The following is a 57,671-nucleotide window of genomic DNA, read 5'->3' as shown; positions in this document are numbered from 1 at the left end:
ACCACAGAATTTAACGTGCGAACAAGTGAATACGCTCGTGGATTACACGACTCGACTTGCAAAAGGCCTGAACATCATTGGTTTACTGAATATCCAATATGTTATCTCTAAAGGCGAAGTTTATGTGATTGAAGTGAATCCACGTTCAAGCCGAACGGTTCCTTTCCTAAGTAAGATTACGAATATTCCAATGGCGAAGATTGCGACAAAAGCAATTTTGGGACAATCGCTCCCTTCTCAAGGAATTGCAAATGGACTTGCGCCTTCACCTAGAGGTGTTTTCGTGAAAGTGCCAGTATTCAGCTTTGCGAAACTGCGCCGAGTGGATATTACATTGGGACCTGAAATGAAATCGACCGGGGAAGTCATGGGGAAAGATATCACGCTTGAAAAAGCACTTTATAAAGGCTTAGTGGCTGCAGGAATGGAAATCAAAGATCACGGTTCAGTATTGATGACAATCGCCGACAAGGATAAAGAAGAAGCAGTATCGATTGCGAATCGCTTCACGTCGATCGGTTACAGAATTCTTGCTACTGAAGGAACGGCAAATGCCTTAAAAGAAGCGGGAATACCGGTTACAACAGTTAATAAAATTGGCAGTGAAGGTCCAACTTTACTGGACTACATCCAAAAAGGAGATGCCCAGTTCGTCATTAACACGTTAACAAAAGGTAAATTGCCAGAGAGTGATGGGTTCCGAATCCGACGTGAGTCTGTAGAAAATGGAATTCCTTGCTTAACGTCGCTGGACACAGCAGAAGCGATGTTACGAGTCATTGAATCGATGACATTCCAAGCCGAGGAGATGCCGACACAGGGGGTTTTTGGATGATTAAACAAGAGCGCATGCGCATCGTCAAACATAAAGAGATCGCTCAAAATATTTTCGAAATGACGGTGAGTGGCCAACTTGTACAGGACATGACAAGTCCGGGTCAATTTGTTCACATCCGTGTTTCGGATAGCTATGAGCCTTTGCTCCGCAGACCAATCAGCATTGCGTCAATTGACCGAGATGTGTCGGAGTTCACAATGATTTATCGTGCTGAAGGCCGAGGAACTTCATTGCTCGCGCTTAAAATGGTTGGAGAAGAAATAGATGTTTTGGGACCTCTTGGCAACGGCTTTCCCGTTGAGGAAGCAACACCCGGTGAAACAGTTGTGTTGATTGGAGGGGGAATCGGTGTTCCTCCTTTATATGAACTATCTAAAAGACTTGTTGATAAAGGTGTCAAACCGATTCATGTACTTGGCTTCCAGTCAAAAGAAGCTGTCTTTTACGAAGATTTCTTCCGAGAACTTGGTGAAACGCATATTGTTACAGTAGATGGATCACACGGTCAACAAGGATTTGTCACGACGGTGCTATCTGAATTACAACCCGAATTTTCATCATACTTCACGTGTGGTCCAACTGGAATGCTTGCGGCAATTCAGAATATGTATCCGGATCGAAAAGGGTTTCTATCGTTTGAAGAACGCATGGGTTGCGGACTTGGAGCTTGTTTCGCTTGTGTCTGCAAAACCACTGATCAAACAGAAGTGGACTATGTAAAAGTGTGCTCGGATGGTCCAGTATTTCCTGCAGGGGTGGTGTCCGTATGAATCGATTAGCGATAGAATTACCAGGATTATCATTGAAAAATCCAATTATGCCAGCTTCCGGGTGTTTCGGATTTGGCAAAGAATATGCTCGGTTGTATGACTTATCAAAACTTGGATCGATTATGATCAAAGCAACGACACTTGAGACGCGTTTAGGAAATCCTACACCACGTGTTGCAGAAACTTCATCTGGAATGCTGAATGCAATTGGACTTCAAAATCCAGGTCTGGAAAAAGTGATTGCTGAAGAGCTGAAGTGGCTGGAGCAATATGATGTGCCGATCATTGCAAATGTTGCCGGCACGTTGACGGAAGATTATGTGGAAGTTGCGAAACATATATCAAAAGCAAAAAATGTCCATGCTTTGGAATTGAATATTTCTTGTCCGAACGTAAAATGCGGAGGCATTACATTTGGAACCGATCCGTCGGTTGCTGCAGAACTGACTGCCGCCGTAAAAGAAGTTTCGGAAGTTCCTGTTTATGTAAAATTATCCCCGAACGTAACCGATATAGGTGAAATTGCTCGAGCAGTTGAAGCTGGAGGGGCTGATGGCATAACGATGATTAATACGCTCATTGGAATGCGACTGGATACAAGAACAGGGAGACCTGTCATTGCCAACGGGACTGGAGGCTTATCGGGTCCTGCAGTCAAACCGGTAGCTTTGCGTATGGTGTATGAAGTTGCCAAACAAGTGTCTATTCCGATCATCGGAATGGGGGGCGTTGCGACGGTTGACGATGTCATTGATTTCATGTCGGCAGGCGCAAGTGCCGTAGCTGTAGGAACAGCAAACTTCGTTGATCCATTTGTTTGTCCGACGATCATTGATCAATTACCTGAGAAACTCGATTGGTTAGGTCTGAATCATATCTCAGAATTAGTGGGGAGGAGTCACCGATGAACAATCAAAACCCTATAATAGCGCTTGATTTTTCAACAAAAAATGAGGTCATCCACTTTTTGAAGCCGTTCGATGATAAACTGTTTGTCAAAGTTGGCATGGAACTTTATTTACAAGAAGGACCATCGATCGTAACGGACTTAAAAGGAATGGGACACGACGTTTTCCTGGATTTGAAACTGCACGATATTCCGAATACAGTCAAATCCGCCATGCGCGGTCTTGCTAAGCTTGGTGCAGATATGGTGAACGTCCATGCAGCAGGTGGGTTGCAAATGATGGAGAGTGCATTAGAAGGACTAGAAGCGGGAACTGCAACAGGAAAACAACGACCATTACTTATCGGGGTTACACAATTGACCTCAACAAGCGAACAGCAAATGATAAATGAACAGAAAATCAATTTAACTTTACAGGAATCTGTTCGGCATTATGCAAGCCTTTCAAAACAGGCAGGTCTCGATGGAGTCGTTTGTTCGGTATTGGAAGCGGCAGACATTAAACGAGTTTGCGGGGATGACTTCTTGCGAGTAACACCGGGAATACGATTGACGGATGGTTCAGAACATGACCAAATTCGTATCGCGACACCTGATGTGGCATGTAAAGAAGGTTCTTCCTTGATTGTAGTAGGCCGAGCCATCACTCAATCGGAAAATCCAGTAGAGACATATCATTTGGTGAAACAACAATGGGAGGTTTTACAATGAAAAGTCAGCAACATGAAATAGCAGGAGCATTATTGTCGATAGGTGCTGTGGAATTACGACCTCAAGATCCATTTACATGGACTTCTGGAATATCTTCACCAATTTATTGTGACAACCGTTTGACCATGTCGAGTCCAACTGTACGTAAACAAATTGCCGAAGCTTTAGCGGCAAATATCCGTGAGTTTTTCCCACAAACAGAAGTAGTAGCTGGGACGGCGACAGCGGGCATTCCACACGCTGCGTGGGTAAGTGATGCCCTTAATTTGCCTATGGTCTATGTTCGTTCAAAAGCAAAAGAGCATGGACGTGGCAATCAAATTGAAGGAAAAATTGTACCTGGCCAAAAAGTGATTGTCGTTGAAGATTTGATTTCGACAGGTGGTAGCAGCATCGAGGCCGTTCGTGCGCTGGAACAGCAAGGTTGCGAAGTTCTGGGTGTGGTGTGTATTTTTACTTATCATTTAAAACGAGCGGACGAATTATTTGAAGAAGCAGGAATTCCATATGTCAGCTTAACAAACTTTGATGCATTAATCGAAGAGGCAACACTTGCGAAGCAAATCGCTGACGATGACAAACCTAAGCTGATGGAGTGGCACGAAAAACTGAAATATGGGAAGCTATAAAGACGGACTGAATTTCAGTTACATATAAATAAATCCATCAAAAAATAGGATGCCAGTGCACTTGTTGCACACAGGCATCCTATTTTTAATCTTACATATCTTTTCTGACTTCTGAAATAATTGAATTCCCATCAGTAATGATTATATACATCATTAATAACGCTAATATGACGAATAAGATCCCCAAAGTAAAATAAACAATTTTTATTAAAACATTGGCCACTTTCAGAGGGAAAATCATTTTGAGAAGAATGACAAAAAACCCGAAAATGAAAATTGTATTGAGAAAACGAAGTTTACTATTCTTCTCTAAAGTTTGTTCTAGTTCCTCAACAAATTTACCATTTATCATATGAATCCCTGTTCTTGCAAAGTTAATAGCAAGCAAGGGGGCCATTATATAAAAAAATATTGTTAGAAACATGAGTACTTCCCACTTTCACTGGTTCCAATTTACCGTTCTTATCATACACTATAGAATGGTGTTTTTTGCTTTTAAAAGTTATCAGAAAAAGCCATCCAACAATTTGTTGGATGGCTTTCGTGTATCTTATTTTCGAAGGTTCCTCACTAAATCTTCACTTGGTGTCACAAAAACCGTCTTTTGTTCAAAATAAATAACGAATCCGGGTTTTGAGCCATTCGGTTTTTTTACATGGCGTACTTCTGTATAATCCACCGGCACGGAAGAAGAGTCACGTGCTTTACTGAAATAAGCTGCCAGTCTCGCTGCTTCCAAAATCGACGTTTCATCCGGTTCATTGTCATGAATGACGACATGGGATCCAGGAATATCTTTTGTATGGAACCAAGTTTGTGATTTATTAGCGATTTTAAATGTTAAATAATCATTTTGCTTGTTATTTTTTCCTACCGAAATTGGCAATCCTGTAGAGGATACGAAATTTTCAGGTGTTGGTTTCACGACTTTCTTTTTCTTTTTCGAAATGCGGGCTTTCATCCAGCCTTGTTCGGCAAGTTCTTCGCGAATCTCTTCAATATCCTGTGGAGATGCTTGCATGACTTGTTGTTGCAGCATTTCCAAATAATCGATATCGTCTTTGGTTTTATCCATTTGTTGTTGCGTTTTCAATAAAGCGGTTTTGGCTTTGTTGTATTTTGTGAAAAAACTTTGTGCATTTTCAACCGGCGTTTTTCTAAGGCTCAATGGGATGGTGATGACGGCATTCTCTTCATCGTAATAATTTATCACTTGAGCTTCGGTCATTCCTTTTTCGAGCGTATAGAGGTTGGCCATCAAAAGTTCGCCATGGAGTTGGAACGTTTCCAGTTTTTCTGCGTTTGATTTTTCTTTCGCGAGTTTCTTCATTTTTAATTTCAACTTGTCGAGTTCATTTTGCAACCAGCGTTCCAAATCGCCTGCTTGCTGTTTTACTCGATCACGTTCTGCGCGTGCAAAGTACACTTTATCTAGCAATAAACCAAGCGAATCATAGTGTACTTGGTTGCCTTCGATGTGTGAAAGATCAACACTTGAGAAAATGGCTTTATTGCCACTTTCCACATACGTACCTTTAGGTTGAGCATTATCAAATTCATCGAGGAATTTGCGATACACTTCATATTTGGATTCGTTGCTGTCAGCTAGACGATAAGCAAGTTCTTTTGCCTGCAGTGGAGAAAAGCCAGCAAGCTGAGACAGAACGGCTTTGGAAACATCGTCTGTATCCAGCAATTCGTTCAACAATGATTCGTCCACTTCATATGGGTTCACTTTATCTTGTTTCGGTGGTGCGATATGTGGTTGACCTGGCAAAATCGTTCTATAGCTGTTCACAGAAGGCGATAGATGTTTTAAACTGTCCAAAATTAGATTTCGTTCAGGATCCACCAAAATGACATTGCTGTGTCGGCCCATGATTTCGATATGGAGTTCCCGTACCATGTCGTCCCCAATTTCATTTTTACTTTCTACACGCAAAATAATCACGCGATCCATTTCAAGTTGGGAAATGGATGAAATGAATCCACCTTCCAGATGTTTTCGTAATAACATGCAAAACATTGGTGGTTCTGAAGGGTTATCAATCGCTTCATTCGTAACATGAATGCGTGAGTAGGAAGGGTGGATGGAAATAAGTAAGCGGCTGTTTTTTCCGGCCGCACGGATATGCAACACAATTTCTTGTGAGTTAGGTTGGTGTATTTTCGAAATTCTTCCGGATACCAATTGTTGAAGTTCGTGCGTCATTGCTTTTGTAAATAAGCCATCAAATGCCATAAGTATTCCTCTTTCAAAACGTTTTGCTCTATCTTATCATTTTACAAGGGAAATGTGATATAATTGCCTAAGTGTGTAACAAAGAAAGTTGAAGCTCTTTAGGAGGAACGACTGTGCCAACTCTTAAGTTTATTAATATCGGAAACGGTAGTGTGGTCGCAGTTGAACGAATCATCTCCATCTTGCAGCCTGAATCTGCGCCGATTAAGCGTCTCGTTCAAGAGGCAAGGGACAAAGGGTTTTTGATTGACGCAACTTATGGTAAAAAAACCCGCGCGATATTTGTTATGGATAGTGAACATGTGGTTTTATCTGCAGTCCATGCTGAAACCATGGTGACACGTGTGATAGATCAAGCCGAATAGATAAAAAGAGGGATTGAATGCGAAAAGAACGTGGATTATTAATCGTCCTTTCAGGGCCATCAGGTGTCGGGAAAGGTACTGTGCGAAAAGAATTGTTTTCACAGCCTGACACAAATTATGAATATTCGATTTCAATGACGACAAGAAAGCCGCGTGAAGGCGAAGTCGATGGTGTCGATTATTTTTTTAAATCCCACGAGGATTTTGAACAACTAATCGGAGAAGGCCGTTTATTAGAATACGCTTCTTATGTTGGGAACTATTATGGAACTCCGTTAGATTATGTAAACGAGACATTGGATGCCGGTCGGGATGTATTTCTGGAAATTGAAGTGCAAGGTGCATCGCAAGTTCGCGATAAAGTACCAGACGGCTTATTTATTTTCCTGGCTCCACCAAGTTTAACGGAACTGCAACAACGTCTGGTAGGTCGTGGAACAGAAACAGAAGATGTGATTGCTTCACGAATTTTAGCAGCACGACAAGAACTTGAAATGATGAACTTGTACGATTATGTCGTCGAAAATGACGAAGTGCAATTGGCTTGCGATCGTGTAAATGCCATTGTCACTGCCGAACATTGCCGTCGGGAACGCGTTGAAAAAAGATACCTAGCTATGCTGGAAGGGGAATATTAATGTTATATCCATCAGTTGATTCATTAAAAAGCAAAATCGATTCAAAATACTCACTAGTGAGTTTGGCTTCAAAACGTGCTCGCCAATTACAAGAAGAAGGCGGAGAGCGTCTTGAGTCGTATGTGTCCTTGAAGTATGTAGGCAGAGCATTGGAAGAAGTGGCATCAGGCGCTTTAACAAAAGAAGTTCAAGACGAAGCAACTATTTACGAAGACGAAATTTAAAAAATAGTATTTACCCAAAAAACTCCCTAAGACAGTCAGATGCTTTGGGAGTTTGTTGTTTGAGAAAGGAAGATTGTTCATGCTAGCAAACAAAAAAATCTTATTGTGCGTAGCTGGTGGTATTGCAGTTTATAAAGCTGTTGCCCTTGTTAGTAAATTGTCGCAAGCAGGAGCGGATGTCAAAGTCATCATGACCGAATCTGCCACAAAGTTTGTGCAGCCACTGAGCTTTCAAGTAATGTCTCGTAATGATGTTTATACAGATACATTTGATGAAAAAGATTCAAATGTCATCGCACATATCAACCTGGCAGATTGGGCAGATTTAGTTATCGTGGCACCTGCAACAGCGAACGTCATCGGCAAACTTGCCAATGGACTTGGTGACGATATGCTGACGACGACCCTGTTAGCTACCACCGCCAAGGTTTGGATTGCACCAGCTATGAATGTACATATGTACGATCACCCCGCAGTGAAACGAAATATTTCCACTCTAGCAGCAGATGGTTATGAATTCATTGAACCGTCAGAAGGTTTTTTGGCTTGTGGGTATGTAGGAAAAGGAAGATTGGAAGAACCAGAAAAAATCGTGGCATTGGTCGACGCATTTTTTCAGCCGAAAGAATTGCCGTTGATAGGCAAAAAAGTTGTGATTACTGCAGGTCCAACACGTGAGCGAATAGATCCAGTACGATTTTTGACTAACTTTTCCTCAGGGAAAATGGGCTATGCGCTGGCTGAAGCAGCGACAAAACTTGGAGCGGAAACGGTTCTTGTCTCTGGTCCCGTTTCATTGCCAATTCCTTCAGGGGTAACTGTTGAGAATGTGGAAAGTGCAGAAGAAATGCTGCAAGCCGTGTTACAGCATTTTGATGATGCTGATATTGTCGTGAAAACGGCAGCTGTCGCAGATTATCGTCCAAAGTTTGTATTTGGGCAAAAAATGAAGAAACAAGCTGGTGACTCTACCCTAGAACTTGAACGCACTACCGATATCCTCATGACACTTGGGCAAAAGAAAACGCATCAACTGTTGATCGGTTTCGCTGCTGAAACAAACGATGTCGAGATGTATGCACAAGGAAAACTTTCAAAGAAAAATGCGGATTATATTGTAGCTAATGATGTTACAAAAGAGGATAGCGGTTTTGGGACAGACACCAATACTGTTGTGCTGATTGGCAAAGAAAATTATGTCCAGCATTTTGACAATATGACGAAAAAACAATTGGCTAATAAATTGTTCGAGACCGTTTTGGCCCGTGAGAAAGATTTACATTATGTACGCTGAAGTCATTGTTGACGTAGCGGCTTATCCCATTGATCGACCATTTGATTACGTGGTCCCTGAAAAGTTTCAAGACCTGATTGAAAGTGGCAGTCGGGTTAAAGTTCCTTTTGGCAATCGGCAAGTTCTTGGATTTGTTACGGCACTAAAAAGTGACACGGATGTCCCTGCGGAAAAACAAAAACCGATTGGTGAACTGCTCGATATTGAACCGATATTGACCCAGGAAATGCTCGAAATGACAAAGTGGTTGAAACGACATACTTTATGTTACGAAATTGATGCCCTTCAAGTCATGTTGCCTTCGGCGTTACGTGCGAAGTATGAAAAGATAGTGCGAATTGTTGATCATCATGCGGAGCTTCCGCAAAGTGTACAAGCCTTGTTTCAGCAAAAAGACCAAGTAGAGTTAAAAGTAGATGAACCGAAAGAATTGCTTGCACTCATCAAAAAATTGGTGAAGGAAGACATTTTGGCACTGGAAACATCGGTCAAACAAAAAACTGCCGTAAAAAAAGTAAGAATGATTCACATCGAATCTGATATGGAACGTTTGAACCTGATTTATGACAGCATTTCCAACCAAGCCAAGAAGCAAAAAGATGTTGTCAAATGGATGATGGATCATGCAGGAGAACGAATTGTCTCAGCAGATTTATTGAAACGTCTCAGTACGACAAACGCGGTCTTACAAGCGGTTTTAGAAAAAGGCGCAGCATCAATGCAAATGGAAGAAATCTACCGGGATCCGTATGCGGACAGAACGATAAATGTAACAACAAAACTTGCTTTAACAAATGAACAACACCTCGCACTGAGTGAAATCATCCATTCATATGACGAACAGGATGCTAGAACTTTTCTTCTTCATGGCATTACGGGCAGTGGCAAGACAGAAGTCTATTTACAGGCGATTGAGCGTTCATTGATGGACGATAAAGAAGCCATCGTTCTGGTACCTGAGATTTCACTTACGCCACAAATGACCAATCGCTTTAAAGAACGTTTTGGTTCACTTGTGGCTGTATTGCATAGTGGATTATCGACTGGGGAAAAATACGATGAATGGCGAAAAATCAAACGCGGCGAAGTAAAAGTGGTCGTGGGTGCCCGTTCAGCCATATTTGCTCCATTTCAAAATGTTGGCATCATCATTTTGGACGAGGAACATGAAGGAACTTATAAGCAGGACGATTCACCTCGTTATCATGCACGAGATGTTGCAATCTGGCGAAGTGAATATCACAAATGTCCAGTTATTTTAGGAAGTGCCACGCCGTCACTTGAGTCATTTGCACGTGCCAAAAAAGGGAATTATGCTTTGTTGACGTTGGCCAACAGACCAAAAGAACAGGCATTACCTGAAGTGTCTGTCGTCGATATGCGAGAGCAATTGAAAAACGGCAACCGCTCCATGTTTTCTCTGGAACTGGCAGAAGCGATCAATGTGAGACTGGACAAGCAGGAACAGATGGTGTTGTTCCTGAATCGTCGTGGTCACTCGTCATTTGTTCTCTGTCGGGATTGTGGTACCGTGGTAGAATGTCCAAACTGTGATATTTCCATGACCTATCATCGCCATCAGGAAAAGATTAAATGTCACTATTGTGGTGAAGAGTCCCAAGTGCCTACTACTTGTCCAGAATGCAGCAGTGAGCATATCCGATTCTTTGGAACAGGTACTCAAAAAGTAGAAGAAGAAATTGCCCGATTGTTTCCAACTGCAAGGGTACTGCGTATGGACGTGGATACCACTCGAAAAAAAGGATCACATGAACACATTCTGAATCTGTTCGGAGAAGGAAAAGCCGATATTCTGCTTGGCACGCAAATGATTGCCAAAGGTCTTGATTTCCCAAATATCACATTAGTAGGGGTCTTGTCAGCTGATACAACGCTTCATTTAGCGGATTTCAGAGCTGCCGAAAAAACGTTCCAATTATTAACCCAAGTCAGTGGAAGAGCTGGAAGGCATGATAAAGCAGGGGAAGTCATCGTGCAAACCTACACCCCCGAACACTATGCTATTCAATTCGCACAACAGCACGACTTTGTCCCATTTTACAATCAGGAAATGATGAACCGGAAACAATTTTTATATCCTCCATTCACATATGTCGTGCTGATTCAAATCACGCATGAAGATGTTTTGATGACTGCGGAATATGCACATAAAACAGCAAACTGGCTCCGTGATAATTTATCTCCGCAATCTGAAATTATTGGCCCGACGGCATCGTCTATTAGTCGTTTGCAAAATAGATATCGCTATCAATGTTTGATAAAATACAAAAAAGAACCGACGCTCCCGGAAGTATTGCAGCAATTAACGCGTATTTACCGGACGGACTGGATAAAAAAAGGGATTTTAATGTCCATTGACTTAAACCCTTCATCCATCATGTGAGCGGAAATGAAATGAGGAATAATCTTTGACGATTCGAAAAATCGTATTACATCCAAATGAAATATTAACAACTCCAACAAAAGAAGTGACAGAGTTCGATCAGAAACTTGCAACGTTACTTGATGATATGTATGAGACCATGCTTGAGTCAGATGGCATAGGAATAGCAGCCCCACAAGTGGGAGAGTTGCTTCGCGTTGCAATTGTAGACTTAGGAGAAGGGGAAGACATCATTGAGATGATCAATCCTTTGGTAGTTGATACGGAAGGGGAAGCCATAGAAGTGGAAGGTTGCCTCAGTTTCCCAGAACTTTATGGCGAAGTTGAACGTCCATATTTCGTACAGATAAAAGCACAGGAAAGAGACGGCACGTGGTATGAACTCGAGGCTGAAGATTATGAAGCAAGAGCCATTCTACATGAAATCGATCATTTGGATGGCGTATTGTTTGATTCGAAAATAATTCGCGTCGTCGATCCATCTGAGCTTGAAACTGAGGAGGAGGAATTGATTTGACCTCTTTAGTATTTATGGGGACTCCAGAGTTCTCAGTACCGATTCTAACCATGCTACATGAAGAAGGCTATTCCATTTTAGCTGTTGTAACTCAGCCAGACCGTCCTGTAGGGCGTAAAAAAGTATTGACACCAACTCCTGTTAAAAAAGAAGCGTTACGTCTTGGATTACCTGTCATTCAGCCTGAAAAACTAAAAGGTTCACCACAACTAGATGAAATTCTTTCTTTACAACCGGATATTGTGGTAACGGCTGCGTTTGGTCAGTTACTTCCTAAAGAAATTCTGGAAGCACCTAAATATGGCTGTCTGAATGTACATGCTTCTTTGCTTCCTGCATATCGTGGGGGTGCTCCGATACATCAAGCTGTGATTGATGGTCAGACAGAAACAGGTGTGACCATCATGTATATGGCGCAAAAATTGGACGCTGGTGATATTATTTCACAAAAATCGATACCGATTGAACAATCCGATACAACAGGAGTTCTTTTTGAAAAATTGAGTGTCGTTGGACGTGACTTGTTAAAAGAAACATTACCGACCATTATTAATGGCTCAAATGCAAGATTGGTTCAGGATGAAAGCCTTGTGACATTTGCCCGCAATATTTCAAGAGAACAAGAACGAATTGATTGGAAACAGTCGGCACAGGACATTTATAATTTGGTACGTGGTCTTAATCCTTGGCCAGTTGCCTATACCACGTTGAAACAGGAAAACGTGAAAATATGGTGGGGTCAACCGAGTCAACAAACTTACTCGCAACCTGTAGGTACAGTCGTTGAATTGAAAGTTGATCGAGTGATTGTGCAAACAGGCGATAAACTAGCTTTTGAAATTACCGAATTACAACCAGCAGGAAAGAAAAAAATGTCTGCAGAAGAATTTCTACGAGGCACTGGTTCTAAATTACAGATTGGGGATCAGTTTGAATGAGCTCAAAAAGTTATAGAATGTGGAACGGAAATGTACGCGATGCCGCATTATCAATCTTGATGGCAATTGAAAAAAATCAAGCGTACAGTAATTTGTTACTTCATCAGACCATAGAAAAATATGATATTGAACCAAAAGACCGTGGGTTATTAACGGAAATTACTTATGGTACGCTGCAACACAAGATGACGCTTGATTACTATCTACAACCGTTCATCAAAGGAAAGCTGGATGATTGGGTTCGCCAGTTATTAAGACTTTCACTTTATCAAATTCATTATTTGGACCGAATTCCGAATCATGCTGCTGTCAATGAAGCTGTTGAAATTGCCAAGAAACGCAGTCACAAAGGGACAGCTGGATTGGTTAATGGCATTTTAAGAGGCATTCTACGACAAGGAGTTCGCTCGACTGAGGATATTGCGGATCCAATTGAACGACTATCAATTGAAGCAAGTCATCCATTATGGCTCATTGAACGATGGGTGAAACAATTTGGTTTCGAACAAGCTGAGACAATGGCTTTTGAAAACAATATTCCTCCTGCACATACCGTTCGCGTCAACACCACACGCATTTCAGTGGATGAGGCAATTGATATGTTGCTTGACGAAGGAATTGTAGCACACCAAAGCGAAGTGATACCTGAATGCTTGCACATTGAAAAAGGGCAAGTTGCCAAAACGAAAGCTTATCAATATGGTGCTGTTTCAATTCAAGATGAAAGTTCCATGATCCCTACTTATGCACTTCAGATTGAACCAGGGCAAAGAGTTTTGGATATGTGTGCGGCTCCTGGTGGAAAATCGATGCATATCGCTGAAAAGTTGAACGGTCAAGGATCTCTGGTATCTGTGGATTTGCATCCACATAAAGTAAAACTTATAGCCGATCAAGCTACAAGACTAGGTTTTGAAAACGTTGAAACCCGTACATGGGACAGCCGTGAACTGACAAATGAATATGAAGAACAATCGTTTGACCGAATACTTGTCGATGCTCCGTGCAGTGGCTTGGGTGTCATCCGTCGAAAACCCGATATTAAGTATACAAAGAAGCAGGAAGATTTTGCTTCATTGCATAATATCCAGATTCGATTACTTGATGAAGCGTACAAGTTAATCAAACCAAACGGACTGATCGTCTACAGTACATGTACCATTGATGAGGTTGAAAATAATGGAACTGTTCAAGAATTTCTTGCAAACCATACAGACATGATGCTGGATGAACTGAATGTATTACCAGAAGCCTATCATCACCTGACAAGCAATGGTATGATTCATATTTTCCCTCAGGATTTCAATAGCGATGGTTTCTTTGTTGCCGCTTTTCGGAAAAAAGAGTTATCTTCAAAAGAAGTGAAATAAAGAAGTAAAGTGATGCATACCAACATATTTTTATAGTATGAATCGTATGCACCAACGGACTTTCAGTTACAAACCGTCGTGAACACGGCTCTGATATTGATGCAGCTTGCAGACTACTTCTTGCGAGAAGCATCAACAAGAAACGGAGTGACCATTGATGAAATACACGGTATTAAGTGATATTGGTAAAAAAAGATCGGTGAATGAAGATCGCGCGGCAGTTTTCGTGCGATCGGATTTTGTCCGTTTAGGCGTCATTGCTGATGGCATGGGCGGACACAATGCTGGTGATATCGCAAGTGAGATGGCTATCACAAAAATCGGAGAAAGTTTTGAAAGCGCTGCCTTGAATCAATTTTCTACTGAGGAATCCATCAAAGAGTGGTTTTTACAGGCCGTAAAGAAAATCAATAGTAGCATTTTTGATTATTCCCTAAGACACGAGGATTGCCAAGGGATGGGTACTACTTTCCTGGCAGTTATATTAACAGATGCCGAAAAAATTCTTTGTCATATCGGAGATAGTCGGGCCTATGAATGGCATGAGGGGAAAATGAAGCAATTAACAAGAGACCATTCTTTTGTTAATGTCTTAGTGGAAAGTGGAGAAATCAGCGAAGAAGAAGCAGAAAGTCATCCGAAGAAAAATTTGATTACGAAATCATTAGGAACGCAAAAAAGCATCGAGCCGGACTTTATTTCAATTCAGATTCCTACATATTCTTACTTATTATTATGTTCTGATGGATTAAGTAACAAATTATCAATGGATGACATGACGAATATTTTAAAGACCAATCTTTCAGTTGGTGAAAAAGGATCCCGTTTAGTGAATCTTGCCAATGAAAAAGGTGGAGAAGATAACATCTCTCTCGTTTTAATCACAAATACGAAAGAGGAGGTGTAGTCGTGCTCTTAGGCAAAAGAATCAGCGGTCGATATAAAGTTCTCGAAATGATCGGTGGAGGGGGCATGTCCAATGTTTACCTCGCACACGACATGATTCTCGATCGGGATGTCGCAATAAAAGTCTTACGATACGACTTCTCTAATGAAGATGATTTACATCGTAGATTCCAGCGTGAAGCACTTTCAGCTACCAGTTTGACTCATCCGAACATCGTCAATATTTTCGATGTAGGTGAAGATGGGGACATTCACTATTTGGTCATGGAATTTGTTGAAGGGAAGACCTTGAAACAATATATTACTGATGCAGCACCTCTGTCACCGAATGAAGCTGTAACTATCATGAAGCAATTAACGTCTGCGATTGCACATGCTCATCAAAATCAAATCATTCATCGTGATATCAAGCCCCAAAATATTTTGATGGATGGTACCCATCATGTTAAAATCACGGACTTTGGAATTGCGATGGCTTTGAGTGCAACTTCATTTACCCAGACCAATTCCGTGTTAGGCACTGTCCATTATTTATCACCTGAACAAGCTCGTGGTGGTACAGCAACAAAAAAATCGGATATTTATGCGCTTGGAATTGTGTTGTATGAATTACTTATCGGCAAGCTTCCTTTTTCAGGAGAGTCAGCGGTATCCATTGCGTTGAAACATTTACAAACCGATACACCATCGGTTCGGGCAGCAGTACCAAGCATTCCACAAAGCCTTGAAAATGTTGTCATGAAAGCGACGGCGAAAGATCCACGTAACCGTTATCAGAATGTAGAAGAAATGCAGCGAGATTTGCAAAATGTTTTATCGGAAGAGCGCGCAAATGAGAAAGCTTTTGAGATTCCTTTAGATGATGATGGGGCTACAAAAGCAATGCCGGTCATCAAAGATGCTAGTTACGATTCATTAGCAAAGACAAAACATCTTAAAAAAGAACCGGTGGTAGTACCTCCCGTTGTGGAAGAAAAAAAGAAGAAGAAAAAATGGCCATGGATAGTGGGCATTCTTGCATTTTTATTGCTTGCAGGTTTAGTGATTGTTGTGGCATTTCCAGGGATATTTGGTCCCAAAAAAATCGAAGTTCCGGACGTAGCGAATTTGCCATTAAGTGAAGCAATCGATAAGGTGGAAGAAGTTGGATTCATTGCAGGAAATGAAAAACAGGAATCGTCGGAAGAAGTTGAGGAAGGCCAAGTTATTCGGACAATCCCACAAGCAGGAAAAATCCGGGAAGAAGCAACTGAAATTGAATTCATTATTTCAAGTGGGAAAGAGTCAGTGACGCTTGCAGACTATGCCGGACGTGAATACAACGTAGTGAAAGAATTACTGGCTTCGCAAAAATTCAAGTCCATCAAAGCAGACGAAGTATTCTCGGATGAGCCTGAGGGGCGCATTATCTCTCAAAGTCCATCTGAGTTCTCCGAAGTCATTCCGGATGAGACCGATCTTGTTTTCACTGTGAGTAAAGGACCGGAGTTGCAAAGTGTGATTGATTTGAGAAGACAATACAACGAGAAAACGTTGAATGACTATGCTCGATCATCCGGGTTTGATATTCGCATCATTAAAGAAGAGTATTCTGAAGATGTACCGGAAGGATTTGTCATTTCACAAAATCCAGTTGCGGGCACAAAACTTGAACTAGGCAGTTCGATTGAAATCGTTTTATCAAAAGGTCCTGCCGCCAAACAAATTAAAACGTTTGTGACAACAGTAGAAATCCCATATGAACCAGATGATCCGGGCACTGAGCAGATCGTACGAATTTATCTGCAAGATCAAACACACTCACTGACAGAACCAGTAGAGGAATATGTACTCACTGAAAACAAAAAGCAACAAATTCAATTGAAAATTGAAGAAGGACAAAAAGGAGCATATCGAATAATGGTCGACTCGAAAGTCATCGTAGATGAAATAATCGAGTATGACAGCTTCGAATAGGGAGGTATACAATGCCAACAGGACAAATACGAAAAGCACTTAGTGGATTTTACTATGTTCAGGACGGAGAACAATTTATACAATGCCGTGGACGCGGTGTATTCAGAAATCGTGGTGTCAACCCGCTAGTTGGGGACTTTGTCGATTATGAAGTGGAAAGCGGTTCAGACGGCACGATAACAGTGGTGCATGAACGTAAAAATGCACTCGTACGCCCACCTATTGCCAATATTGACCAAGCCTTACTGGTGTTTTCCCTGACTGAACCCGATTTCAATCCATTATTGCTGGATCGCTTTCTTGTTGTCGTGGAGTCATTTAATGTAGAGCCAATTATTTGTCTGACAAAAACAGATTTACTTTCTGAAGAAGAGATGAGTAAAATCCAGCCTTATTTGGATGATTATCGTGCGATTGGATATGAAATGCTTGAAACCTATAAGGATGATGATGATCTGGTGTCCAATATCGCTCCGATCCTGAAAGGAAAAATCAGCGTTTTGGCAGGACAATCCGGTGTAGGAAAATCTACACTGTTAAATACAGTGCTGCCATCGTTGAATTTAAAGACAGGTATTATTTCGGAAGCCCTTGGACGGGGGAAACATACGACTCGCCATGTAGAACTTTTAGAAGTATGTGAGGGGTTACTAGCGGATACTCCGGGATTCAGTTCCTTTGATTTCGATGAGATTGAAAAAGAGCAGTTATCCGATTGTTTTCCTGAATTCCGCGAGGCGTCAGAACGATGTAAATTCAGAGGGTGCCTACACATAAGTGAACCGAAATGTGCAGTTCTTGCTGCACTGGAAACCGGAGAAATCAAAGATTATCGATACAAACATTACATGAAGTTTTTAGATGAAATAAACGATCGAAAGCCGAGGTATTAATATGATAAAAATTGCTCCATCTATCCTTGCTGCTAATTTTTCGAAATTGGCTGAAGAAGTAATAGAAGTCGAAAAAGCTGGTGCGGAATTAATCCATATCGATGTAATGGACGGACATTTCGTGCCTAACATTACGATGGGTCCAATTGTGGTGGAAGCTTTAAGACCTGTAACGGATCTTCCTTTAGACGTTCATTTAATGATTGAAAATCCGGATTTGTATATTGAGTCATTTGCAAAAGCTGGTGCCGATTACATTACGGTTCATGTTGAAGCGTGTACTCACCTTCACCGTACCATTCAATTAATCCGTTCGTTTGGAGTGAAACCAGGTGTGGTATTAAATCCACATACGCCGGTTGAAAGCATCCAACATATTCTTGACGACATCGATATGGTGTTGTTCATGACGGTCAATCCAGGTTTCGGTGGACAGAAGTTCATTCATTCGGTCGTTCCGAAAGTTCAACAACTTTCTGACATAATTAAAGAAAAAGGATTGAATATTGAAATTGAAATTGATGGTGGTATTAATGCTGAGACCATTATTCCTTGTGCAGAGGCAGGCGCGACCATTTTTGTAGCCGGTTCAGCAATTTACAGTAAAACGGATCGTACTGCTGCATTACAGGAAATTAAAGAAGCAGGCGAACGAGCAATCCGCGGATGAAGACGGCCGTAATTTGCGCAGGTGGACCAGCTGATGAATTAGCTGATTTTGCGACCCTAAAAAATAACGATGAAATTATTTTTATCGGTGCAGACAAAGGTGCTATTTATTTAATCGAAAGTGGAATTCTTCCGGACGTGGCTATAGGTGATTTTGATTCATTGTCACCGGAAGAATTTTCGAAATTGAAAAACCAAGTAGCGTCAGTGAAAGTTGCACCTGCAGAAAAGAATGAAACGGATACCGATTTAGCAATCGACGAGTCATTGACTTTCGAACCTGATCATATTGTACTGACAGGTGTGACGGGTGGTCGATTAGATCACTTTATGGCTGTACTTAACAGTGTTTATCGTTTTCAAACGGACAATGCCTCCATTCAATTTACAATACGCAACAAATGGAATGAAATGAAGCTGCTGACTCCTGGTGTAACCAAGTTAACGAAGGATCAACAGTTTCCATTTGTATCTTTTTTTGCCTTTCAAGGAAGCGTGGAACACGTGACATTAGCAGGTATGAAATATAATGTCAGCGATGAGACGATTGAAATGGGCATTTCCCGGTTTACAAGTAATGAAGTATTGGACGAACAAGGGTCTATCTCCTTTACATCTGGCATATGTTTATTAATACGTAGCTCAGATCAATAAGAAGGAGTGAAAGCATGCGTGTTTATACGTTTAGATTACCGAAATTTGTAAGTGGGTTTGTAAGAATGTGTTTAGGTTGGATGAATACCGAGGATAAACCGAAGAAGAGGAACGAAAAAATGCCAGACTGACTTATGTCAGTCTGGCATTACTTATGGGCGCGAAGATTAAACGCGCTCAACTTTTCCAGATTTCAATGCTCTCGCAGAAACCCATACACGTTTTGGTTTGCCGTCTACAAGAATACGAACTTTTTGTAGGTTAGCTCCCCAAGTACGTTTTGTTGAGTTCATTGCGTGAGAACGAGCGTTACCAGCACGAGCTTTGCGCCCTGAAATTACACATACTTTTGGCATACTATTTTCCTCCTCAAAAAAGAAGCTGAAAGATTTTTTTCAGTTCGATATTTCACATACTTTAATAATTTAACATATAGTAAATTTCTTTGCAACAAGTTTTAACCCCTCTTTCAAGAAAAAAGCCTTTACAGACAAATGCAGGAGATGTTAACGTTTTCTTTTATTAAAGGACTTTGTGTAGTACAATAATGGGTAGTCAAAAAGGACTTATAAGGAGGCATACTCTATGTCAATTGAGTTAAAAAACGAATTCGGTCAAATTGATATTTCAAATGACGTCGTTGCCCAAATTGCAGGTGGAGCAGCTATTGAGTGTTATGGAATTGTAGGAATGGCTACTAAACACCAAATTCGAGATGGTTTAACGGATATTTTACGTAAAGAAAATTTTGCTAAGGGTGTACTTGTACGCCAAAATGGCGAGGATCTTCACATAGATATGTACATCATCATCAGCTACGGCACTAAAGTGTCAGAAGTAGCTTATCAAGTTCAATCGAAAGTTAAATACACATTAAATAAGACATTAGGACTAGCAGTGAAATCAGTAAATATTTACGTTCAAGGAGTTCGTGTTACGAACCCATAAGAGGAGGAAGTAGGATATGAAGTCTTTAGACGGAATTCAATTTGCAGAAATGGTGAAAATGGGTGCCCATCATCTATTTCAGAATGCAGATTATGTGGATGCGCTAAACGTCTTTCCTGTTCCCGATGGTGACACGGGAACGAACATGAACTTATCCATGTCTTCTGGAGCAAAAGAAACAGAAGCACATGCAGTTGCTCATATTGGAAAAACAGCACAAGCACTATCAAAAGGATTGTTGATGGGTGCCCGTGGGAACTCGGGCGTTATTTTATCCCAACTTTTCCGTGGATTCGGAAAAGATGTTGAAACTAAATCATCTTTGACGGCAAAAGAGTTTGCCCACGCATTCCAACATGGTGTGGATATGGCTTATAAAGCAGTCATGAAACCAGTGGAAGGAACTATTTTGACCGTAGCAAAAGATTCTGCTAAAAAAGCGGTTGAAGTTGCAGAACATGAAGACGATGTCATTGTTGTGATGGATGAGTTGCTTAAAGAAGCAAAAGCGTCTTTGGCACGTACGCCTGATTTACTTCCGGTATTAAAGGAAGTTGGTGTAGTTGATTCTGGTGGACAAGGTCTTGTGTTCGTTTATGAAGGTTTCATTGCTTCGATGAAAGGCGAGAAATTACCTGAGAAGACCTCTGCTTATTCAATGGATGATCTTGTAAGTGCGGAACATCATAAAAATGTTCAGGGCTTCATGGATACATCGGACATTGAATTTGGATACTGTACGGAGTTCATGGTGAAATTCATTCCAGAAAAAGTAGCAGAACATCCTTTCAATGAAAATGACTTCCGCGAAGGTTTGAGTCAATTCGGTGATTCATTGCTGGTTATTTCGGATGACGAGATTGCAAAGGTACATATCCACTCTGAACAACCTGGTAATTGTTTAAGCTATGGTCAGAAATATGGCGATCTTATCAAAATCAAGATTGAAAACATGCGTCAGCAGCATGCTGAAATTGTTGGAGATGATTACAAAAAAGATCAACCGACTGCCGCTCCTGCAAAAAAACATCCGTATGCAGTGGTTACCGTTGCGATGGGTGAAGGAATTTCCGAACTTCTGAAAAGTGTAGGTGCAAGTGCAGTCATTGAGGGCGGTCAAACAATGAACCCTTCTACGGAAGATATCGTCAAAGCGATTGAAGCGGTTGGCGCTGAAAGAGTTCTTATTTTGCCGAACAACAAAAATATAATCATGGCAGCTGAGCAAGCTGCAGAAGTGATGGGTATTGAAGCGGCAGTAGTACCAACAAAATCTGTTCCTCAAGGAATGGCGGCATTGTTAGCATTCAATCCGGAAGCTTCTGTTGAAGACAACAAAGCAACAATGACTGAAGCTTTTGCACACGTCAAAACTGGCCAAGTAACGTTTGCGGTTCGTGATACTTCCATCGATGGTGTTGAAATCCAGAAGGATGACTTCATGGCGATTTCAGAAGGGAAGATTATTCTTGCCACACCTTCACTCGAAGAAGTTTCTCAAACACTTCTCAAGGATATGGTTGATGAAGATGCAGAAATCATTACCATCATTTACGGCGAAGACGTTACGGAAGTCGATGCCAACGAGTTGGCTGCATTTGTAGAAGAGAAATTCTCTCATGCAGATGTGGAAGTTTATAATGGGAAACAACCGTTATATCCATACATCATCTCAGTAGAATAATACACAAAAGCAGTGAATCAATTCGGTTCACTGCTTTTTTATACAAAGCTCTGTTAAACTAGACTATTGATTTCCGTTACGAGCGGACGCATTCTGCGTGCAGTTCGTGAGCCTCCTCACGCGAAAAAATCTGTGCTCCTGTTTCTACATCGCTCTACTAGCTTCGAAACATGAAAGTGCGTTGCATAGGTACGCTATCTTCGTCGCAAACGAATTGTACAAAAGCAATTTTGCACAATTCGTTCTCTGTGGATTCTCACTTGGACATGCTTAACCCGCAGGAAAGATATTGGACGAATGGCCAATATCTTTCCGACGAGTAACTACAGGATCCAAAACAGCGAAGACTCCTGAGGGATAGCGAAACAGTCGAGACCCCGCAGAAGCGAACATAAGAACGAAGACTAAGTACGCACTTCGTGTGGCAACGCCTTCGTGACCAACATCCTGTTGGCCTGAGGAGTCTTGACGCTCGCCCTAAGAAAGCGTAGCTATTTTGCGGAATCTCAACAGCAATATTTAACATGGCTTGACACATAAATGTAAGCGGATTCTATTACTTTTGTTTAATGTGCACTTATATTGTAAACTGTTAGTAGAAATTCGAAACAAAGGGGTTATTAAAATGAAGTTTAAATCAGTCTTTGATATTATTGGTCCAGTCATGATTGGCCCTTCATCTTCACATACAGCAGGTGCAGCAAGAATTGGTCTGGTGACCCGCGAATTATTTGGCAGACAGCCAAAGTGGGCAAAAATTTATTTATATGGCTCTTTTGCCGAAACATACAAAGGGCACGGGACAGACATTGCCATTGTTGGGGGATTACTTGGTTTTGACACGTTTGATGAACGCATCAAAACTTCGTTTGAGCTGGCAAAAGATATTGGCATGACATTTGAATTCATCCCAGAAAGCGGTCACACTGAGCATCCCAATACAGCACGTATTGTCATTGGCGACGATTCAGGCGAAATGGAACTAATCGGCATTTCCATTGGTGGCGGAAAAATCGAAATCAGTGAATTAAATGGTTTCCCGCTTCGCTTATCAGGAAATCATTCTGCAATTTTAGTTGTACATGATGATAAACCAGGGAGTATTGCAAAAGTAGCAAGCTGTCTGGCGGAACAAAATATCAATATTGGACATATGGAAGTGTCTAGAAAAGAGCAAGGTCAGAGGGCGTTAATGGTTATTGAAGTGGACGAGCCAATCGAAGATCATGTGTTATTGCAAATCTCACAATTGCCTTATATCACACAAGTAACGAAAATTGCAGATTAAAGGAGTTATATAAATGAATGTTCTATTTCGTAATGTAAAAGAATTGGTCGCTTTGGCTAACAGTGAAAATAAATTGATTTCTGAGTTGATGATTGAGCAGGAAATGTTGGTTACACGAAGAAGCCGTGAAGACATCATGAATCAAATGGACCGCAACTTGACGGTCATGGAAGAAGCAGTTGAAAAAGGATTGAAAGGCGTTCAATCCACTTCAGGTTTAACTGGAGGAGACGCAGTGCTACTTCAAAATTACATGAAAAAAGGCAAAACGCTTTCTGGCACATTGTTGATTGATGCAGTTAGTAAAGCTGTAGCAACTAACGAAGTAAATGCGGCTATGGGGACGATTTGTGCAACACCGACTGCAGGTTCAGCAGGCGTAGTGCCTGGTACTTTATTCGCTGTGCAAAATCAATTGAATCCTACACGTGAAGAAATGATACGTTACTTGTTCACTTCAGGAGCTTTTGGATTCGTGGTAGCTAACAATGCATCCATTTCAGGAGCTGCTGGAGGATGTCAGGCGGAAGTAGGATCAGCAGCGGCGATGGCAGCGGCAGCGATTGTTGAAATGTCCGGCGGTACTCCACAGCAATGTTCGGAAGCTTTTGCGATAACGATGAAGAATATGCTGGGTCTAGTCTGTGATCCTGTTGCGGGATTAGTAGAAGTTCCATGTGTTAAACGCAATGCGATGGGAGCTGCAAACGCATTGGTTGCTGCAGATATGGCTCTAGCAGGCGTGACTAGCCGTATACCTTGTGATGAAGTTATTGATGCCATGTTTAAAATTGGTCAAACAATGCCAACTGCATTAAAAGAAACTGCGCAGGGCGGTTTAGCTGCGACACCTACAGGAAGAGCACTAGCAGAAAGAATCTTTGGTGCTGAATTTGTAAAAGGTGTCTGATAAAGCACTTCAGGCAGTCAGTAGTTTAAAAGGTATTGGTGGCGAAACAGAAAAAACACTGAATGACATGGGCATTGTTACTTTACTGGATTTAGTCATGACATTTCCATATCGTCATGAAGATTTTCGTTTAAAAAACATCTCAGAAACACCACATAATGAACGGATAACAGTGGAGGGAAGGGTCGAAAGTGAACCTTCCGTTCTTTTTTTAGGGAAAAACAAATCTCGTATGCAAATTAGACTTCTCGTAGGACCACATTTAATTAAAGTGGTCTTTTTTAATCAGGCATACTTGAAGAATAAAATAACCAGCGGTCAAATCATAACGGTAACAGGTAAATGGGATCGAGGTCGTCAGGCGATCAGCGTATCCAATTTTTCGCCAGGACCCAAAACGGACAATGTGGATTTTGAGCCCATGTATAGCCTGAAAGGATCTCTTCATCAAAAAACTTTCCGTAAATTTATGCATCAGGCTTTGCAGGAAGTGGCAAACGATTTAGAAGAATGTCTGCCACATAGCTTAAGAGAAACTTATAAACTTTTACCAGTGCATGAAGCGCTGGAAGGGATACACTTCCCGAAATCTGCCGAACATGTGAAACAGGCACGCAGACGATTTGTTTATGAAGAATTATTGCAGTTCCAATTGAAAATGCAAGCGATAAAAAAAGCGCGTAAAGAACAAAATAAAGGGCTCTCCATTGCCTATGATGTCCAGAAATTAAAAGACTTAATTGCTGCACTTCCATACGAACTGACGAATGCTCAAAAGCGGGTAGTCAATGAAATATGTAAAGATTTAAAAGAGCCACACCGTATGAACCGCTTGCTTCAAGGTGATGTTGGTTCGGGTAAAACGGTTGTTGCTGCGATTGGTTTGTATGCAGTGATTACCGCAGGCTACCAGGGCGCCATGATGGCTCCAACGGAAATTTTGGCAGAGCAACATGCCGCGTCACTCCATGATTGGTTGTCACCTCTGGGGATACGTATGGCACTATTAACCGGTTCCACCAAAACAAAAGCAAGAAGAATTTTACTGGAGCAACTTCAAAATGGGGAGATTGACTTGCTCATAGGAACACACGCACTTATTCAGCCGGACGTAGAATTTAAGAAACTTGGTCTCGTCATTACCGATGAACAACATAGATTCGGTGTGGAACAGCGTAGGGTGCTGCGGGACAAAGGAATGAACCCGGATGTATTATTCATGACGGCAACACCGATTCCCCGCACACTGGCGATTACAGCTTTTGGTGAAATGGATGTATCCATTATTGATGAAATGCCAGCTGGGCGAAAAGAGATTGAAACGCATTGGGTTAAAAAGGAGCTTTTTGATCAAATCATTAAACGCATGGTGGTAGAACTTCAAGCTGGTAGACAAGCCTACGTCATTTGTCCACTCATTGAAGAATCGGATAAACTGGATGTGCAGAATGCAGTGGAAGTTTACGAACAATTGTCTTCCATTTTCCATCAGAAATATAAGGTAGGTCTGATGCATGGCCGTTTGCATTCGAGTGAAAAAGATGAAGTGATGAGGGCATTCAGTGATGGGGAAGTTCAAGTTCTCGTATCCACTACAGTAGTAGAAGTAGGGGTGAATGTTCCGAATGCCACGTTTATGGTTATTTATGATGCAGAACGTTTTGGTTTGGCCCAACTTCATCAGCTTCGCGGTCGTGTAGGGCGTGGCTCTGAACAGTCCTATTGTATTTTATTGGCTGATCCGAAATCCGAGGAAGGTAAAGAACGAATGACGTCAATGACAGAAACCAATGATGGATTCAAACTTGCTGAAAAAGATCTGGAACTTCGTGGAGCAGGTGATTTTTTCGGTCGGAAACAAAGCGGGATGCCAGAGTTCAAGATGGCAGACCTCGTCCATGACTACCGTGCACTAGAAACTGCAAGACAAGACGCTGAAAGATTTATTTCCTCAGATGAATTTTGGACAAGTGATGAGACAAAGTGTTTGCGGAACTACTTGGAAAAATCTGGTGCCATGGATGGAGAACGGATTGATTAATTAAGCTCTGTTAAATGGTATGGTTGTTTATCGTCCATTTGCGCATGCCGCACGTACCGCATGCCAACAAGTCGCCTCCACTCCAATCAAAAGAAATTGCTTCTGTAATCGTGTCTCTGTAAAATATATAAGTTGGAAGGTGGTTGGCTATTTCTGAAGACTCCTGCGGAAAAACGAAACAAGTTAGACCCCACAGGCTCAGCTGTCATAGACAGTTGAACCGAGGAGGCTAGCGTTTCGTCCGCGGAAAGCGAAAGATATAGCCGACCACAATCTATTTCGATAGAGTGCAAAAAATAAGAACTCAATTTTTATACTTTTAGATTAATTATTATTCTTTTGTCAACAAGCTGCAGGTCAAACTACCTTTGACCATTTTCATTCTTGCGGCTTGCTATGCGCCAAAGCCATTAATTATTAGCGTGGTGACTCGAGTCGAACTACATTGTACGCAAAAAATCGCACAGGAGCATTTTCCTGTGCGATTTCTCCATGTTGAATAGTCAAACCATTCAAATGGTATTTATTTTAAAACCAAAAAATCAACGCTACAATAATTATTAGTGGAAGTAAGGCGCTATACATCAATCCAAGTTTAGTCATACTTTTTTCACTACTATAAACAGCGTCTCTTTCTTTTGTAACTAAAAGTGTACTTACCAGAGCGATTACCAAAATTATGGAAACGATAATTAATAAAATGAGAATGTTCATATTTCCTCCTTGAATGTCATCTTTATCGTAAACCTTGTTTAGAATATATCCTTACATTCAAACATTGAAATGATTACATATGATATAAAAAATGTATTTCTACTTTTCCTACTGCCCTATCGCATATAATTATAAAGGATTTACTAAATTTATGACCATCCATTTCGGTATTAATTATACCATCCACTTTTGTGCTATTTTCAAAAATAAATTACTCTTGAACCACTTGCAAGGCTTCTGCAAATCGTTTTATTCCTTCATGTATATTTCCTTCATTTTCTCTAGCAAATGTAAAACGGACATATCCTTTTTCTGAACCCATTGTTGTTCCAGGAACGAATATAATCCCTCTTTTTATGGATTCTTCCAGCAGTTTCATTTCATTAAATTCTATATTCAGCTTGCACCAGATATGAATTCCTCCTTCGGGAGCATGAAAATCGACTTGTTTCCCAAGAAAAAATTCAAGGCTTTTGGCTATTTGATCTCTTCGCTTTTTCAACTGCATGTTTAACCTTTTTATATGTGCAGGAAAGTCTTCTGATTCCAGGAAATCATTTGCAATCCATTGAGTGAAACTCGAATGTCCAAAATCAATCTGCTGCTTCGCATCTGTCAATCGTTCAATCACCGCTTTTGGACCTATGATCCAGCCAATCCTCAATCCGGAAGCCACGATTTTTGATAATGAACTTATATACAGGACATTCCCTTGGGTGTCCATCGACTTTAAGGTGGTGACTTCATCACCCCTAAAGGAAGATAAACTGTATGGATCATCTTCCACAATAGGAATTCCGTACTTAGATGATATGTCCAAAACAGCTTTTCTTCTACTCTGGGATAGAAATGTTCCAGTTGGATTTTGGAAAGCGGGATTCAAGAAAATCATTCTGATTTTATGCTTTTTATATAAGGATACTAAGTCATCCGGATTAATTCCTTCCGTGTCCATGGGCAAATAATAGGTCCTGATACCTGCAGATTTGAATATAGGGAGACTGTAAGAATACGATGGATTCTCTATAGCTACTGCATCACCTGGCTTTAACAGGCATTGGATGACTAAATGCAAAGCTTGCTGTGCACCAGAGGTAATAAGGATTGAGGACGGATCTGTTCCCTCCATTTTCCTTTGATGAATCACATGTTTTGCAATTGTATTTCTTAATATCACATTCCCTTGAGGGTGATCATAGCCCAAGCTTCCGAAAAATGATCTGTTTGATGCAATGCTTCTCAGTGTGGCCTGTGGGAAGAGGTCTTCCGACAATTCTCCACTCGCTAAATTGATCAATTTATGATCAGCCACTTCTTTTCGGATTTTTTGGGTTACGGCTAAATTAGGCAATATAGAGCCAGCCTCAATATATCGATTCCAACTCGGAATCCGTTTCTTCGTAATCCCCCATATGTCTTTATTTATTGTTGTACCGCTTCCTCTTTTTCTTTGGATAAGCCCATTGGATTCCAATTCGTCGTATGCAGACACAACTGTACTGCGGTTAATGTTATATTCCTTAGCCAAGAACCTTTCCGACGGAAGTGGTTCATCATGCGGAAAAGTTCCATCCGCAATTCCGGCTTCGATATATTCCGCAAGCTGTTTATAGATCGCTTTTTTGGCATTTCTATCCGGCATCCAGTTCATTTTTCACATTCCCCTTTAGTACGTTTATCAATGCAGTTGATCGTGTGTTTTATTGGTTTAGTTACGATTTCTTTTGCTTGTCTCTATTATGGCACCAATGCCACCAAGAGAAAAATTAAACGCTATGCATCAATTAGTCTGTATGAAATATTCTTTAACTTCTTCTTTTCTTAGATGGCCCGAAAAAATTGCTCGCCTTTGAAAAATGCACTCTTTTGATGCTCCATTTGAAGTATGAACTTTCATAGAATCCTTGCATTCTTTTTGTTGTATTAATATACTGATATTAGTACCAAGTGCTAATATCGGATGGTGACCATATGAAACGCTCAAAAAAAGAACGTCAACAACTGTTAATAGATACGATAAAAAATAATCCCTTCATCACGGATGAAGAGCTGGCAGGCCAGTTTAGCGTAAGTGTCCAGACAATACGATTGGATCGATTGGAATTATCAATTCCCGAGTTACGCGAGCGCATAAAACATGTCGCTTCGAAATCTTTTGAAGATGAGGTACGTTCATTGCCGTTAAATGAAGTAATCGGTGAAATGGTAGACATTGAGTTGGATGTCCGAGCAATTTCATTGTTTGACGTTAAAACGGAACATGTATTCAAACGAAATCGAATCGCACGTGGGCATCATTTATTCGCTCAGGCCAATTCGTTGGCAGTGGCTGTCATTAATGATGAGTTAGCGTTGACTGTGAAATCGAATTTGTCTTTTGTTAAACCAGTCAAACTTGGAGATCGCGTTATTGCAAAAGCAGCAGTGACAAAAAAAGATCAAGATAAAAATCGCACATTTGTCGAAGTCACTTCAACTGTCGAAAATGAAATTGTTTTTGAAGGACATTTTGAAATGTATCGCACAAATGAGCATGGTAAAGGTGATGTATCATGAGAATCGCAGTAGACGCAATGGGTGGAGACCACGCACCTAAAGAAATCGTGGAAGGTGTTTTAAAAGCACTGGAGCAATTCGAAGATATCCATATTCTTTTATACGGTCATGAAGAAAAGGTGAAACCGTTTCTTTCAACTCATGAACGGTTAACACTTATACATACAGAAGAAAAAATAGAAGCAGACGATGAGCCTGTAAGAGCGATTCGTCGGAAAAAAGATGCTTCGATGGTTCGCATGGCGGAAGCCGTGAAAAACGGAGAAGCCAATGCGTGTGTATCTGCTGGTAACACGGGAGCATTAATGGCTGCTGGACTTTTCATCGTAGGTCGAATTGAAGGAATTGAGCGCCCTGCACTTGCTCCAACATTGCCGACAATCGATGGACAAGGATTTGTTATGCTCGATTTGGGAGCAAATTCTGATGCGAAGCCTGAGCATTTGGTTCAGTTCGGTATTATGGGGAGTATTTATGCGGCAAAAGTACGTGGGATCGAATCACCACGAGTTGGATTGCTGAACATCGGGACGGAAGAAACAAAAGGAAATGAATTAACGAAGGCTGCTTTTAGTCAATTACAACAAGCACCGATTAACTTCGTTGGGAACGTGGAATCACGAGATTTACTGATGAATGTCGCTGATGTTGTTGTGACGGATGGTTTTACAGGCAACATGGTATTGAAGTCAATAGAAGGAACTGCAGCTAGCTTTTTCAGTATGTTAAAAGGAGTATTTGGCGCTTCTACGAAATCAAAAATATCCGCTTATCTAGTCAAAGATGATTTACGTGGTCTAAAAAACAAAATGGATTATACCGAATACGGAGGCGCTGCATTATTTGGTCTGAAAGCACCTGTCATCAAAGCACATGGGTCTTCCAATGCCAATGCCGTAATGAACGCAATCCGCCAGGCACGTACAATGGTTGAATTTGATGTGTGTGGCACAATCCATTCAACTATTGAAGGAGGTAAAACTAAATGACAAAAATTGCATTTATTTTTCCAGGACAAGGATCTCAAGCGATTGGCATGGGGAATGAATTGGTTCAGAGCAATACAGGTAACAAGGCGTTTTATGATAAAGCCGATGAGCAATTGGGATTCTCCCTTTCAACGCTGATGTTGGAAGGACCGGTTGAAGAATTGACGTACACTTATAATGCACAGCCCGCACTTTTGACAACAAGCACAATGGTATCTGAACTTCTGCAAGCTGCTGGTTTAAAACCAGATTATACAATAGGTCATAGTCTTGGAGAATATTCAGCACTTGTTGCATCAGGCGTTATGTCTTTTGAAGACGGTGTGAAAATTGTCCATCAACGTGGGTTATTTATGAATGAAGCGGTACCTGCTGGACTAGGGGCTATGGCTGCCATTCTCGGTATGGAAGCTGATGCTCTAAAAATGGTAACGGATCAAGTGACAGCTGAGGGTGAAGTTGTCCAACTCGCAAACTTGAATTGTCCTGGCCAAATCGTCATATCAGGAACAAAAGCCGGCGTTGAAAAAGCCTGTCTGCAAGCAAAAGAAGCTGGAGCTAAACGAGCGATCCCACTGGTTGTCAGCGGACCGTTCCACTCTGAGCTTATGAGACCTGCAGCATCGAAACTGGAGAATGCATTAAATGAACTGGACATGCATAATACAGATGTTCCTGTTATTTCAAATGTTACTGCCGGACCTGTAACATCGGCTGAGGAAATGAAACAGCTACTGGTTGAACAACTTTATTCACCTGTGCGTTTCGAAGAATCAATCCGTGCATTATTGGACTTAGGCGTAAACACATTCATTGAATGTGGACCTGGTAAAGTTCTGAGTGGATTAGTGAAAAAAATTGATCGATCGGCAGTCGTTTATGCAGCTTATGATAACGAAACTGTTGAGCAAGTAATTGAGGCAGCAAAGGAGTGGGCGTAATGGGGAAATTAATGGGGAAAACGGCAATCGTCACTGGAGCTTCACGAGGAATTGGTGCTGAAATCGCAAAGTATTTAGCTAAAGAAGGGGCACGCATTGCTGTGAACTACAGCGGCAGCCAAGCAAAAGCTGAAGAAGTTGTGAATGACATACTTGCAAATGGTGGAGAAGCTTTCGCCATTCAGGCAAGTGTCAGCGATGCAGAAAGTGTATCTGCAATGATTGCTGAAACAATGAGCCGTTACGGCAGTATCGATATTTTAGTCAACAATGCTGGGATTACACGCGACAATCTCTTAATGCGTATGAAAGAAAATGAGTGGGACGACGTGATCAACACAAATCTAAAAGGTGTATTTTTGTGTACGAAAGCCGTTACTCGCCAAATGATGAAGCAACGTGCTGGCAGAATCGTCAATATTGCATCGATTGTCGGCGTTTCAGGTAATGCGGGTCAAGCTAACTATGTAGCGGCTAAAGCGGGTGTTATTGGATTGACGAAAACAACTGCGAAAGAATTGGCTAGTCGTAACATTAATGTCAACGCTATTGCACCAGGATTCATCACTACTGATATGACAGACGAACTGTCCGAAGAAATGAAATCGCAAATGCTGACTCAAATTCCGTTGGCGAAGCTAGGTAATCCTGAAGATGTAGCAAAAGCGGTTGTATTTTTGGCTTCCGATGATTCGAACTACATTACAGGTCAAACGCTTCATGTCGATGGCGGAATGATAATGTAATTATCCTCTATGAAGTAAGCGTGGTTTTTTGTATAATCATTGAGGGGAGGTGACTTTAGTGGCAACAGTAGTAGAGCGCGTAACAAAAGTAATCGTAGATCGTTTAGGTGTAGACGAGAGCGAAGTGAAAATGGAAGCTTCTTTCCGTGATGATTTAGGTGCTGACTCTCTAGATGTAGTTGAACTTGTAATGGAATTGGAAGATGAGTTCGACATGGAGATTTCAGATGAAGATGCTGAACAGATCAGTACTGTAGGAAATGCAGTTACTTATATCGAAAGCAAACAAGGATAAGCAATTATTCACTTGCGAGACGCGATAGACATTCTTTAAGAATGGTCTATCGCGTCTCTATTTCTTTTTGCACATTACAGGACAAACGGGTAAACTAGACCGTAGAAACTAAAGGAAGGCAGATTATATAGATGACGGGTAAACGTAGAGGAACTCCTCAAAAAAACGGAACATTTTCCGAAACAGTCAAGCAATCATTTGCGGTATTACAGCAAGAATTAGGAGTTCAATTTCAAAACCCTGAACTTCTTTATCAATCATTTACCCATTCATCCTATGTGAATGAGCATCGACGGAAATTTTACACGGACAATGAGCGACTTGAATTTCTAGGTGACGCTGTTCTTGAACTCTCTGTCTCTCAATACTTATTTCAAAAGTTTACTGCCATGAGCGAAGGTGAATTGACCAAATTACGTGCGGCGATCGTTTGCGAACCGTCACTCGTTTTATTTGCGAATGAATTAAACTTTGGGAAGTATGTGCTTTTAGGTAAGGGAGAAGAGATTACAGGTGGACGCGAAAGACCAGCACTTCTTGCAGATGTGTTTGAGTCATTTGTCGGCGCACTATATTTAGATCAAGGCTTACAACCTGTTGTGAAGTTTTTGGAACAAGTTGTGTTTCCAAAAGTCGAAATCGGTGCTTTTTCGCATGTGATGGATTACAAGAGTCAGTTACAAGAAATGGTTCAACAAATGAACAATGGTGCATTGAACTATGAAATTGTAGAAGAAAAGGGACCTGCCCACAATCGAACGTTTGTCTCCAGTGTGAGATTAGGCAACACCGAGTTGGGTGAAGGTAAAGGCAAGTCTAAAAAAGAAGCTGAACAAAAAGCGGCCCAAGTAGCGATTATTCGCATACAAGGCCAAGTTGCAAGCAGACAGGAGGGCTAAATTTGTTCCTAAAGCGACTTGAAGTCATTGGATTTAAATCGTTTGCGGATCGAATTGGCATTGATTTTGTACCAGGCGTGACCGCAGTGGTCGGTCCAAATGGAAGTGGGAAAAGTAATGTAACGGATGCCATTCGATGGGTTTTGGGAGAACAGTCCGCAAAATCACTTCGCGGCGCCAAAATGGAAGATGTCATTTTTGCAGGAAGCGACTCACGAAAAGCGCTTAATTTTGCAGAAGTTACTCTTATACTTGATAACTCAGATGAGCGCTTGCCATTGGATTACAACGAGATCAGTGTCACGAGACGCGTGTTTCGTTCGGGCGATAGTGAATACTTATTAAATAAACAAACTTGTAGATTAAAAGATATTAATGATTTATTTATGGATTCCGGGCTAGGTAAAGAAGCCTTTTCGATTATTTCACAAGGACGAGTGGATGAAATTCTCAACAGTCGTCCAGAAGACCGCCGTTCTATTTTTGAAGAAGCTGCGGGTGTTCTAAAATATAAATTGCGTAAAAAGAAAGCCGAGAACAAATTGTTTGAAACCGATGACAATTTACACAGAGTGCTGGATATTTTACACGAACTGGATAGTCGGATGGAGCCGCTTCAAATGCAAGCGTCAGCAGCCACCGATTATTTGCGCATGTCCGAAGAATTAAAGGACGTTGACTTAGGGTTAATTGCTTTTGATTTGGTACGTGTTGAAAAACGCTTAGGTGAAGTTAAGCAGGAAGTGGAAGTCTTCGAAAAGCAAGAAAAGGAACTGGAAGACCTCATAGCTAAAATGGAAACTGAGTTACATACGGTTCGTGAGCAATTGACAGAGCAGGACCGATTAATTGATGATTCACAGGAATCACTTGTTGAAGCCAGTTCCGAGCTTGAGCGCTGGGATGGGCGTAAACAATTGATGGCTGAAAAGCGTCAAAATATGGACCAGCAAATCGATAAACTACGCTTAACCATTGATGAACTTGAAGAAGAGAAAAACCAGTTAACGACCCAGTTGGAACTAAAGCAAGCCGCTACCTCGAAAGCAAGAACGGAATTGCGAAATGTCCAACAGGAAGTCAAACAGTTGGATCATTTGTTGAAACAATCCAGTGCAGAGATTGAAGTGGAAATCGAAGATCATAAGTCAACATATATTGATTTGTTAAATGAAGAAGCGACTGTCAAAAATGAACTGAAACATTTGGAGCAACAGCTTCTTCAACAACATGAATTCAAAGATAAAATGACGAATGAATATGAACAGATTACTTCAGACTTATCAACTGTCGAGATACAAAAGAAGCAAGTGGATAAGCAGTTATCACAAATTCGAAGTGAACTGGACAAAAACCTGACTGATTACAAAAAACGTCAAGAGGCTTTCTCGAAAGAAAAAGAGAAACTTGATTCCAAGCAATCGATGCTATATCAAGCTTATCAACACCAACAACAGTTGAAAGCAAGAAAAGAATCGTTAGAAGCACTGGAAGCGGATTTCTCTGGTTTCTTCCAAGGCGTCAAAGAAGTATTGGTTGCGCGTGAAAAGGGCGAACTGTCCGGCATTACAGGTGCGGTAGCAGAGCTTATTCAAGTAAAGCCTGAATATACAAAAGCGCTCGAGACAGCGCTTGGTGGAGCTATGCAACATATAGTTACCGAGTCGGATCAAGATGCGCGAAAAGCTATTGCGTTTTTGAAAAACAAACGCTCTGGCCGTGCTACATTCCTTCCGAAGACGGTCATGAAGTCGAGAAAAATACAAGCGGATACATTGAGAAGCATTGGAGGTCATCCTTCTTTCGTTCAAACAGCGGATGAACTCGTTTCCTTTGATCCATCGTCAAAATCCATTGTCGAAAATTTACTTGGAAATGTCATTGTGGTCAAAGATTTGCAAGGGGCTTCCCAAATTGCCAAATCCATTCAATATCGCTACCGAGTTGTTACACTGGATGGAGATATCGTCAATGCAGGCGGTTCATTGACCGGAGGATTCACTAAGCAACAGTCTTCTGTCTTCTCAAGGAAAGCCGAGCTGGATGAACTTTCAATGAAATTAAAAGCGATGGATCAGTCCATTCTTACAGCTGAATCTCAAGTGGCCACACTGAAAAAGTCTATTGACCAACAAGTTGAGTTACTTGAAAGTATGCGTACCGAAGGGGAACAACGCAGAGCGCAGGAATTGGAACTAAGTTCTAATCTTCGTGAACTCGAAACCGCTTTCAAGCGTCTTAATGAACGAGCATTTATTTCCAATTCGGAAACAAAAGATGTTTCAAGTCGACATGAACAAGCAAAAGAAAAGAAAAATCAAGCTCAGCAACGTCTTCATGAATTAAAGAATGAACTGGAAACACTGAATGATACAATCAATCGGTTAACCAATCTCAAATCACAGACGCTGAATGAACGGGATCAATTAACAGAACAAATGGCTGAACTTCGTTCAAAACAGGCGGTTTTAACCGAGCAATTGAATGTTTCCAACGATGTAGTTGTCGATTTGCAGGAAAAACAACAAAAAGTTTCGCAAAAGCTTGATCACGCCAAACAGGAAATGCAATGGTATGAATCTGGTGACAATCAAATGGGTCCAACTCCGGAAGAAATTGACCAGCAACTGATTGAGTGGAAAGAGAAAAAGCAAACACTTGTTGATCGTATTACCGTAGGCAAAGAAAAACGTGGACAAATTCATGTCCAACTACAACAGGTTGAACTGCAACTGAAGAAAAATCAACATTTGCATAAACAACAGTTGGACGCTTTGAGAGCCGCTGAAGTGAAGCTGAATCGTTTTGACGTTGAACAGCATACGCTGCATACCCAGCTGGAAGAAAACTATCATCTGACATTGGATGAATTGGAACTGCCAGATATGGATACATTTGAAGAAGACGTTTCACGAAAAAAAGTGAAACTGCTGAAGCAATCCATTGAAGAGTTGGGTCCTGTGAATGTAGCCTCCATTGAAGAATTCGAACGAGTTTCTGAGCGTCATGCTTTCCTGACCGATCAACGTCAGGATTTATTGGATGCAAAAGAAACATTGCATGAAGCTATTAAAGAAATGGATGAAGAAATGACGTTGCGTTTCAGTGATACATTCTACGCCATTCGGGCGCAATTCGGCCGCGTCTTCCGAGAATTGTTTGGTGGTGGCCAAGCGGATTTAGTATTGACCGATCCTTCAGATATGCTGGAAACTGGCATCGAAATCGTTGCCCAGCCTCCTGGGAAAAAGCGACAAAATTTAAGTTTGCTTTCAGGTGGAGAGCGTGCGCTCACAGCCATTGCCTTATTGTTTGCCATTCTAAACATTCGTCCTGTACCGTTCTGTATTCTGGATGAAGTAGAAGCGGCACTGGATGAATCAAATGTAATTCGTTACAGTCAATACTTGAAAAAATTTAGTCAAGATACACAGTTTATCGTTATCACCCATCGCAAAGGTACGATGGAAGGTGCAGATGTTCTATATGGAATTACCATGCAGGAATCAGGTATTTCTAAATTGGTATCTGTCAAAATGCAAGAAGATCAACCGACACTTGTCGCACAAGGGAGCGAAAGAGCTTGAGTTTCTTTAAAAAAATGAAAGAAAAATTAACAGGAACCAGTGAATCGGTTTCTATATCCGAAAAATTCAAGGATGGATTATCTAAAACACGCAATCAATTTACTTCCAAAGTGAATGATTTAGTGGCGAAGTACCGTAAAGTGGATGAGGATTTCTTTGAGGAACTGGAAGATTTATTGCTTCAAGCCGATGTTGGGGTTGAAACGGTAATGGAATTGATGGATGCGTTGAGATTTGAGGTTCAACGTAAAAACATGAAAGACACTGCTGGTATTCAATCTGTGATTTCTGAGAAGTTAGTAGAAATATACGAATCTGGTGAAGAAGAATCAAACGAACTCCTTATTCAGGAAGATGGCTTAACGGTTATTTTGTTTGTAGGGGTAAACGGCGTTGGAAAAACAACAACCATTGGTAAACTTGCACATCGCCTGAAACAACAAGGAAAAACTGTCATGCTGGCAGCTGGAGATACTTTCCGTGCGGGTGCAATTGATCAACTGCAAGTTTGGGGAGACCGCGTAGGAGTTGAAGTAATTAAACAATCCGAAGGGTCAGATCCTGCAGCGGTTATGTACGATGCGGTACGTTCAGCGAAAAGCAAAGGGATTGACGTATTGATTTGTGATACGGCTGGTCGATTGCAAAACAAAGTGAACTTGATGAATGAATTGCAAAAAGTTCATCGCGTAATCGAACGTGAAGTACCAGGTGCTCCACACGAAGTGTTGCTTGCACTTGATGCGACAACAGGTCAAAATGCATTAGTCCAAGCACAAGCATTCAAAGATGCAACAAATGTAACAGGAATTGTTCTGACAAAGTTAGATGGAACAGCAAAAGGCGGAATTGTTCTGGCAATCCGTAACAAATTGCACATCCCGGTTAAATTTGTAGGGCTCGGAGAAAAAATGGACGATTTACAGCCTTTCGATACGGAGAAATATGTATACGGTTTATTTGCAGAAGGTCTGGAGCAGGAAGAAGCGGAAGATACTAAGTAGACAAGTAAAAATACTTGACGCTCAAAGTAATGCTCGATATGATACATGTAGGAAGTTGTAGGTGGGAGAGATCACAATGCTACTTGAAAAAACGACACGTATGAACTTTCTATATGATTTTTATCAGTCTTTGCTGACCGATAAACAACGAAGCTATATGCATCTTTATTATCTGGATGATCACTCACTGGGTGAAATAGCTGACGAATACGAAATCTCAAGACAAGCTGTCTATGATAATATTCGTCGCACAGAAGCGATGTTAGAAGAATACGAAGAAAAACTTAAATTACTGGAAAAATTTCAGCAACGCCAACTTGTAATGAATCAATTACAACAAGTAATTCAAGCGGAATCAGTCAATAAAGAACTAGCTTCTGAATTGATTGAGATGCTAAAAGAATCGGATTAGGAGGCGGCATGCATGGCATTTGAAGGATTAGCCGAGCGGCTGCAAGGAACCATCCAACGTATTAAAGGTAAAGGTAAAGTTTCCGAAGCAGACGTCAAAGAAATGATGAGAGAAGTCCGTTTTGCTTTAATCGAAGCAGACGTAAACTTAAAAGTAGTCAAAGAATTCGTCAAAAAAGTAAGTGAGCGTGCAGTTGGCGTGGATGTCATGAAGAGTTTGACTCCAGGTCAACAAGTCATCAAAATCGTAAAAGATGAATTGACTGAATTGATGGGTGGGGAACAAAGCCCGATTCAGTTTGCGAAAAAACCACCAACCGTTATAATGATGGTCGGTTTGCAAGGTGCTGGTAAAACAACCACTACCGGGAAATTGGCGAATATTTTGCGTAAAAAATATAACCGTAATCCTTTATTGGTAGCAGCGGATATTTATCGTCCAGCAGCCATCCAACAATTGCAAACAATTGGTAAGCAGTTATCGTTGCCTGTATTTTCATTAGGGACAGAAGTTTCTCCTGTTGAAATCGTCCGTCAAGCTCTTGAGAAATCAAAAGAAGATCACAACGATGTCATTATCATTGATACTGCGGGACGTTTACACATCGACGAGGACCTTATGCAAGAATTGAAAGACATTCGTGCATTGAAGGAACCGGATGAAGTGTTCCTAGTGGTAGATTCAATGACAGGTCAAGATGCTGTCAACGTTGCTCAAAGCTTCAACGAAAGCATCGGCATTACAGGTGTTGTCCTAACGAAACTTGATGGGGACACACGTGGTGGTGCAGCACTTTCCATTCGTTCAGTAGCTCAAAAACCGATTAAATTTGTCGGGATGGGTGAAAAAATGGATGCCCTTGAACCTTTCCACCCTGAGCGTATGGCTTCCCGTATTTTAGGGATGGGTGACATGTTGTCGTTGATTGAAAAAGCTCAAGCTAACGTAGATGAAGAAAAAGCGAAAGAGTTGGAAGAGAAATTCAGAACTCAAAGCTTTACGTTAGATGATTTTGTTGAACAACTGAACCAAGTGAAGAAAATGGGTCCTCTTGAGGACATCATTAAAATGCTTCCCGGGGCAGGTAAAATCAAAGGGCTAGAAAATGCCAAAGTTGATGAAAAACAAATGGGGCGTGTAGAAGCGATTATTTACGCTATGACACCTCAAGAAAAAACGACACCGGATATCATTAACTCCAGTCGGAAAAAACGAATTGCAAAAGGATCTGGAACGTCTATTCAAGACGTGAACCGTTTGCTTAAGCAATTCGAAGACATGAAGAAAATGATGAAGCAAATGTCGAACATGCAACAACAAAAAGGCAAGAAAAAGATGAAAATGCCTGGCTTGGATTCCCTTTTCAAGTGATTTTTCAGGCAAAATATTAGGTGTTAAGAAAAAACACTTTACAAACAAATAAATCCTTGATAATATACTATCTTGTGTGAAACTATTCGGAGGTGCTATTAAACATGGCAGTTAAAATTCGCTTAAAACGTATGGGAGCTAAAAAATCTCCTTTCTATCGTATTGTTGTTGCTGACGCTCGCGCTCCACGTGACGGCCGTCAAATCGAAACAGTTGGTACTTACAACCCATTAACAAAACCAGCTGAAGTTAAAATCAACGAAGAATTAGCGTTGAAATGGTTATCAACTGGTGCTAAACCATCTGATACAGTACGTAACTTGTTCTCTGAACAAGGTATCATGGAGAAATTCCATAACGCAAAAAACGCTAAATAATCGGGGGCAGCATAATGAAGCAGCTGATTGAAACAATTGTTAAACCATTAGTTGATTATCCGGAAGAAGTTCGTGTTGAATTAGACGAAAATGCAAACCGTATTGTCTACAAACTTTCTGTCCATGCTGAAGATATGGGGAAAGTTATTGGTAAGCAAGGTCGTGTTGCGAAAGCAATCCGTACCATTGTTTATTCAGCAGCAAGCAGTCACCACAAAAAGAAGACGTATGTCGACATTTTAGATTAAGACGCAAAGGAGGGAGCTCATGGTTCCTTCCTTTTTTGCACTTTAAATCGGGAGTGATTTTAATGAATTGGTATAACGTCGGTAAAATTGTTAATACACATGGAATTCGTGGAGAAGTGCGCGTCATTTCAAGTACAGATTTTCCTGAAGAGCGTTATGCAGTAGGTAATAAGCTGTCTTTGTTCAAAGATGGAAAATCGCCTCTAGTGTTAACTGTTGCAAGTCACCGTCAACATAAGAACTTTGATTTATTGACATTCGAAGGCTATTTGACGATTGAAATGGTGCAAGAGTTCCGGGACGGCATTTTAAAAGTGTCTGAAAATCAGTTGTCCGATTTAGAAGGGGACGAGTACTATTTCCATGAAATCCTAGGTTGTACTGTGTTTGGCCTGAATGGACAGGAAATTGGAGTGGTGACGGATATTTTGCAAACGGGAGCAAATGATGTTTGGACCGTAACGCCTGCAAAAGGGAAAGCTCATTACATTCCTTATATTGAAGATGTAGTAAAAGAAATTGATGTCGATGAAAAGAAAATCGTCATTGATGTATTGGACGGCTTATTGTCATGATGCGTATTCATGTGTTGTCGTTATTCCCGGACATGTTTAATGGTGTCTTCGGATCTTCGATTTTAAAAAAAGCACAGGAAAAGCAGGCAGTCTCACTGGCAGTAACTGATTTCCGTACGTATTCGGGCAATAAACATAACCAGGTGGACGATTATCCATATGGTGGCGGTGCAGGCATGGTGTTAAAGCCAGAACCTTTATTTCAAGCCGTGGAGGCAATTACCGCTAGCTCCAAGAAACCTCGCATCATTTTGATGTGTCCTCAAGGGGAGCGCTTTACTCAAGCGAAAGCTGAAGAATTGGCGCTTGAAGAAGAGTTAGTGTTTTTGTGTGGACATTATGAGGGTTATGATGAACGAATCCGCGAACACTTGGTGACGGATGAAATCTCGATTGGGGATTTTGTTTTGACTGGTGGAGAACTTGGTGCAATGACTGTCATCGATAGTGTCGTGCGATTGTTACCTGGCGTACTTGGAAATGGAGAGTCACCCGTACAGGATTCATTTTCAACTGGATTGCTTGAACATCCACAATATACACGTCCTGCCGATTTCAGAGGGCTGAAAGTGCCAGACGTATTACTTTCAGGAAATCATGCACACATTGATCAATGGCGCAGTGAACAGTCTTTATATCGTACGTGGAGCAGACGGCCAGATTTGTTGTGCAATCATGAATTGACAGCAGCTGAGCAAAAGCTCATCGCACGGTGGGAGAATGAAAAAAACAACTAATTTGCCTTGCTAGCTTCGATGAATTGTGGTATCATCTATTCTGTACTTCTATGTGAAGTGCTGAATTACGGTGTTCCGCTGCAGCCATAGTCGCTGGCATGAGCATCTGTCTAAGGAGAGAAAACCATGCAAAACATTATTACTGAAATTACTAAAGAACAACTTCGTACGGATCTTCCTGAATTCCGTCCTGGTGACACTGTACGTGTACACGTTAAGGTCGTTGAGGGAACTCGCGAACGTATTCAAATGTATGAAGGTATTGTTATTAAACGTCGCGGTGGCGGTGTAAGCTCGACTTTCACAGTTCGTAAAATTTCTTACGGTGTAGGTGTTGAACGTACATTCCCTGTACACACACCAAAAATTGCTCGTTTAGAAGTTCTTCGTCGTGGTAAAGTACGTCGTGCGAAATTGTACTACCTACGTGAATTACGTGGTAAAGCAGCTCGTATTAAAGAAATTCGATAATTATCAAATCAGAAAGGGAGCTTGGCTAACAAGCTCTCTTTCTTTTTGCTTGTCTTTATAAATACTTGTACAATATAAGTAATTGACGCAAGGGGGCAACAAAATGGAACAGACGAAAAAAGAGAAAAATGAGTTATGGGAATGGTCAAAAGCTTTGCTTATCGCATTTGGACTAGCCTGGCTTATTCGTTATTTTTTATTTACACCAATCGTAGTTGATGGGGAATCGATGATGCCGACTCTTGAAGACGGAGATCGGATGATTGTCAACAAAATCGGCTATGAAGTGGGGGAACCAGACCGTTTCGATATCGTCGTGTTCCATGCACCTGAGAAGAAGGATTACATTAAACGTGTCATCGGTGTACCAGGAGATCATATCGCTTATAAAAATGATCAGCTTTATATCAATGGGAAACCTCAACCGGAACCATACTTGGACGCATATAAAAAAGATATTATTGAAGGTACATTAACAGAAGATTTTACACTTGAAGAACTGATTCAAATGGAAGTTGTTCCTGAAGGGCATGTATTTGTCATGGGGGACAACCGAAGATACAGTAAAGACAGCCGAATTATCGGTGTGGTGCCAATGGAAGAAATAATAGGCAGTACGAAAGTTATTTTCTGGCCACCAACTGAAATGGGACTTGTTGAGTAACACAGGAGGAGATTAGAAAATGACCATTCAATGGTTTCCGGGTCATATGGCGAAAGCTCGTCGTGAAGTTACGGAAAAATTAAAATTAGTCGATATTATATTTGAATTGATTGATGCAAGATTGCCGCTGTCTTCACGAAATCCGATGATTGATGAAGTGATCGGGCAGAAGACACGTCTTTTGATTTTAAATAAAATGGACATGGCTGATGATTTTCAAACGAAAAAGTGGATTCAATATTTTGAAGAACGTGGGCACCGTGCTGTTGCCATCAATTCGCTTGAAGGCAAAGGGTTACAAGTTGTGACCAAAGCAGCAAGTGAGCTGTTGTTCGAAAAGTGGGAGCGTATGCGCCTTCGTGGAATCAAACCACGAGCTATTCGTGCGATGATCGTCGGGATTCCTAACGTTGGTAAATCAACGTTAATCAACCGTCTGGCGAAGAAGAATCTAGCTAAAACGGGCAATACGCCTGGTATCACAAAAGCCCAACAGTGGATAAAAGTTGGGAAAGAACTAGAGCTTTTGGATACACCAGGTATCCTGTGGCCGAAGTTTGAAGACCAGGCTGTAGGTTACAAACTGGCGTTGACAGGTGCAATCAAAGACACCATAACCAATATGGAAGACTTGGCTGTATATGGTCTGAAGTTCTTAGCTGCACATTATCCAAAACGTATGGAAGAACGCTACAAATTATCTGAAGTAGATGAGGACTTAGTTGTCACATTTGACCATATCGGGAAACTTAGACGTGCCTACGCAGGTGGTGGGGAAATCGATTATGATCAAGTTGCGCAACTTATTGTACGTGATATCCGTGGGCAACATCTCGGTAAATTGACGTTTGATATTGTGGATGAATTGGTATCAGAACCTGAACAGTAACCTTTTTTACCTTCGGGTAAGAAAGGTTTTTTTATAAACACAAGGCGTTGTTAAATAATCTGATTGTTTATCGTATCTATAGGTTAGCCGTAAGTTCCGGATGAGCCAACAAGTATGAAAAACACAGACTAAGAGGTGAAGCGGAATGCTAACAATAAAGGCAATTTCAGAACAACTTAGGAACACATCAGAACCTAATGACTGGACGAATGAACTTATGAACGATCAACGGACGGGTGTTCAAAAGCTGGTCGCGTCCTGGCTAAAGAGACTGGAAATGGAGAAAAAAGTTCAACTTGAACATGAAGAAAAGATTCATTTTGACAATAGTCACAAGCTATCGATGAATGATTTGGTAGCTGGCATAGATGAAGCAGGGAGAGGTCCACTTGCTGGTCCTGTCGTAACTGCGGCTGTCATTTTCAAGGATTACCCGAGCGAACTTTTTGGGATAAATGACTCCAAACAGCTGTCACGCAGTAAAAGACAGAGTTTCGCAGAAGTCATTAAAAAACATGCACATTGTTATTCCATACATATTCAAGAAGTTGATCAAATTGATACCTTAAATATCTACGAAGCGACACGGTTATCCATGATGAAAGCAGTTGACAACTTGTCGATAGAACCGCACGTCTTACTGGTTGACGCCATGAAGCTGCCTACAACAACATCACAACACTCGATCATCAAAGGGGATGCCAAGAGTCTGGCCATCGCTGCAGCATCGATATTAGCAAAAACAACGCGTGATGAAATAATGGATGAGTTTGATAAAATCTATCCAGAATATCATTTTTCGAAAAATGCCGGATACGGGACAGCTTTACATTTGGAAGCTTTGAGTGAGTTTGGTCCAACGCCCATTCATAGAAAATCATTTGAACCTATAAAATCCATGATTTCATAAAGGCGGTTTGAGCATGTCATCCACAATACAGCAATCCATTCGAACCGCAGTCACAAGTGAACAGGTTTTCTCGTTAAAACACGGTCAAGTGGTTCATGGGAGTGTGAAAAAATTATTTCCTGACCAAAGAGCCGAAGTTCAAGTGGGAAATCAAAAAATGATGGCGATATTAGAAGTTCCTTTAAAAGCCGGAGATGCTCATTACTTTCAAATAGTAGGTGATAAAGCAACTTTGCAATTAAAGGTAGTGACAGACGCTCTAAACTCTTCCAAAGCCACATCCAGTCAAACGAAGCAGTTAATGGACTCTCTTCAGTTGCCGAAAACAACCGAAATGCAGAGTATTGTGCAACAGATGGTCAAAGAGAAAATACCTCTATCTAAAGAACAGTTACTATTGGCAGAACAATGGCTGAAAGAAATCCCACCACAGGTTAAAATGGCAGAAGGTTTGTTGGCGATTCAGAAACTGAGTGAGCTCAATTTATTATTTACGAATGAAAACTTTCGCACGTTAATCAGCGGACAAGATAAGAATGGCTTACATCAGCTATTGGATGCATTTAATATAGCGTTACAAAATGATACGTCCATTCCATCCAGCCAAAAGGGAAACCTTGATAAAGCATTAGCGCAAATATCTCAGCCTTTCTCAAATGAACTTGGCGGGGCAATACTCGGACAAGTGATTGAACGATTACAATCACAGAAAACAAGCGAAAGTGACAAGCTGGCATTGTTGAATTTGTTGAAAGACGTTGGACTTGTCCCAAAACAAGCAACACTTGCCAACTGGTTAAGTTCACAAGTAACATCCATTGAATCACCAGCTGATGGGCAAGGTTTGCAAGTTGGACAACTACTTCTTCAATTGCAAAACCCAGTTCGAGCTCAGGAACTATTGAAATTTCTTCAAAACATGATTCAACAGAATCAACTTCTATCAGCGGAAGGAAAAGATGAAATCCAACAACTGATTCAAAAAGTAGTGCAGATAGCACCTCAAACGCGAGAATGGAATACGGCTATAAAGTCTTTAATAAATGAAGTATTAAAGGCATTTGCCGAAGCAAGTCAATCCCAACCATTTCACACTGACCAGAAATTGTTTACACCAAAGGATTATGTGTTGTCCATATTAACTTCCTTGAACGGTAAAGAGTTGGACGCAAAGGTATTTGAACAATTAACACTGCTATCTAGTAAATCCAATCAACTACCCGTTCAGCAAGCTTTTATTACAGCAGAAGCTACAATTCAATCTGGAATAAACAGCATAGCGATCGAACAAGCAATGAAACAAATACTTGGCAATATCGGATTTGCTTACGAAGCAAAATTAGCGAAAGGAGCGAATCTGAGCCAATTAAGTGATTCGCTTAAACCCCAATTGCTGGCATTACTACAAAATCAAGCGATTGCAACCACGTTGAAAGAAACAGCAGAAATGATTGTTTCCCGGTTGAATGGGATGCAAATATTATCGGGTGAAAATGGTCCTCAACATCAGTTTCTTATGCAAGTTCCACTGGATTTTCTCGGAAAACGCATGGATGCCTCACTGCAATGGAATGGTCAAATGAAAGAGGATGGGAAAATCGATTCCAATTATGCCCGTGTCATGTTTTATCTGGACTTAGCTTCTTTGAAAGAGACTGTAATTGATATGCAAATACAAAATCGTGTTATCACAATTAATATTTTTAACGAAAGTGATGCATTAATGCCTTATGCAGAACAGTTCAGAGAAGCGCTTAAAACAGGTCTTAGCTCGTTAAATTATCAATTATCAGGCGTATTTATGAAAAGTTATATAAAGCAACCGGAGCCCCATCCAATATTGACAGAGGCGCAAGTAAGCAAGTGGGGAGTGGATGTTCTAATATGAGGGAAGAAAACAAGACCATCAAAGAAGCTGTCGCATTGACATATAAACAGAATGTAGAAAATGCCCCGACAGTCATAGCTAAAGGCAAAGGTGTAATTGCTGAAAATCTAATAAAAAAAGCACATGAACATAAAATTCCCATACAAGAAGATCCTAGTTTAGTGTCGCTGCTTGGCCAATTGGATATTAATGAATCGATTCCTGAAGAGTTGTATCAAGCGGTTGCAGAAGTGTTTGCATTTATTTACCGGATTGACAAGTCGCATGGCATGAATAAATAGAAAAACTCTTTTTTCGACAAAAAAGTACAGAATATTCGATGTTTCAGTAATATTAAGGACAAGTGTGGACATTGTATGACAGGTTTTATACAATGGTTAAGGTAGTAAATTACTTGACAGAAGTTTGATTGGAGGATGTAAAATGAATATCCATGAATATCAAGGTAAACAACTCCTCAGACAATATGGTGTCGCAGTGTCGAACGGTTTAGTTGCTTTTTCTCCTGAAGAAGCAGTAAAAGCTGCAAAAGAACTAGGCACTGAAGTTGTCGTGGTGAAAGCTCAAATCCACGCAGGTGGTCGTGGTAAAGCTGGCGGTGTTAAAATCGCGAAGAACTTGGATGAAGTTCGTACATACGCGAAGGAACTTCTTGGTAAAGTCCTTGTCACTCATCAGACAGGTCCTGAAGGAAAAGAAATCAAGCGTCTTCTAGTTGAAGAAGGCTGCGACATTAAGAAAGAGTACTACTTAGGTTTAGTACTTGACCGTGCAACTTCACGTGTAACTCTTATGGGTTCTGAAGAGGGCGGAATGGACATTGAAGAAGTTGCTGAAGCAACTCCTGAAAAAATCTTCAAAGAAGTAATCGATCCAGTTATTGGATTAACAGGCTTCCAAGCTCGTCGTATGGCTTTCAACATGAACATTCCAGCTAAGCTAGTAAACAAAGCTGTGAAATTCATGCTTGGTCTTTACCAAGTGTTTGTTGAAAAAGATGCGGCAATCGTTGAAATCAATCCACTAGTTGTAACAGGTGGTGGAGACGTTATGGCACTTGACGCGAAGTTTAACTTCGACGCTAATGCTTTATACCGTCATAAAGACATTTTGGAATTACGCGACTATGACGAAGAAGATGCAAAAGAAATCGAAGCTTCTAAATATGACTTAAGCTATATCTCATTGGATGGCAACATCGGATGTATGGTTAACGGTGCTGGACTAGCTATGGCAACAATGGATACAATCAGCTACTACGGCGGATCACCCGCTAACTTCCTTGACGTTGGGGGCGGTGCGACAGCTGAGAAAGTAACGGAAGCATTCAAAATCATTCTTTCAGACAAAAATGTTAAAGGGATCTTCGTTAACATCTTTGGCGGAATCATGAAGTGTGACGTTATCGCTGAAGGCGTAATAACAGCTGCGAAAGAAGTTGGATTGCAAGTACCTTTAGTTGTTCGTTTGGAAGGTACAAACGTAGAACTTGGGAAGAAATTATTGAATGAATCTGGCTTAAACATTATTGCGGCTGGCTCTATGGCTGATGGCGCGCAAAAAATTGTTGAACTTGTAGGCTAAGAAAGGCAGGGACAAAAGATGAGCGTTTATATTAACAAAGATACGAAAGTACTCGTGCAAGGTATTACGGGATCAACAGCTCTTTTCCATACAAAGCAAATGCTTGAATATGGTACAAAAATCGTCGCTGGTGTAACTCCAGGTAAAGGCGGAACTGAAGCTGAAGGCGTACCCGTTTTCAATACAGTAGAAGAAGCTGTGAAAGCAACTGGCGCTAACGTGTCCGTTATTTATGTTCCAGCTCCATTCGCTGCAGATGCTATTCTTGAAGCAGTAGATGCTGACTTGGATATGGCGATTTGTATTACTGAACACATTCCTGTTCTTGATATGGTAAAAGTTAAACGCTATATGGAAGGCAAGAAAACTCGTTTAGTCGGACCGAACTGCCCAGGTGTTATTACACCTGAAGAATGTAAAATTGGTATTATGCCAGGATACATTCACAAAAAAGGCCATGTAGGCGTAGTTTCTCGTTCTGGTACACTAACTTATGAAGCAGTACACCAACTTTCTCAAGAAGGTATTGGACAAAGTACAGCTGTAGGTATTGGTGGAGACCCAGTAAACGGAACTGACTTCATCGATGCATTATCTGCATTCAATGAAGATCCAGATACGTATGCAGTAGTAATGATTGGTGAGATCGGCGGAACAGCTGAAGAAGAAGCTGCTGAGTGGATCAAAACTAACATGACTAAACCTGTAGTAGGATTCATTGGTGGACAAACAGCTCCTGAAGGTAAACGTATGGGCCATGCCGGTGCGATTATCTCTGGTGGTAAAGGTACAGCTGCTGACAAAATCAAAGCGATGAATGAAGCTGGCATGGAAGTTGCAGCTACTCCATCTGTTATTGGTGAAACTTTAATCAAAGTGATTAAAGAAAAAGGCTTGTACGATCAATGTAAAACACATTAATCTAAAATAAATGCTCGAAACGTTGTTAAATCAACGTTTCGGGCTTTTTTGATTTTGTCTAATAATATAATTCTTTATAACAAGCGGTTCTAACATCTAATTTATATAGAAGAAACTCAGAAAAGTAGAAGTCGAAAGTAGTCGAAAACTGGTCAATTTATAAATAACAGATTAATATAAAAGAAAGCGACGCATCGTCGGATGTTTCGCTTCTTTATCTATAAAAAAGGAGGAAATGCATGATCAATCTATCATTTCATCATCGTTTATTGGCGCTTCACTACGTTTTGCCAATCCCTCTAAATCGCTTGGAGCCCCTACTTCAAGTAGATTCTGAATTAGCATCATGCGAGGCAATGGATATCAATCAGCTTTCGAAATTATTGAGACTGACTCCTGAACGTGCCAGGAAATTTAAAGATGCATATGCAAAAGTGCTTGAAACCCCCCTTATACAAGCATATAACTCGAATAACATTACCCCAATCCCATTTAACCATCCTAATTATCCCAAACAATTAAGAACACTTTATGACCCGCCAACAATTCTTTACGCGAAAGGCAATATTGATTATTTAACGATGAAATATTACGTGTCCGTCGTTGGTGCGAGAGACGCAACGGACTATTCGAGAGCTTCGATGTCATTGATTCTTCCTCCACTTATTGAGTATGATATGGTCATTGTCAGTGGCATGGCGAAAGGTGCTGATGCAATGGCTCATCAGGCAACTCATAATCTTGGTGGAAAAACCATCGGAATCCTTGGTCATGGTCACTTCACCCGCTATCCCAAAGAGAATGACCAGTTATATACGATCATGGAAAAGCATCATTTAACTTTGACGGAGTATCCACCGTACGTCACCCCGCAAAAATGGTATTTTCCTATGCGAAACCGGCTAATCAGCGGTATTTCTCAAGCACTGGTTGTAACAGAGGCAAAAGAAAAAAGTGGAACAGTCAGTACCCTCCAACATGCTTTGGACAATGGAAAAGATGTCTATTGTGTCCCTGGTCCCATCACCTCAATGCTGTCACTCGGACCCAACCGGTCGCTATTAGATGGGGCTAAACCAATCTGGAATGGCTATCAAATTGTAGAAGATTTTCAAGGATTGTCTATTCAAAATTGAACAATGTAATGAAAAATGGTTGCATTATAGTAAAAAATGCAACCATTTTAAAAAGTGTATAGAGAAATCAGTGATATAAGGGGATTCACATAGGAGCGTTCCACTGGAAAAAGAGAAGAGTGACCAAATGGTGACCATAATTTATAAAACATCATCGAATACATCCGCAGCTTTATCTTGATCGTCTTTGTTGGTATGGTTGTATGTGTTCATTGTAGTCTCATAATTAGCATGTCCGAGTCGCTTTTGAACAACATCTACGCGTTCTCCTCCAGCGATTAAATACGATGCTGAAGAATGTCTGAGGTCATGTAGAGCGATGGGTTTCAGACCTAATCGCTTACAAACTTTTGTCCACTGGTTTGTGAATGTGATTGGATGCATTATGGACATATCTCTAGACCTAAAAATTAAATCAAAACCGTCGATTGTTTCCCACAAGGATCCCATCTGCAATTTCATTTCACGTTGTTTAAAATAAAAAACTTTGAGTTCTTTCATAAGTTGTTCAGGAAAGGTCACAAATCTTTTTTTACGACCCTTAGTAGGGCCGATAAACTTTTCTTTAAGCACTCGATCATAATTTAAACTTTTAGTGATATGGATACCATTCTGGGTGAAATCAATATCTTCAAAAGCAATCCCTAAAACTTCTCCTCGTCTTAGACCACCAACTGCGGCCAGCTTAATCATAATACGATCTCGCTCTCGTAACTTCCCAACGGCAACAAACAGTTCTTTGAGTTCGGATTTATCGTAGATTTCTCGTTCAATCTTTTTTTCTTTGGGCAACTTGAAATCAATAGTTGGATTGGAATCAATTAGTCCCCAGTATCGTGCTTTCCGAAAAATACTCTTCAACATGGACAATTTATTATTTAAGCTTTTTTTCTTATGAGCTCGCTGTTCAATAAAAAATTCTTCAATATGGAACGTCTTTATTTTTTTCATTTTCATGTTGCCAAAATAAGCTATTAAGTCGTCAATGAAATAAAAATAGCCGTCACGCGAACCTGGTGACAAATGCAATAATACATGATTTTTCCACCATCGGTCGAAGCAATAATTAAAGTTAATTTCCTCAATATCGCCTGTTTCATATTTAGCGATACAGTTTAGTTCGAACTCTTTAATCTTTTTGTTGAGATCACGGTTGGAAGTGGCCTGAATGGTTTTTGTTTTTCTTATTCGTTTTCCAAAATCATCGTAACCAAGTTCAACAAATACTTTGTACTTTCCTTTTTCAATTTCTTTGTATGATGTCATGAATACTGCTCCTTTCTTTAGTGCGAATAATATTTCTAATATCTGTAATGAAAATAGAACATCCGTTCCTATTTTATGGTACAATAAATTCAGTTATTTATCCATTACTGACAGAAAGTGATGTTTTTCATTAAAAAAGTAAATTAAGTGATGCTTATCAAACAATTGACAATAATTTTCTGATATATTGAAAATAAGCTGTTTGGCTAATCCGGGTCGAGAGTAGACCGCAAAAATCTACTCATTATCGCCTACTTCGATCCACTCGTATAAATCGTCTATATGACAATTAAGTATAGCTGCAATATTTTTGGCAACTTGAAGTGACATCCCTTGTTTATTTTTAACGTACTTATTTATTTGCGGAGGGGTCACATTCAACTTCCTGGCTAGATCAGTTTGTTCCATTTTTGCAGCTGTTAATAATTCACGAAGTAGGCATCTTCCGACTTTATAAGCCAAACAGACACCCTCAATTCATTATTTACTTTTAAGGTGGCGATATTGAATGACAGATGATGTAATACAATTATTGGTTGAGTTCGTTGAATTAATTAACAAAGAGATACCACCGAAAGAAAAACCCTAATTACTGTTATTCATTTTGTCGTAGTAGTCGACAGTAAACTGAATGCTTTCTAAAAATTTTCTTCTTTCATCTTCATTCATTGCTACAGTTTTATCTATTAACTCTTTTAAAAAATTCATTTCTTTTGCTTCTAAATTTTTTGTGAACATATCCTTTGTTCTTTGAAGGTATGGTTCATCAGTATTTCTCTCTGGAAATAAGTCGTCTACTTTGATATCTAATACCTCAGCAATTGCAAACAAAGTATTCATATTAAGCGTGATTGTTCCTTTTTCGTAAGCAGAAACAGTCGTATGTCCAACTCCTATTTTGTTACCTAACTCCTTCTGAGTTAGGCCTTTTTTATTTCTATACTCTTTAATCTTTCCCCCGATATACTTGTCTAAATTATCCGTTCCCAATTAATCTTACCCCCCTTTTCCATCTATCCACACTCTATTTATAATGAAGTTTTAGAGGTGAAAATGCAATTAATTATTATTATATTCCATTTTTAATGAAAATATTCATTGACATTCCATTTTTAATGGATTAATATTGGTTTATCGAAAGAAACGAGGTGATGAAGTGAAACAGTGGGAACTCATTCGCTTACGAAAAGAAGGTGGGCTTACTCAAAAAAAAATGGCTGAAATTCTAGATATCGACATTTCGACTTATGTTTATAAGGAAAATGGCAAGAAGCAATTCAATGCCAACGAAATGTTTATGATCAGTGAATTACTTGATAAAAAAATAGAAGATATTTTTTTACCCAGTAATTCCATTTTAAATAGAGTTTGTGAATGTAAGTCCATTTGAAATAGAATATAAACGGAATTTATAAACGTGGTGTGGCACTTACCCAATGAAGGTCCTGATGTAATGTGAGCTGTGGTTCCGAGCCGATGACGGAACGAAAGTGAGATGTAAAGGAGTGAAGAAAATGAGAAGGATTAGAGGGGCGAAAGAATTGGTTAAGTATCTCGATACAATCGGCTGCCCAATGAGTGAAGGAACAATCTTTAGATTACTGCGTGAGAAAAAAATTCCATGCATTCGTCCCACTGAGAGAATTTTGATATTCGATTTGGATGCAATTGATCAATGGATTACAGGGGAGGAAATCTCATTATGAACGAACTAATCCCAACATCACAAAACGAAAATGGAGATATCACGTTAAGTGGTCGTGAACTTCATGAGTTTTTGGAAGTGAAAACGGCTTATAAAGATTGGTTTCCTAGGATGGTCGAGTACGGTTTCCAAGAAAATATAGATTTTATATTGGTCGCTCAAAAAAGAGCAACCAATAATCCACGTAATCCTTTTACTGAATTCACCGACCACCAAATCAAACTCGACATGGCCAAAGAAATTGCAATGATTCAACGGTCAGTTAGAGGCAAAGAAGCACGGCAGTATTTCTTACAAGTAGAAAAAATGTGGAACAGTCCTGAAATGATTATCAAAAGAGCGATGGACTTCCAGCAGAAAAAAATTCTTCAACTTGAAACGCAAATACATGAAGAAAAACCTTATACGGATTTCGGCAAGGTGGTTGCCATTAGCGATGGAGCAATTAGTGTAGGAGCCTTTGCAAAACTGATTTACGAAAAGCACGGGATTAACATCGGCCGCAACAAGCTCATGCAGTGGCTGCGCGATAAAGGCTACCTGATAAAGCAAGGTCGTGAAAAGAATAATCCGAAACAAAATTATATTGAGCAAGGATTGTTTAAAGTATCACCAACCATCATTTCCCGGACAGAAGGCGATGTTCAAAGTAATACAACCCTCGTCACTGGAAAAGGTCAAATTAAACTCATGGAATTACTGAAGGGAGAGTTTATTCGATGACATTTGAAGGACAAGTATTTATATGGGCAGTTGTCGGGATTCCGTTGATTTTCTGTCTAGGAATGACGTGGCGTGAGGTGAATCCTAAAAAATGAACTCAACAGTTTCTGTAGAGGACAAAAAAGTGTTTGTTCGTTGGCTTTTGAAACGCTATCAAATGAAGCGCGCTGAATGCAAGTGGATCCTGTCTTATTTACTAACCCATGACGAAATAATGAAAAATGTACATTTTGTAGAAGAAGCACATTACTGTCCGAGAGCAATGGTGATGTCGGTTTCCGAATCAAATGGCGTGCCGTTTCGCTTTTATAAAGGAGAGTTGATGACTGCTAATGCTGAAAAAGCGTTTCACGATATGCGGTTAAATCCTGAAGAAGATATGTATTTGCAACTGAACTTTCCGCAAACAAATGAACTTGAATATTTGAATGTCCTGGAAACAAACGCATTTATTCCAAAGTATCTTCAAATTAATTACAAAGATCGTGAATTTGCAGAACAAGTTACTCAACACCTGGTAAAGGCTCAAGCGGAATTTTCATATGAACAAATGATTGATGAAGCATTGGATAAGGGGGATAAAGATCGGTTCATGGAACTTACTCAAAAGGTGGTGCAAAGTATATGACTAGTATTCCAAACGTTAATTTAATGCGTGAGATGGCACAAGAAAAAACTGCAGTCTTCAATGAAGAATTTGCGAAATCAGAAATATTCGCGAAGATGTGTGCTGACATACAGGTTGAAGCAAACAAAGGAAATTTTTCGAAGTTGTTCAGTGATAGTGGTTTCGGTGGTCACAAATCAATTACAGCTGCTCACGATTTATTTCTCAAACATGGCTACAGCGTGACAATCAAAGGTTGGAATTTAGTAGTGAGTTGGGGAAGAAACAAAACAGTTGATGAGGAAAATGAATAAAGTCCGCTGCTCTAACAACGGACTTCGGTACTCGCAAAACTACACACTTACAGGATAAGCGAGGACCTCCAAAAAATCAAGGGAGGCACAATCATGAAAGAAGTAAAGCTACTGTCTTTAAACCTAATTAACTTTAAGGGCGTTAAACAATTCACATTCGAACCATGTGCCAAAAACGTTAGAGTATTCGGGGATAACGAAACAGGAAAGACAACACTTTTTGATTCGTTTATCTGGTTGCTGTTCGATAAGGACAGTCAAAACAAAAAGGATTTTTCTATTAAAACTCTAGTAAACGGTAAAGAGATTCATAACTTAAATCATGAAGTAGAAGCATCATTCACTGTCGATGGATCACCAGTCACTTTACGAAAAGTGTACAAAGAAAGATGGACTCGTAAACGTGGTGCAGCTACGCAAGAGTTCACTGGCCATGAGACAGATTACTTCGTTGATGGTGTTCCAAGTAAGAAGAAAGAATACACAGATACAGTGGATTCGATTGTGCAAGAGGACGTATTCAAGCTTCTTACTTCTCCAACATTTTTCAATGAACAAATGAAGTGGCAGGACCGTAGAGCAACGTTGCTTCAAATCTGCGGTGACATTTCTGACGATGAAGTGTTTCAACTGAACAATGAATTGAAAGCATTACCACTTATTTTAAAAGGCAAGAAGATTGAGGATTATCGAAAAATCCTTGCATCACGTCGCAAAGAAATCAATGACGAGCTCGAACGTATACCGGTTCGCATCGATGAAGCACAAAAGTCCATTCCAGAAATGGATGTAGACATTGATAGTTTGAAAACTAAAGTAACTGAAATCGATACAGAAATAGATGTAAATGTCTCTCTAATTGCCAAAATCAAAAACGGCACAACAGTTCTGGAGAAAGAACGAGATCTTCAAAATATAGAGAATGACTTCCTGAATATGAAACGTGACTATGAATCAGACTCAAAAGAAAAGGTCTACCAAATTCGCGCAAAACTGCAAGAAGAACAGTCAAATGCCTCAATCATGTGTGCTGAAATTAACGGATTCAAGCAGTCAATCACGTTCGCTAACCAACAGTTAAATCGGTTAGATGAAGAACGCACCCAATTACTGGCTGACTTTAACCATGTTAAAGCTTTGGAATTTAGACATGAAGTTGCGTGTGAATGCCCAGCATGTGGACAAGCGTTGCCGGAAGATGAAGTTGGTGCAGCACGTCAAAAAGCTTTAGAACAATTCAACACAGAAAAGTCTTCCAAACTAAAAAGTATCAACGATCGTGGCATGGCTATTAAAGGTAAACGAGAAAAAGTGTTGGGAGAAATCGAAAGATACAATGCTGAAATCGATAAGACCCAACCGAATTATGATGAAAAAGTGAAATCAGTACAAAAGCTCACTGAGCAACTTTCTGCTCAAGAACGGTCTGTAAAGGATGTTTCTGAAAGCACAGATTATCAATCTCTCTTATCACGTAAACAAACAATTCTTCAAGAGATTCAGAACTTAAAAGAGCACGCTCAACAGGCGGTTCGTGATGTTGAAACAACCCTTTCAGGACTCAAACAAGAGAAAACAAATATTCAAGTTGAACTTGCGAAATTCGCCAATATTGAATCCATTCAAACACGTATTGCGGATCTATCAGACCAGGAGAAGTTGCTGGGAGGTGAGTTCGAAAAACTTGAGCACCACTTGTACCTGACTGAGCAATTCATTAGAGCAAAAGTAGAGCTATTGGAAGAACGTATCAACTCAAAATTCCAGCATGCACGTTTCAAAATGTTTGCTGTACAAATCAATGGTGGGCTTCAAGAAGTATGTGAAACGACTTACAAAGGTGTTCCATTTAGTTCCTTAAATAATGCAGCTCGAATCAATGTCGGAATTGACATCATCAATACTTTAGCTACTCATTATGGCATTCGTGCTCCAATTTTCGTCGACAATGCCGAAGCCGTTACTAGATTGATTGATTCTGATTCACAGTTAATCAGCTTAGTAGTTTCTGAGAATGATAAGCAGTTAAGAGTGGAGGGTAACTAATGGACGGAAAAACACTTGAATACATGGGCGAGCGTGTAGATAAAGGTCGAAAAATTTTATCTCAAATCAAGGTACTTGAAGAAAAGAAATTGTTCTTGGAATCAAAAGAAATTGATTCTGTTCGTTTCGATTCTGGTTCATCTGCAACGAAAATGCCATATGAAACAGGAGTCATAAATGAATTGAAAGAAGCTGCAATAAATATTTTAGATAACGAAATTGGTCTTCTAAAACTAAAATTCGAAGAAATTTAAGGAGGAAACAATAATGAGTAACCCAAACCAATTAGCGATGGTCAAAAAAGATACGGTCGATATCGTAGCAGCAAAAGTAAAACAGTTCCAAGAGAGTGGAGAGCTTCATTTCCCTGCAAACTACAGCCCTGAGAATGCTATGAAATCAGCTTGGCTAATCCTGCAAGACGTGAAGGATCGTAACCAAACACCTGCACTTCAGACATGTAGCAAGGACAGTATTGCAAATAGCTTGCTAGATATGGTTGTACAGGGACTAAATCCAGCCAAGAAACAAGGCTACTTCATCGTTTATGGAAAGACCCTTACGTTCCAACGATCTTACTTCGGCACAATGGCCGTTACTCAACGAGTTACAGGCGCAAAATCGATTGACGCATCCGTTATCTATGAAGGTGATGAAGTAGATTACGAGATTGTTAATGGTCGAGTTACAGAGTTAAAACACAAACAAAAATTCGGAAATCAAGACAAACCTATCATTGGTGCGTACTGCACGATTATTGAACATGACGGAACGGTATACAACGAGCTTATGACATTTGCTGAAATTGAAAAAGCTTGGGGCCAATCGAAGATGAATCCCAAAGGGGAAAGCTCGACTCACAAAAAATTCCCACAAGAGATGGCGAAACGAACTGTTATCAATCGTGCTTGTAAAAAGTTCTTAAATGCTTCAGACGACAACTCACTCGTGATGAAACATATCCATGCAAGTGATGATGTTGCAGAAGAAGCTCAACTTGCTGAAGAGATTCAAGGTAATGCAAACCAAGAAATTATTGATGTTGAAGGCATTGAAGTCCCTTGTGACGATGAGACAGGCGAGATTTTAGAAGAAACAAAAGTTGATGAATCACAAAAAGAAGTCGTTACAGACGACGCACCTAACTGGTAATGATAACGATCCAAACTCTCGCAACAGGAAGCAAAGGCAATTGTTATCACATAACGGATGGTCACACGCCTTTGCTTCTTGAATGCGGTATTTCATTCAAGCAAATACAACGCAAATTGAATTTCAAAACATCAGACATTGCAGCCTG

General features: G+C 40.4%; 63 protein-coding genes (2 of these 63 cut by a window edge). 56 read left to right on the top strand and 7 right to left on the bottom strand.

Annotated elements, in window-relative coordinates; genetic code table 11:
* The 5 genes in view from carB to pyrE are tightly spaced (each overlapping or abutting the next) and all read left to right on the top strand, a layout consistent with a single transcriptional unit that may run on beyond the window.
* A protein-coding gene (gene carB / locus HMPREF1210_RS06065) for a carbamoyl-phosphate synthase large subunit (RefSeq protein ID WP_016427747.1) crosses the window boundary here: on the top strand, window positions 1-835 show its 3' portion. Its footprint begins 2,363 nt before the window's first position; only the last 835 of its 3,198 coding nucleotides appear in the window; the start codon falls outside the window, past its left edge; the stop codon is at window positions 833-835.
* Window positions 832-1,608, top strand: coding sequence for a dihydroorotate dehydrogenase electron transfer subunit (locus HMPREF1210_RS06060; RefSeq protein ID WP_016427746.1), 777 nt, complete (start codon window positions 832-834; stop codon window positions 1,606-1,608). The genes carB and HMPREF1210_RS06060 overlap by 4 nt, the downstream gene beginning before the upstream one ends.
* Window positions 1,605-2,516: a dihydroorotate dehydrogenase gene (locus HMPREF1210_RS06055; RefSeq protein WP_016427745.1), complete on the top strand. Its 912-nt coding sequence runs from the start codon at window positions 1,605-1,607 to the stop codon at window positions 2,514-2,516. Before HMPREF1210_RS06060 ends, HMPREF1210_RS06055 begins: the two co-directional genes overlap by 4 nt.
* A complete protein-coding gene (gene pyrF / locus HMPREF1210_RS06050) occupies window positions 2,513-3,226 on the top strand; it encodes an orotidine-5'-phosphate decarboxylase (RefSeq protein WP_016427744.1) in 714 nt (237 codons plus the stop codon). The genes HMPREF1210_RS06055 and pyrF overlap by 4 nt, the downstream gene beginning before the upstream one ends.
* Window positions 3,223-3,855 carry an orotate phosphoribosyltransferase gene (pyrE, locus tag HMPREF1210_RS06045; protein WP_016427743.1) on the top strand — a complete coding sequence of 211 codons (633 nt, stop codon included), beginning with the start codon at window positions 3,223-3,225 and terminating at the stop codon, window positions 3,853-3,855. Before pyrF ends, pyrE begins: the two co-directional genes overlap by 4 nt.
* Before the next feature lie 91 nt (window positions 3,856-3,946).
* Here the strand turns inward: pyrE and HMPREF1210_RS06040 are convergent, their stop codons facing one another.
* A complete protein-coding gene (locus HMPREF1210_RS06040; RefSeq protein ID WP_016427742.1) occupies window positions 3,947-4,279 on the bottom strand; it encodes a hypothetical protein in 333 nt (110 codons plus the stop codon).
* A 126-nt stretch (window positions 4,280-4,405) separates the two neighbouring features.
* Window positions 4,406-6,097: an NFACT family protein gene (locus tag HMPREF1210_RS06035; protein ID WP_016427741.1), complete on the bottom strand. Its 1,692-nt coding sequence runs from the start codon at window positions 6,095-6,097 to the stop codon at window positions 4,406-4,408.
* 113 nt (window positions 6,098-6,210) lie between these two features.
* Between HMPREF1210_RS06035 and HMPREF1210_RS06030 the strand changes: the two genes are divergently transcribed.
* The 14 genes from HMPREF1210_RS06030 (at window position 6,211) to spoVM (ending at window position 19,056) form a co-directional block, all read left to right on the top strand.
* The gene (locus HMPREF1210_RS06030; RefSeq protein WP_016427740.1) at window positions 6,211-6,462 is read left to right on the top strand and encodes a DUF370 domain-containing protein; all 252 of its coding nucleotides are present in this window, start codon (window positions 6,211-6,213) and stop codon (window positions 6,460-6,462) included.
* Window positions 6,463-6,479: 17 nt separating this feature from the next.
* The gene (gmk, locus tag HMPREF1210_RS06025; RefSeq protein ID WP_016427739.1) at window positions 6,480-7,100 is read left to right on the top strand and encodes a guanylate kinase; all 621 of its coding nucleotides are present in this window, start codon (window positions 6,480-6,482) and stop codon (window positions 7,098-7,100) included.
* On the top strand, window positions 7,100-7,324 hold the full coding sequence (gene rpoZ / locus HMPREF1210_RS06020; RefSeq protein WP_016427738.1) for a DNA-directed RNA polymerase subunit omega: 225 nt from the start codon (window positions 7,100-7,102) through the stop codon (window positions 7,322-7,324). Before gmk ends, rpoZ begins: the two co-directional genes overlap by 1 nt.
* 79 nt (window positions 7,325-7,403) lie before the next feature.
* Window positions 7,404-8,618 carry a bifunctional phosphopantothenoylcysteine decarboxylase/phosphopantothenate--cysteine ligase CoaBC gene (gene coaBC / locus HMPREF1210_RS06015; RefSeq protein ID WP_016427737.1) on the top strand — a complete coding sequence of 405 codons (1,215 nt, stop codon included), beginning with the start codon at window positions 7,404-7,406 and terminating at the stop codon, window positions 8,616-8,618.
* A complete protein-coding gene (gene priA, locus HMPREF1210_RS06010; protein WP_016427736.1) occupies window positions 8,608-11,022 on the top strand; it encodes a primosomal protein N' in 2,415 nt (804 codons plus the stop codon). The genes coaBC and priA overlap by 11 nt, the downstream gene beginning before the upstream one ends.
* A 25-nt stretch (window positions 11,023-11,047) precedes the next feature.
* Window positions 11,048-11,539, top strand: coding sequence for a peptide deformylase (gene def / locus HMPREF1210_RS06005; RefSeq protein ID WP_016427735.1), 492 nt, complete (start codon window positions 11,048-11,050; stop codon window positions 11,537-11,539).
* Window positions 11,536-12,477 (top strand): methionyl-tRNA formyltransferase, encoded by a 942-nt coding sequence (gene fmt / locus HMPREF1210_RS06000; RefSeq protein ID WP_016427734.1) that lies wholly within the window; start codon window positions 11,536-11,538, stop codon window positions 12,475-12,477. Before def ends, fmt begins: the two co-directional genes overlap by 4 nt.
* Entirely contained in the window at window positions 12,474-13,847 is a 1,374-nt protein-coding gene (gene rsmB, locus HMPREF1210_RS05995) for a 16S rRNA (cytosine(967)-C(5))-methyltransferase RsmB (RefSeq protein ID WP_016427733.1), read from the top strand. The genes fmt and rsmB overlap by 4 nt, the downstream gene beginning before the upstream one ends.
* Before the next feature lie 157 nt (window positions 13,848-14,004).
* A complete protein-coding gene (locus HMPREF1210_RS05990) occupies window positions 14,005-14,754 on the top strand; it encodes a Stp1/IreP family PP2C-type Ser/Thr phosphatase (RefSeq protein WP_016427732.1) in 750 nt (249 codons plus the stop codon).
* A 2-nt stretch (window positions 14,755-14,756) separates the two neighbouring features.
* The gene (gene pknB / locus HMPREF1210_RS05985) at window positions 14,757-16,709 is read left to right on the top strand and encodes a Stk1 family PASTA domain-containing Ser/Thr kinase (RefSeq protein WP_016427731.1); all 1,953 of its coding nucleotides are present in this window, start codon (window positions 14,757-14,759) and stop codon (window positions 16,707-16,709) included.
* A gap of 11 nt (window positions 16,710-16,720) precedes the next feature.
* On the top strand, window positions 16,721-17,602 hold the full coding sequence (gene rsgA / locus HMPREF1210_RS05980; protein WP_016427730.1) for a ribosome small subunit-dependent GTPase A: 882 nt from the start codon (window positions 16,721-16,723) through the stop codon (window positions 17,600-17,602).
* Between the two features lies 1 nt (window position 17,603).
* Complete coding sequence (rpe, locus tag HMPREF1210_RS05975) at window positions 17,604-18,272, top strand: ribulose-phosphate 3-epimerase (RefSeq protein WP_016427729.1); 669 nt, start codon at window positions 17,604-17,606, stop codon at window positions 18,270-18,272.
* Window positions 18,269-18,925, top strand: a complete 657-nt coding sequence (locus HMPREF1210_RS05970) for a thiamine diphosphokinase (RefSeq protein ID WP_016427728.1) — start codon at window positions 18,269-18,271, stop codon at window positions 18,923-18,925. The genes rpe and HMPREF1210_RS05970 overlap by 4 nt, the downstream gene beginning before the upstream one ends.
* A 14-nt stretch (window positions 18,926-18,939) precedes the next feature.
* Window positions 18,940-19,056, top strand: coding sequence for a stage V sporulation protein SpoVM (gene spoVM / locus HMPREF1210_RS17570; RefSeq protein WP_016427727.1), 117 nt, complete (start codon window positions 18,940-18,942; stop codon window positions 19,054-19,056).
* Between the two features lie 36 nt (window positions 19,057-19,092).
* On the opposite strand, the gene rpmB is transcribed toward spoVM, so the two are convergent.
* A complete protein-coding gene (gene rpmB / locus HMPREF1210_RS05965; protein WP_016427726.1) occupies window positions 19,093-19,281 on the bottom strand; it encodes a 50S ribosomal protein L28 in 189 nt (62 codons plus the stop codon).
* A 229-nt stretch (window positions 19,282-19,510) separates the two neighbouring features.
* Between rpmB and HMPREF1210_RS05960 the strand changes: the two genes are divergently transcribed.
* The 5 genes from HMPREF1210_RS05960 to recG all read left to right on the top strand — a co-directional run bounded on the left by HMPREF1210_RS05960 (window position 19,511) and on the right by recG (window position 25,796).
* Window positions 19,511-19,873 carry an Asp23/Gls24 family envelope stress response protein gene (locus HMPREF1210_RS05960; protein ID WP_016427725.1) on the top strand — a complete coding sequence of 121 codons (363 nt, stop codon included), beginning with the start codon at window positions 19,511-19,513 and terminating at the stop codon, window positions 19,871-19,873.
* Window positions 19,874-19,889: 16 nt separating this feature from the next.
* Window positions 19,890-21,557 (top strand): DAK2 domain-containing protein, encoded by a 1,668-nt coding sequence (locus tag HMPREF1210_RS05955; protein WP_016427724.1) that lies wholly within the window; start codon window positions 19,890-19,892, stop codon window positions 21,555-21,557.
* A gap of 625 nt (window positions 21,558-22,182) precedes the next feature.
* Complete coding sequence (gene sdaAB / locus HMPREF1210_RS05950; protein WP_016427723.1) at window positions 22,183-22,845, top strand: L-serine ammonia-lyase, iron-sulfur-dependent subunit beta; 663 nt, start codon at window positions 22,183-22,185, stop codon at window positions 22,843-22,845.
* A 13-nt stretch (window positions 22,846-22,858) separates the two neighbouring features.
* The gene (sdaAA, locus tag HMPREF1210_RS05945) at window positions 22,859-23,755 is read left to right on the top strand and encodes an L-serine ammonia-lyase, iron-sulfur-dependent, subunit alpha (RefSeq protein WP_016427722.1); all 897 of its coding nucleotides are present in this window, start codon (window positions 22,859-22,861) and stop codon (window positions 23,753-23,755) included.
* The gene (gene recG / locus HMPREF1210_RS05940; protein WP_016427721.1) at window positions 23,748-25,796 is read left to right on the top strand and encodes an ATP-dependent DNA helicase RecG; all 2,049 of its coding nucleotides are present in this window, start codon (window positions 23,748-23,750) and stop codon (window positions 25,794-25,796) included. The genes sdaAA and recG overlap by 8 nt, the downstream gene beginning before the upstream one ends.
* Before the next feature lie 925 nt (window positions 25,797-26,721).
* On the opposite strand, the gene HMPREF1210_RS05930 is transcribed toward recG, so the two are convergent.
* Window positions 26,722-28,161 (bottom strand): PLP-dependent aminotransferase family protein, encoded by a 1,440-nt coding sequence (locus HMPREF1210_RS05930; protein ID WP_016427719.1) that lies wholly within the window; start codon window positions 28,159-28,161, stop codon window positions 26,722-26,724.
* A 320-nt stretch (window positions 28,162-28,481) separates the two neighbouring features.
* Between HMPREF1210_RS05930 and fapR the strand changes: the two genes are divergently transcribed.
* The 23 genes from fapR to dprA all read left to right on the top strand — a co-directional run bounded on the left by fapR (window position 28,482) and on the right by dprA (window position 49,710).
* The gene (gene fapR, locus HMPREF1210_RS05925) at window positions 28,482-29,066 is read left to right on the top strand and encodes a transcription factor FapR (protein ID WP_016427718.1); all 585 of its coding nucleotides are present in this window, start codon (window positions 28,482-28,484) and stop codon (window positions 29,064-29,066) included.
* Entirely contained in the window at window positions 29,063-30,055 is a 993-nt protein-coding gene (gene plsX / locus HMPREF1210_RS05920; protein ID WP_016427717.1) for a phosphate acyltransferase PlsX, read from the top strand. The genes fapR and plsX overlap by 4 nt, the downstream gene beginning before the upstream one ends.
* Window positions 30,052-30,996 (top strand): ACP S-malonyltransferase, encoded by a 945-nt coding sequence (gene fabD / locus HMPREF1210_RS05915; protein WP_016427716.1) that lies wholly within the window; start codon window positions 30,052-30,054, stop codon window positions 30,994-30,996. The genes plsX and fabD overlap by 4 nt, the downstream gene beginning before the upstream one ends.
* Window positions 30,996-31,742, top strand: a complete 747-nt coding sequence (fabG, locus tag HMPREF1210_RS05910) for a 3-oxoacyl-[acyl-carrier-protein] reductase (RefSeq protein ID WP_016427715.1) — start codon at window positions 30,996-30,998, stop codon at window positions 31,740-31,742. The genes fabD and fabG overlap by 1 nt, the downstream gene beginning before the upstream one ends.
* 58 nt (window positions 31,743-31,800) lie before the next feature.
* Complete coding sequence (gene acpP / locus HMPREF1210_RS05905) at window positions 31,801-32,037, top strand: acyl carrier protein (RefSeq protein WP_016427714.1); 237 nt, start codon at window positions 31,801-31,803, stop codon at window positions 32,035-32,037.
* A 131-nt stretch (window positions 32,038-32,168) separates the two neighbouring features.
* Complete coding sequence (gene rnc / locus HMPREF1210_RS05900; protein WP_016427713.1) at window positions 32,169-32,936, top strand: ribonuclease III; 768 nt, start codon at window positions 32,169-32,171, stop codon at window positions 32,934-32,936.
* Window positions 32,937-32,938: 2 nt separating this feature from the next.
* Window positions 32,939-36,523 (top strand): chromosome segregation protein SMC, encoded by a 3,585-nt coding sequence (smc, locus tag HMPREF1210_RS05895; RefSeq protein ID WP_016427712.1) that lies wholly within the window; start codon window positions 32,939-32,941, stop codon window positions 36,521-36,523.
* Window positions 36,520-37,527, top strand: a complete 1,008-nt coding sequence (gene ftsY / locus HMPREF1210_RS05890) for a signal recognition particle-docking protein FtsY (protein WP_016427711.1) — start codon at window positions 36,520-36,522, stop codon at window positions 37,525-37,527. Before smc ends, ftsY begins: the two co-directional genes overlap by 4 nt.
* Window positions 37,528-37,603: 76 nt before the next feature.
* Window positions 37,604-37,939, top strand: a complete 336-nt coding sequence (locus tag HMPREF1210_RS05885; protein ID WP_016427710.1) for a putative DNA-binding protein — start codon at window positions 37,604-37,606, stop codon at window positions 37,937-37,939.
* Window positions 37,940-37,951: 12 nt separating this feature from the next.
* Window positions 37,952-39,310: a signal recognition particle protein gene (gene ffh / locus HMPREF1210_RS05880; RefSeq protein ID WP_016427709.1), complete on the top strand. Its 1,359-nt coding sequence runs from the start codon at window positions 37,952-37,954 to the stop codon at window positions 39,308-39,310.
* A 104-nt stretch (window positions 39,311-39,414) separates the two neighbouring features.
* Complete coding sequence (rpsP, locus tag HMPREF1210_RS05875; protein ID WP_016427708.1) at window positions 39,415-39,687, top strand: 30S ribosomal protein S16; 273 nt, start codon at window positions 39,415-39,417, stop codon at window positions 39,685-39,687.
* 14 nt (window positions 39,688-39,701) lie between these two features.
* Entirely contained in the window at window positions 39,702-39,935 is a 234-nt protein-coding gene (locus tag HMPREF1210_RS05870) for a KH domain-containing protein (protein ID WP_016427707.1), read from the top strand.
* Window positions 39,936-39,997: 62 nt separating this feature from the next.
* The gene (rimM, locus tag HMPREF1210_RS05865) at window positions 39,998-40,510 is read left to right on the top strand and encodes a ribosome maturation factor RimM (protein ID WP_016427706.1); all 513 of its coding nucleotides are present in this window, start codon (window positions 39,998-40,000) and stop codon (window positions 40,508-40,510) included.
* Entirely contained in the window at window positions 40,510-41,247 is a 738-nt protein-coding gene (trmD, locus tag HMPREF1210_RS05860; RefSeq protein WP_036659756.1) for a tRNA (guanosine(37)-N1)-methyltransferase TrmD, read from the top strand. Before rimM ends, trmD begins: the two co-directional genes overlap by 1 nt.
* Window positions 41,248-41,373: 126 nt before the next feature.
* Window positions 41,374-41,718 carry a 50S ribosomal protein L19 gene (gene rplS, locus HMPREF1210_RS05855; RefSeq protein ID WP_016427704.1) on the top strand — a complete coding sequence of 115 codons (345 nt, stop codon included), beginning with the start codon at window positions 41,374-41,376 and terminating at the stop codon, window positions 41,716-41,718.
* Between the two features lie 103 nt (window positions 41,719-41,821).
* Window positions 41,822-42,382, top strand: coding sequence for a signal peptidase I (gene lepB, locus HMPREF1210_RS05850; RefSeq protein WP_016427703.1), 561 nt, complete (start codon window positions 41,822-41,824; stop codon window positions 42,380-42,382).
* Window positions 42,383-42,401: 19 nt separating this feature from the next.
* A complete protein-coding gene (ylqF, locus tag HMPREF1210_RS05845; RefSeq protein ID WP_016427702.1) occupies window positions 42,402-43,271 on the top strand; it encodes a ribosome biogenesis GTPase YlqF in 870 nt (289 codons plus the stop codon).
* Window positions 43,272-43,416: 145 nt separating this feature from the next.
* Window positions 43,417-44,181, top strand: a complete 765-nt coding sequence (locus tag HMPREF1210_RS05840; RefSeq protein WP_016427701.1) for a ribonuclease HII — start codon at window positions 43,417-43,419, stop codon at window positions 44,179-44,181.
* A gap of 13 nt (window positions 44,182-44,194) precedes the next feature.
* Entirely contained in the window at window positions 44,195-46,069 is a 1,875-nt protein-coding gene (locus HMPREF1210_RS05835; RefSeq protein WP_016427700.1) for a hypothetical protein, read from the top strand.
* Window positions 46,066-46,350: an EscU/YscU/HrcU family type III secretion system export apparatus switch protein gene (locus HMPREF1210_RS05830; RefSeq protein ID WP_016427699.1), complete on the top strand. Its 285-nt coding sequence runs from the start codon at window positions 46,066-46,068 to the stop codon at window positions 46,348-46,350. Before HMPREF1210_RS05835 ends, HMPREF1210_RS05830 begins: the two co-directional genes overlap by 4 nt.
* Window positions 46,351-46,492: 142 nt before the next feature.
* Entirely contained in the window at window positions 46,493-47,653 is a 1,161-nt protein-coding gene (gene sucC / locus HMPREF1210_RS05825; RefSeq protein ID WP_016427698.1) for an ADP-forming succinate--CoA ligase subunit beta, read from the top strand.
* A gap of 18 nt (window positions 47,654-47,671) precedes the next feature.
* The gene (gene sucD, locus HMPREF1210_RS05820; RefSeq protein WP_016427697.1) at window positions 47,672-48,574 is read left to right on the top strand and encodes a succinate--CoA ligase subunit alpha; all 903 of its coding nucleotides are present in this window, start codon (window positions 47,672-47,674) and stop codon (window positions 48,572-48,574) included.
* Window positions 48,575-48,813: 239 nt separating this feature from the next.
* On the top strand, window positions 48,814-49,710 hold the full coding sequence (gene dprA / locus HMPREF1210_RS05815) for a DNA-processing protein DprA (RefSeq protein ID WP_016427696.1): 897 nt from the start codon (window positions 48,814-48,816) through the stop codon (window positions 49,708-49,710).
* Between the two features lie 141 nt (window positions 49,711-49,851).
* On the opposite strand, the gene HMPREF1210_RS05810 is transcribed toward dprA, so the two are convergent.
* From HMPREF1210_RS05810 to HMPREF1210_RS05800, 3 genes are all read right to left on the bottom strand, one after another.
* A complete protein-coding gene (locus tag HMPREF1210_RS05810) occupies window positions 49,852-50,976 on the bottom strand; it encodes a site-specific integrase (RefSeq protein ID WP_016427695.1) in 1,125 nt (374 codons plus the stop codon).
* Window positions 50,977-51,213: 237 nt separating this feature from the next.
* Window positions 51,214-51,438: a helix-turn-helix transcriptional regulator gene (locus tag HMPREF1210_RS05805; protein WP_016427694.1), complete on the bottom strand. Its 225-nt coding sequence runs from the start codon at window positions 51,436-51,438 to the stop codon at window positions 51,214-51,216.
* Window positions 51,439-51,561: 123 nt separating this feature from the next.
* A complete protein-coding gene (locus HMPREF1210_RS05800; RefSeq protein WP_016427693.1) occupies window positions 51,562-51,966 on the bottom strand; it encodes a helix-turn-helix domain-containing protein in 405 nt (134 codons plus the stop codon).
* Window positions 51,967-52,132: 166 nt separating this feature from the next.
* Between HMPREF1210_RS05800 and HMPREF1210_RS05795 the strand changes: the two genes are divergently transcribed.
* From HMPREF1210_RS05795 to HMPREF1210_RS05755, 9 genes are all read left to right on the top strand, one after another.
* A complete protein-coding gene (locus HMPREF1210_RS05795) occupies window positions 52,133-52,366 on the top strand; it encodes a helix-turn-helix transcriptional regulator (RefSeq protein WP_016427692.1) in 234 nt (77 codons plus the stop codon).
* 124 nt (window positions 52,367-52,490) lie between these two features.
* Window positions 52,491-52,682 carry a hypothetical protein gene (locus tag HMPREF1210_RS05790; protein WP_016427691.1) on the top strand — a complete coding sequence of 64 codons (192 nt, stop codon included), beginning with the start codon at window positions 52,491-52,493 and terminating at the stop codon, window positions 52,680-52,682.
* A complete protein-coding gene (locus tag HMPREF1210_RS05785) occupies window positions 52,679-53,404 on the top strand; it encodes a phage antirepressor KilAC domain-containing protein (RefSeq protein WP_016427690.1) in 726 nt (241 codons plus the stop codon). The genes HMPREF1210_RS05790 and HMPREF1210_RS05785 overlap by 4 nt, the downstream gene beginning before the upstream one ends.
* A gap of 91 nt (window positions 53,405-53,495) precedes the next feature.
* Entirely contained in the window at window positions 53,496-54,032 is a 537-nt protein-coding gene (locus HMPREF1210_RS05780; RefSeq protein ID WP_016427688.1) for a ReoY family proteolytic degradation factor, read from the top strand.
* Window positions 54,029-54,325 carry a hypothetical protein gene (locus HMPREF1210_RS05775; RefSeq protein ID WP_016427687.1) on the top strand — a complete coding sequence of 99 codons (297 nt, stop codon included), beginning with the start codon at window positions 54,029-54,031 and terminating at the stop codon, window positions 54,323-54,325. Before HMPREF1210_RS05780 ends, HMPREF1210_RS05775 begins: the two co-directional genes overlap by 4 nt.
* Window positions 54,326-54,418: 93 nt before the next feature.
* Window positions 54,419-56,371 carry an AAA family ATPase gene (locus tag HMPREF1210_RS05770; RefSeq protein ID WP_016427686.1) on the top strand — a complete coding sequence of 651 codons (1,953 nt, stop codon included), beginning with the start codon at window positions 54,419-54,421 and terminating at the stop codon, window positions 56,369-56,371.
* The gene (locus HMPREF1210_RS05765; RefSeq protein WP_016427685.1) at window positions 56,371-56,625 is read left to right on the top strand and encodes a hypothetical protein; all 255 of its coding nucleotides are present in this window, start codon (window positions 56,371-56,373) and stop codon (window positions 56,623-56,625) included. Before HMPREF1210_RS05770 ends, HMPREF1210_RS05765 begins: the two co-directional genes overlap by 1 nt.
* 13 nt (window positions 56,626-56,638) lie before the next feature.
* Window positions 56,639-57,523, top strand: a complete 885-nt coding sequence (locus HMPREF1210_RS05760; protein WP_016427684.1) for a recombinase RecT — start codon at window positions 56,639-56,641, stop codon at window positions 57,521-57,523.
* Window positions 57,523-57,671, top strand: the 5' end (the start) of a protein-coding gene (locus tag HMPREF1210_RS05755) for an MBL fold metallo-hydrolase (RefSeq protein WP_016427683.1). 550 nt of this gene lie beyond the right edge of the window; only the first 149 of its 699 coding nucleotides appear in the window; it begins with the start codon at window positions 57,523-57,525; its stop codon lies beyond the right edge, outside the window. Before HMPREF1210_RS05760 ends, HMPREF1210_RS05755 begins: the two co-directional genes overlap by 1 nt.

Origin of the sequence: Paenisporosarcina sp. HGH0030, assembly GCF_000411295.1 — a bacterium.
Taxonomy (GTDB): Bacteria; Bacillota; Bacilli; order Bacillales_A; family Planococcaceae; genus Paenisporosarcina.
This window is presented reverse-complemented; position numbering and strand designations above follow the sequence as displayed.

Bases quoted from the DNA above. Each gene is read 5' to 3' on its own strand.
- HMPREF1210_RS06060 (WP_016427746.1), top strand. From the start codon at position 832: ATGATTAAACAAGAGCGCATGCGCATCGTCAAACATAAAGAGATCGCT.
- HMPREF1210_RS06055 (WP_016427745.1), top strand. From the start codon at position 1,605: ATGAATCGATTAGCGATAGAATTACCAGGATTATCATTGAAAAATCCA.
- pyrF (WP_016427744.1), top strand. From the start codon at position 2,513: ATGAACAATCAAAACCCTATAATAGCGCTTGATTTTTCAACAAAAAAT.
- pyrE (WP_016427743.1), top strand. From the start codon at position 3,223: ATGAAAAGTCAGCAACATGAAATAGCAGGAGCATTATTGTCGATAGGT.
- HMPREF1210_RS06040 (WP_016427742.1), bottom strand. From the start codon at position 4,279: ATGTTTCTAACAATATTTTTTTATATAATGGCCCCCTTGCTTGCTATT.
- HMPREF1210_RS06035 (WP_016427741.1), bottom strand. From the start codon at position 6,097: ATGGCATTTGATGGCTTATTTACAAAAGCAATGACGCACGAACTTCAA.
- gmk (WP_016427739.1), top strand. From the start codon at position 6,480: ATGCGAAAAGAACGTGGATTATTAATCGTCCTTTCAGGGCCATCAGGT.
- rpoZ (WP_016427738.1), top strand. From the start codon at position 7,100: ATGTTATATCCATCAGTTGATTCATTAAAAAGCAAAATCGATTCAAAA.
- coaBC (WP_016427737.1), top strand. From the start codon at position 7,404: ATGCTAGCAAACAAAAAAATCTTATTGTGCGTAGCTGGTGGTATTGCA.
- priA (WP_016427736.1), top strand. From the start codon at position 8,608: ATGTACGCTGAAGTCATTGTTGACGTAGCGGCTTATCCCATTGATCGA.
- rsmB (WP_016427733.1), top strand. From the start codon at position 12,474: ATGAGCTCAAAAAGTTATAGAATGTGGAACGGAAATGTACGCGATGCC.
- HMPREF1210_RS05990 (WP_016427732.1), top strand. From the start codon at position 14,005: ATGAAATACACGGTATTAAGTGATATTGGTAAAAAAAGATCGGTGAAT.
- rsgA (WP_016427730.1), top strand. From the start codon at position 16,721: ATGCCAACAGGACAAATACGAAAAGCACTTAGTGGATTTTACTATGTT.
- rpe (WP_016427729.1), top strand. From the start codon at position 17,604: ATGATAAAAATTGCTCCATCTATCCTTGCTGCTAATTTTTCGAAATTG.
- HMPREF1210_RS05970 (WP_016427728.1), top strand. From the start codon at position 18,269: ATGAAGACGGCCGTAATTTGCGCAGGTGGACCAGCTGATGAATTAGCT.
- spoVM (WP_016427727.1), top strand. From the start codon at position 18,940: ATGCGTGTTTATACGTTTAGATTACCGAAATTTGTAAGTGGGTTTGTA.
- rpmB (WP_016427726.1), bottom strand. From the start codon at position 19,281: ATGCCAAAAGTATGTGTAATTTCAGGGCGCAAAGCTCGTGCTGGTAAC.
- HMPREF1210_RS05960 (WP_016427725.1), top strand. From the start codon at position 19,511: ATGTCAATTGAGTTAAAAAACGAATTCGGTCAAATTGATATTTCAAAT.
- HMPREF1210_RS05955 (WP_016427724.1), top strand. From the start codon at position 19,890: ATGAAGTCTTTAGACGGAATTCAATTTGCAGAAATGGTGAAAATGGGT.
- sdaAB (WP_016427723.1), top strand. From the start codon at position 22,183: ATGAAGTTTAAATCAGTCTTTGATATTATTGGTCCAGTCATGATTGGC.
- sdaAA (WP_016427722.1), top strand. From the start codon at position 22,859: ATGAATGTTCTATTTCGTAATGTAAAAGAATTGGTCGCTTTGGCTAAC.
- HMPREF1210_RS05930 (WP_016427719.1), bottom strand. From the start codon at position 28,161: ATGAACTGGATGCCGGATAGAAATGCCAAAAAAGCGATCTATAAACAG.
- fapR (WP_016427718.1), top strand. From the start codon at position 28,482: ATGAAACGCTCAAAAAAAGAACGTCAACAACTGTTAATAGATACGATA.
- plsX (WP_016427717.1), top strand. From the start codon at position 29,063: ATGAGAATCGCAGTAGACGCAATGGGTGGAGACCACGCACCTAAAGAA.
- fabD (WP_016427716.1), top strand. From the start codon at position 30,052: ATGACAAAAATTGCATTTATTTTTCCAGGACAAGGATCTCAAGCGATT.
- fabG (WP_016427715.1), top strand. From the start codon at position 30,996: ATGGGGAAATTAATGGGGAAAACGGCAATCGTCACTGGAGCTTCACGA.
- rnc (WP_016427713.1), top strand. From the start codon at position 32,169: ATGACGGGTAAACGTAGAGGAACTCCTCAAAAAAACGGAACATTTTCC.
- HMPREF1210_RS05885 (WP_016427710.1), top strand. From the start codon at position 37,604: ATGCTACTTGAAAAAACGACACGTATGAACTTTCTATATGATTTTTAT.
- ffh (WP_016427709.1), top strand. From the start codon at position 37,952: ATGGCATTTGAAGGATTAGCCGAGCGGCTGCAAGGAACCATCCAACGT.
- rpsP (WP_016427708.1), top strand. From the start codon at position 39,415: ATGGCAGTTAAAATTCGCTTAAAACGTATGGGAGCTAAAAAATCTCCT.
- HMPREF1210_RS05870 (WP_016427707.1), top strand. From the start codon at position 39,702: ATGAAGCAGCTGATTGAAACAATTGTTAAACCATTAGTTGATTATCCG.
- rimM (WP_016427706.1), top strand. From the start codon at position 39,998: ATGAATTGGTATAACGTCGGTAAAATTGTTAATACACATGGAATTCGT.
- trmD (WP_036659756.1), top strand. From the start codon at position 40,510: ATGCGTATTCATGTGTTGTCGTTATTCCCGGACATGTTTAATGGTGTC.
- rplS (WP_016427704.1), top strand. From the start codon at position 41,374: ATGCAAAACATTATTACTGAAATTACTAAAGAACAACTTCGTACGGAT.
- lepB (WP_016427703.1), top strand. From the start codon at position 41,822: ATGGAACAGACGAAAAAAGAGAAAAATGAGTTATGGGAATGGTCAAAA.
- ylqF (WP_016427702.1), top strand. From the start codon at position 42,402: ATGACCATTCAATGGTTTCCGGGTCATATGGCGAAAGCTCGTCGTGAA.
- HMPREF1210_RS05840 (WP_016427701.1), top strand. From the start codon at position 43,417: ATGCTAACAATAAAGGCAATTTCAGAACAACTTAGGAACACATCAGAA.
- HMPREF1210_RS05835 (WP_016427700.1), top strand. From the start codon at position 44,195: ATGTCATCCACAATACAGCAATCCATTCGAACCGCAGTCACAAGTGAA.
- HMPREF1210_RS05830 (WP_016427699.1), top strand. From the start codon at position 46,066: ATGAGGGAAGAAAACAAGACCATCAAAGAAGCTGTCGCATTGACATAT.
- sucC (WP_016427698.1), top strand. From the start codon at position 46,493: ATGAATATCCATGAATATCAAGGTAAACAACTCCTCAGACAATATGGT.
- sucD (WP_016427697.1), top strand. From the start codon at position 47,672: ATGAGCGTTTATATTAACAAAGATACGAAAGTACTCGTGCAAGGTATT.
- dprA (WP_016427696.1), top strand. From the start codon at position 48,814: ATGATCAATCTATCATTTCATCATCGTTTATTGGCGCTTCACTACGTT.
- HMPREF1210_RS05810 (WP_016427695.1), bottom strand. From the start codon at position 50,976: ATGACATCATACAAAGAAATTGAAAAAGGAAAGTACAAAGTATTTGTT.
- HMPREF1210_RS05790 (WP_016427691.1), top strand. From the start codon at position 52,491: ATGAGAAGGATTAGAGGGGCGAAAGAATTGGTTAAGTATCTCGATACA.
- HMPREF1210_RS05785 (WP_016427690.1), top strand. From the start codon at position 52,679: ATGAACGAACTAATCCCAACATCACAAAACGAAAATGGAGATATCACG.
- HMPREF1210_RS05780 (WP_016427688.1), top strand. From the start codon at position 53,496: ATGAACTCAACAGTTTCTGTAGAGGACAAAAAAGTGTTTGTTCGTTGG.
- HMPREF1210_RS05775 (WP_016427687.1), top strand. From the start codon at position 54,029: ATGACTAGTATTCCAAACGTTAATTTAATGCGTGAGATGGCACAAGAA.
- HMPREF1210_RS05770 (WP_016427686.1), top strand. From the start codon at position 54,419: ATGAAAGAAGTAAAGCTACTGTCTTTAAACCTAATTAACTTTAAGGGC.
- HMPREF1210_RS05765 (WP_016427685.1), top strand. From the start codon at position 56,371: ATGGACGGAAAAACACTTGAATACATGGGCGAGCGTGTAGATAAAGGT.
- HMPREF1210_RS05760 (WP_016427684.1), top strand. From the start codon at position 56,639: ATGAGTAACCCAAACCAATTAGCGATGGTCAAAAAAGATACGGTCGAT.